At 69.8% G+C, this 56,623-nt stretch carries 52 protein-coding genes, 1 tRNA gene and 2 pseudogenes (1 of these 55 cut by a window edge); 35 read left to right on the top strand and 20 right to left on the bottom strand.

Annotation, left to right across the window (positions count from 1 at the left end):
• The 8 genes from glgB to D3273_RS18825 form a co-directional block, all read left to right on the top strand.
• Nucleotides 1–549, top strand: the end of a protein-coding gene (glgB, locus tag D3273_RS18860) for a 1,4-alpha-glucan branching protein GlgB (RefSeq protein WP_129228444.1). Its footprint begins 1,656 nt before the window's first position; only the last 549 of its 2,205 coding nucleotides appear in the window; its start codon lies beyond the left edge, outside the window; the stop codon is at nt 547–549.
• 105 nt (nt 550–654) lie between these two features.
• Entirely contained in the window at nt 655–1,953 is a 1,299-nt protein-coding gene (gene hisD, locus D3273_RS18855) for a histidinol dehydrogenase (protein ID WP_129228443.1), read from the top strand.
• A 5-nt stretch (nt 1,954–1,958) separates the two neighbouring features.
• Complete coding sequence (locus D3273_RS18850) at nt 1,959–2,450, top strand: UPF0262 family protein (RefSeq protein ID WP_245501271.1); 492 nt, start codon at nt 1,959–1,961, stop codon at nt 2,448–2,450.
• Nucleotides 2,447–2,944, top strand: coding sequence for an arsenate-mycothiol transferase ArsC (locus D3273_RS18845; RefSeq protein WP_129228441.1), 498 nt, complete (start codon nt 2,447–2,449; stop codon nt 2,942–2,944). Before D3273_RS18850 ends, D3273_RS18845 begins: the two co-directional genes overlap by 4 nt.
• A 367-nt stretch (nt 2,945–3,311) precedes the next feature.
• A tRNA-Arg gene (locus tag D3273_RS18840) sits at nt 3,312–3,388 on the top strand.
• Nucleotides 3,389–4,273: 885 nt separating this feature from the next.
• Entirely contained in the window at nt 4,274–4,483 is a 210-nt protein-coding gene (locus tag D3273_RS18835; protein ID WP_129228457.1) for a cold-shock protein, read from the top strand.
• A 904-nt stretch (nt 4,484–5,387) separates the two neighbouring features.
• Nucleotides 5,388–6,389: an ornithine cyclodeaminase family protein gene (locus D3273_RS18830; protein ID WP_129228440.1), complete on the top strand. Its 1,002-nt coding sequence runs from the start codon at nt 5,388–5,390 to the stop codon at nt 6,387–6,389.
• Between the two features lie 238 nt (nt 6,390–6,627).
• The gene (locus D3273_RS18825; RefSeq protein ID WP_129228439.1) at nt 6,628–7,068 is read left to right on the top strand and encodes a hypothetical protein; all 441 of its coding nucleotides are present in this window, start codon (nt 6,628–6,630) and stop codon (nt 7,066–7,068) included.
• A 152-nt stretch (nt 7,069–7,220) separates the two neighbouring features.
• On the opposite strand, the gene hutC is transcribed toward D3273_RS18825, so the two are convergent.
• Complete coding sequence (gene hutC / locus D3273_RS18820) at nt 7,221–7,982, bottom strand: histidine utilization transcriptional repressor HutC (protein ID WP_245501270.1); 762 nt, start codon at nt 7,980–7,982, stop codon at nt 7,221–7,223.
• Complete coding sequence (locus D3273_RS18815; RefSeq protein WP_129228438.1) at nt 7,979–9,328, bottom strand: formimidoylglutamate deiminase; 1,350 nt, start codon at nt 9,326–9,328, stop codon at nt 7,979–7,981. The genes hutC and D3273_RS18815 overlap by 4 nt, the downstream gene beginning before the upstream one ends.
• Before the next feature lie 117 nt (nt 9,329–9,445).
• Here D3273_RS18815 and hutI point away from each other — a divergent pair, with 117 nt between their 5' ends.
• From hutI to D3273_RS18790, 5 genes are read left to right on the top strand one after another with little or no spacing between them, the layout of a single operon-like run.
• Complete coding sequence (gene hutI / locus D3273_RS18810) at nt 9,446–10,663, top strand: imidazolonepropionase (protein WP_129228437.1); 1,218 nt, start codon at nt 9,446–9,448, stop codon at nt 10,661–10,663.
• Nucleotides 10,660–12,201, top strand: coding sequence for a histidine ammonia-lyase (hutH, locus tag D3273_RS18805; RefSeq protein ID WP_129228436.1), 1,542 nt, complete (start codon nt 10,660–10,662; stop codon nt 12,199–12,201). The genes hutI and hutH overlap by 4 nt, the downstream gene beginning before the upstream one ends.
• Nucleotides 12,198–13,022, top strand: coding sequence for an N-formylglutamate deformylase (gene hutG, locus D3273_RS18800; RefSeq protein WP_129228435.1), 825 nt, complete (start codon nt 12,198–12,200; stop codon nt 13,020–13,022). The genes hutH and hutG overlap by 4 nt, the downstream gene beginning before the upstream one ends.
• Nucleotides 13,023–13,031: 9 nt before the next feature.
• Nucleotides 13,032–14,696, top strand: coding sequence for a urocanate hydratase (gene hutU, locus D3273_RS18795; RefSeq protein ID WP_129228434.1), 1,665 nt, complete (start codon nt 13,032–13,034; stop codon nt 14,694–14,696).
• Nucleotides 14,693–15,253, top strand: coding sequence for a HutD/Ves family protein (locus tag D3273_RS18790; protein WP_129228433.1), 561 nt, complete (start codon nt 14,693–14,695; stop codon nt 15,251–15,253). The genes hutU and D3273_RS18790 overlap by 4 nt, the downstream gene beginning before the upstream one ends.
• A gap of 36 nt (nt 15,254–15,289) precedes the next feature.
• On the opposite strand, the gene D3273_RS18785 is transcribed toward D3273_RS18790, so the two are convergent.
• Nucleotides 15,290–16,624, bottom strand: coding sequence for an LLM class flavin-dependent oxidoreductase (locus D3273_RS18785; RefSeq protein ID WP_129228432.1), 1,335 nt, complete (start codon nt 16,622–16,624; stop codon nt 15,290–15,292).
• Between the two features lie 116 nt (nt 16,625–16,740).
• On the opposite strand from D3273_RS18785, the gene D3273_RS18780 reads away from it, so the two are divergent.
• Genes D3273_RS18780 through D3273_RS18765 form a run of 4 tightly spaced genes read left to right on the top strand, consistent with a single transcriptional unit; the run spans nt 16,741 to nt 19,700 of the window.
• A complete protein-coding gene (locus tag D3273_RS18780; protein WP_129228431.1) occupies nt 16,741–17,568 on the top strand; it encodes a transporter substrate-binding domain-containing protein in 828 nt (275 codons plus the stop codon).
• Between the two features lie 22 nt (nt 17,569–17,590).
• Nucleotides 17,591–18,232 carry an amino acid ABC transporter permease gene (locus D3273_RS18775; RefSeq protein ID WP_129228430.1) on the top strand — a complete coding sequence of 214 codons (642 nt, stop codon included), beginning with the start codon at nt 17,591–17,593 and terminating at the stop codon, nt 18,230–18,232.
• Nucleotides 18,229–18,897, top strand: coding sequence for an amino acid ABC transporter permease (locus D3273_RS18770; protein ID WP_129228429.1), 669 nt, complete (start codon nt 18,229–18,231; stop codon nt 18,895–18,897). The genes D3273_RS18775 and D3273_RS18770 overlap by 4 nt, the downstream gene beginning before the upstream one ends.
• Entirely contained in the window at nt 18,894–19,700 is an 807-nt protein-coding gene (locus tag D3273_RS18765; protein ID WP_129228428.1) for an amino acid ABC transporter ATP-binding protein, read from the top strand. The genes D3273_RS18770 and D3273_RS18765 overlap by 4 nt, the downstream gene beginning before the upstream one ends.
• Nucleotides 19,701–19,921: 221 nt before the next feature.
• Here D3273_RS18765 and D3273_RS18760 read toward each other — a convergent pair whose 3' ends face one another.
• Nucleotides 19,922–20,995: a substrate-binding domain-containing protein gene (locus D3273_RS18760; RefSeq protein ID WP_129228427.1), complete on the bottom strand. Its 1,074-nt coding sequence runs from the start codon at nt 20,993–20,995 to the stop codon at nt 19,922–19,924.
• A gap of 200 nt (nt 20,996–21,195) precedes the next feature.
• On the opposite strand from D3273_RS18760, the gene D3273_RS18755 reads away from it, so the two are divergent.
• From D3273_RS18755 to D3273_RS18740, 4 genes are read left to right on the top strand one after another with little or no spacing between them, the layout of a single operon-like run.
• On the top strand, nt 21,196–22,290 hold the full coding sequence (locus D3273_RS18755; protein WP_245501267.1) for an aryl-sulfate sulfotransferase: 1,095 nt from the start codon (nt 21,196–21,198) through the stop codon (nt 22,288–22,290).
• Complete coding sequence (locus D3273_RS18750; protein WP_129228425.1) at nt 22,281–23,117, top strand: ABC transporter permease; 837 nt, start codon at nt 22,281–22,283, stop codon at nt 23,115–23,117. The genes D3273_RS18755 and D3273_RS18750 overlap by 10 nt, the downstream gene beginning before the upstream one ends.
• On the top strand, nt 23,114–23,899 hold the full coding sequence (locus D3273_RS18745; RefSeq protein WP_129228424.1) for an ABC transporter ATP-binding protein: 786 nt from the start codon (nt 23,114–23,116) through the stop codon (nt 23,897–23,899). The genes D3273_RS18750 and D3273_RS18745 overlap by 4 nt, the downstream gene beginning before the upstream one ends.
• 18 nt (nt 23,900–23,917) lie before the next feature.
• Nucleotides 23,918–24,913 (top strand): ABC transporter substrate-binding protein, encoded by a 996-nt coding sequence (locus tag D3273_RS18740; protein ID WP_129228423.1) that lies wholly within the window; start codon nt 23,918–23,920, stop codon nt 24,911–24,913.
• Between the two features lie 354 nt (nt 24,914–25,267).
• Here D3273_RS18740 and D3273_RS18735 read toward each other — a convergent pair whose 3' ends face one another.
• The 3 genes from D3273_RS18735 to D3273_RS18725 all read right to left on the bottom strand — a co-directional run bounded on the left by D3273_RS18735 (nt 25,268) and on the right by D3273_RS18725 (nt 29,119).
• The gene (locus D3273_RS18735; protein WP_129228422.1) at nt 25,268–25,456 is read right to left on the bottom strand and encodes a hypothetical protein; all 189 of its coding nucleotides are present in this window, start codon (nt 25,454–25,456) and stop codon (nt 25,268–25,270) included.
• Between the two features lie 206 nt (nt 25,457–25,662).
• The gene (rhaI, locus tag D3273_RS18730) at nt 25,663–26,955 is read right to left on the bottom strand and encodes an L-rhamnose catabolism isomerase (protein WP_129228421.1); all 1,293 of its coding nucleotides are present in this window, start codon (nt 26,953–26,955) and stop codon (nt 25,663–25,665) included.
• Nucleotides 26,956–27,019: 64 nt separating this feature from the next.
• Nucleotides 27,020–29,119, bottom strand: a complete 2,100-nt coding sequence (locus tag D3273_RS18725; RefSeq protein WP_129228420.1) for a bifunctional rhamnulose-1-phosphate aldolase/short-chain dehydrogenase — start codon at nt 29,117–29,119, stop codon at nt 27,020–27,022.
• A 210-nt stretch (nt 29,120–29,329) separates the two neighbouring features.
• Between D3273_RS18725 and D3273_RS18720 the strand changes: the two genes are divergently transcribed.
• From D3273_RS18720 to D3273_RS29990, 8 genes and pseudogenes are all read left to right on the top strand, one after another.
• Complete coding sequence (locus tag D3273_RS18720; RefSeq protein WP_129228419.1) at nt 29,330–30,151, top strand: DeoR/GlpR family DNA-binding transcription regulator; 822 nt, start codon at nt 29,330–29,332, stop codon at nt 30,149–30,151.
• Between the two features lie 61 nt (nt 30,152–30,212).
• The gene (gene rhaS, locus D3273_RS18715) at nt 30,213–31,226 is read left to right on the top strand and encodes a rhamnose ABC transporter substrate-binding protein (RefSeq protein WP_129228418.1); all 1,014 of its coding nucleotides are present in this window, start codon (nt 30,213–30,215) and stop codon (nt 31,224–31,226) included.
• 48 nt (nt 31,227–31,274) lie between these two features.
• Nucleotides 31,275–32,840, top strand: coding sequence for a sugar ABC transporter ATP-binding protein (locus D3273_RS18710; protein WP_129228417.1), 1,566 nt, complete (start codon nt 31,275–31,277; stop codon nt 32,838–32,840).
• Nucleotides 32,841–32,905: 65 nt separating this feature from the next.
• Nucleotides 32,906–33,880, top strand: coding sequence for an ABC transporter permease (locus D3273_RS18705; RefSeq protein ID WP_129228455.1), 975 nt, complete (start codon nt 32,906–32,908; stop codon nt 33,878–33,880).
• A gap of 4 nt (nt 33,881–33,884) precedes the next feature.
• The gene (locus D3273_RS18700; protein WP_129228416.1) at nt 33,885–34,910 is read left to right on the top strand and encodes an ABC transporter permease; all 1,026 of its coding nucleotides are present in this window, start codon (nt 33,885–33,887) and stop codon (nt 34,908–34,910) included.
• Nucleotides 34,907–35,257 carry an L-rhamnose mutarotase gene (locus tag D3273_RS18695; protein ID WP_129228415.1) on the top strand — a complete coding sequence of 117 codons (351 nt, stop codon included), beginning with the start codon at nt 34,907–34,909 and terminating at the stop codon, nt 35,255–35,257. Before D3273_RS18700 ends, D3273_RS18695 begins: the two co-directional genes overlap by 4 nt.
• Nucleotides 35,254–36,639, top strand: coding sequence for an FGGY-family carbohydrate kinase (locus D3273_RS18690; RefSeq protein ID WP_165359566.1), 1,386 nt, complete (start codon nt 35,254–35,256; stop codon nt 36,637–36,639). The genes D3273_RS18695 and D3273_RS18690 overlap by 4 nt, the downstream gene beginning before the upstream one ends.
• A gap of 3 nt (nt 36,640–36,642) precedes the next feature.
• Nucleotides 36,643–37,084: pseudogene (locus D3273_RS29990) on the top strand (transposase); the annotation flags it as partial.
• Nucleotides 37,085–37,342: 258 nt separating this feature from the next.
• On the opposite strand, the gene D3273_RS29285 reads toward D3273_RS29990, so the two are convergent.
• The 12 genes from D3273_RS29285 to D3273_RS18630 form a co-directional block, all read right to left on the bottom strand.
• Nucleotides 37,343–37,600 (bottom strand): hypothetical protein, encoded by a 258-nt coding sequence (locus tag D3273_RS29285; protein ID WP_245501265.1) that lies wholly within the window; start codon nt 37,598–37,600, stop codon nt 37,343–37,345.
• Nucleotides 37,601–38,206: 606 nt separating this feature from the next.
• Entirely contained in the window at nt 38,207–39,238 is a 1,032-nt protein-coding gene (locus D3273_RS18680; protein ID WP_129228412.1) for an NAD(P)-dependent alcohol dehydrogenase, read from the bottom strand.
• Between the two features lie 56 nt (nt 39,239–39,294).
• On the bottom strand, nt 39,295–39,957 hold the full coding sequence (gene dhaL / locus D3273_RS18675; protein ID WP_129228411.1) for a dihydroxyacetone kinase subunit DhaL: 663 nt from the start codon (nt 39,955–39,957) through the stop codon (nt 39,295–39,297).
• Nucleotides 39,957–40,964: a dihydroxyacetone kinase subunit DhaK gene (locus tag D3273_RS18670; RefSeq protein ID WP_129228410.1), complete on the bottom strand. Its 1,008-nt coding sequence runs from the start codon at nt 40,962–40,964 to the stop codon at nt 39,957–39,959. Before D3273_RS18670 ends, dhaL begins: the two co-directional genes overlap by 1 nt.
• Before the next feature lie 14 nt (nt 40,965–40,978).
• Nucleotides 40,979–41,743 (bottom strand): GolD/DthD family dehydrogenase, encoded by a 765-nt coding sequence (locus D3273_RS18665; protein ID WP_207210829.1) that lies wholly within the window; start codon nt 41,741–41,743, stop codon nt 40,979–40,981.
• Nucleotides 41,744–41,772: 29 nt separating this feature from the next.
• Nucleotides 41,773–42,582, bottom strand: coding sequence for a DeoR/GlpR family DNA-binding transcription regulator (locus tag D3273_RS18660; protein WP_129228409.1), 810 nt, complete (start codon nt 42,580–42,582; stop codon nt 41,773–41,775).
• A gap of 28 nt (nt 42,583–42,610) precedes the next feature.
• Nucleotides 42,611–43,639 carry a substrate-binding domain-containing protein gene (locus tag D3273_RS18655; RefSeq protein ID WP_129228408.1) on the bottom strand — a complete coding sequence of 343 codons (1,029 nt, stop codon included), beginning with the start codon at nt 43,637–43,639 and terminating at the stop codon, nt 42,611–42,613.
• Nucleotides 43,640–43,680: 41 nt separating this feature from the next.
• Nucleotides 43,681–44,676: an ABC transporter permease gene (locus tag D3273_RS18650; RefSeq protein ID WP_129228407.1), complete on the bottom strand. Its 996-nt coding sequence runs from the start codon at nt 44,674–44,676 to the stop codon at nt 43,681–43,683.
• A complete protein-coding gene (locus D3273_RS18645) occupies nt 44,666–46,231 on the bottom strand; it encodes a sugar ABC transporter ATP-binding protein (RefSeq protein ID WP_207210828.1) in 1,566 nt (521 codons plus the stop codon). The genes D3273_RS18650 and D3273_RS18645 overlap by 11 nt, the downstream gene beginning before the upstream one ends.
• Nucleotides 46,232–46,705: 474 nt before the next feature.
• Nucleotides 46,706–47,494 carry an SDR family oxidoreductase gene (locus tag D3273_RS18640; RefSeq protein ID WP_129228406.1) on the bottom strand — a complete coding sequence of 263 codons (789 nt, stop codon included), beginning with the start codon at nt 47,492–47,494 and terminating at the stop codon, nt 46,706–46,708.
• A 36-nt stretch (nt 47,495–47,530) separates the two neighbouring features.
• A complete protein-coding gene (locus D3273_RS18635; protein ID WP_207210827.1) occupies nt 47,531–48,826 on the bottom strand; it encodes an MFS transporter in 1,296 nt (431 codons plus the stop codon).
• Nucleotides 48,827–49,350: 524 nt separating this feature from the next.
• Entirely contained in the window at nt 49,351–50,058 is a 708-nt protein-coding gene (locus tag D3273_RS18630; protein WP_129228404.1) for a GntR family transcriptional regulator, read from the bottom strand.
• A 240-nt stretch (nt 50,059–50,298) separates the two neighbouring features.
• Here D3273_RS18630 and kce point away from each other — a divergent pair, with 240 nt between their 5' ends.
• The 5 genes from kce (at nt 50,299) to D3273_RS18605 (ending at nt 55,243) form a co-directional block, all read left to right on the top strand.
• Nucleotides 50,299–51,249: a 3,5-dioxohexanoate:acetyl-CoA acetone transferase gene (kce, locus tag D3273_RS18625; protein WP_129228403.1), complete on the top strand. Its 951-nt coding sequence runs from the start codon at nt 50,299–50,301 to the stop codon at nt 51,247–51,249.
• Between the two features lie 471 nt (nt 51,250–51,720).
• Nucleotides 51,721–51,903: a CsbD family protein gene (locus tag D3273_RS18620; protein ID WP_129228402.1), complete on the top strand. Its 183-nt coding sequence runs from the start codon at nt 51,721–51,723 to the stop codon at nt 51,901–51,903.
• Between the two features lie 602 nt (nt 51,904–52,505).
• On the top strand, nt 52,506–54,002 hold the full coding sequence (locus D3273_RS18615) for a PAS domain S-box protein (protein ID WP_129228401.1): 1,497 nt from the start codon (nt 52,506–52,508) through the stop codon (nt 54,000–54,002).
• A gap of 253 nt (nt 54,003–54,255) precedes the next feature.
• The gene (locus D3273_RS18610) at nt 54,256–54,600 is read left to right on the top strand and encodes a CsbD family protein (protein ID WP_129228400.1); all 345 of its coding nucleotides are present in this window, start codon (nt 54,256–54,258) and stop codon (nt 54,598–54,600) included.
• Between the two features lie 271 nt (nt 54,601–54,871).
• On the top strand, nt 54,872–55,243 hold the full coding sequence (locus tag D3273_RS18605; RefSeq protein ID WP_129228399.1) for a phage holin family protein: 372 nt from the start codon (nt 54,872–54,874) through the stop codon (nt 55,241–55,243).
• 403 nt (nt 55,244–55,646) lie between these two features.
• Here D3273_RS18605 and D3273_RS29985 read toward each other — a convergent pair.
• Nucleotides 55,647–56,063 (bottom strand): annotated as a pseudogene (locus D3273_RS29985) (diguanylate cyclase domain-containing protein); the annotation flags it as partial.
• Nucleotides 56,064–56,279: 216 nt separating this feature from the next.
• Between D3273_RS29985 and D3273_RS28830 the strand changes: the two are divergent.
• The coding region (locus D3273_RS28830; RefSeq protein ID WP_207210826.1) for a hypothetical protein at nt 56,280–56,623 on the top strand (344 nt) is incomplete at its 3' end.

Raw genomic sequence — 56,623 nt, 5'->3', positions numbered from 1 at the left:
CAGAAGTTCGCCAACCTGCGCGCCTACTACGCCTTCATGTGGACCCACCCGGGCAAGAAGCTGCTCTTCATGGGCGACGAGATCGCCCAGTGGGCCGAATGGAACCACGACACGTCGCTGCACTGGGACCTGCTCGACAACCCCTTGAACAAGGGCGTGCAGCTGCTCATCGGCGACCTGAACCGGCTCTACTGCTCCGAGCCGGCCCTGCACGCCACCGACAGCCTGCCGGAAGGCTTCGCCTGGGCGGTGGGCGACGACGCGGACCGTTCGGTCTACGGGTTCCTCCGCCAGACCGGCGACGGGAGCGAGCGCCTGCTGGTGCTGTGCAACATGACGCCGGTGCCGCGCGAGGACTACCGGGTCGGCGTGCCCGTGGCGGGCCACTGGCGCGAAGTGCTCAACACCGACGCGGCGGTCTTCGGGGGCGGCAACCTCGGCAACGGCGGCGGGACCTCGACCGAGGAGGTCGGGTCCCACGGCCAGCCGGCCTCGCTGGTGCTGACGCTGCCGCCGCTCGCCACCGTGGTGCTGAAGGCGCCGGCCTGACGGCACGCGGGATGCGGCGGGCGCGACACCCTTCGCCCGCCGTCGGGCCCGCCGGACGGCGCCGCCGCGCTTGAGCGCGGGGCGGCGACGTTCTAAGCAGGAGACATGCAGACCTATACGCGGCTCGACGCCCGTTCGAGCGACTTCGAACACGCCTTCCGCGCCCTCCTGTCCGCCAAGCGGGAGGTGTCGCAGGACGTCGACGACGCGGTCGGGGCCATCATCGCCGACGTGCGGGGGCGAGGCGACGCCGCCCTGTTCGACCTCACCCAGCGCTTCGACCGGGTCGACCTGCGCGCGTCCGGGCTGCGCGTCACGCGCGACGAGATCGCAGCCGCCCGCGGCGCGGTACCGGACCGCACCTTCGAGGCCCTGAAGCTCGCGCGCGACCGCATCCTCGCCTTCCACGAGCGCCAGAAGCCCGCGGACCAGTTCTGGACCGACGCGCTCGGCGTCGAGCTCGGCTGGCGCTGGACGGCGATCCGCGCCGTCGGCCTCTACGTGCCGGGCGGCACCGCCGCCTACCCGTCGTCCGTGCTGATGAACGCCATCCCGGCCACGGTGGCGGGCTGCGAGCGCGTCGTCATCGTCGTGCCGACGCCCGACGGCGTGCTGAACCCGCTGGTGCTGGTCGCGGCCGAACTCGCCGGCGTCGACGAGATCTACCGCGTCGGCGGTGCCCAGGCGGTGGCGGCCCTGGCCTACGGCACCGACAGCATCGCGCCGGTGTCCAAGATCGTCGGCCCCGGCAACGCCTATGTGGCGGCCGCCAAGCGGCGCGTGTTCGGCCAGGTCGGCATCGACATGATCGCCGGCCCGTCCGAGGTCGTCGTGGTGGCGGATTCGTCGGCCGACCCCGAGCACGTCGCCGCCGACCTCCTCGCCCAGGCCGAACACGACGCCGTGGCGCAGTCGATCCTCGTCACCGACAGCGGGGACCTCGCCGACGCCGTGGCGGCGGCGGTCGAGCGCCAGTTGGCCGCCCTGCCCCGCCGCGCCATCGCGGGACCCTCCTGGCGCGACTACGGCGCCATCGTGCTCGTGCCCGACCTCGACGCCGCCGTGCCTCTCGTCGACCGCCTCGCGCCCGAACACCTCGAGATCATCGCGCGGGACGGCGACGCCCTGGCGCGCCGCATCCGCGACGCCGGCGCGATCTTCCTCGGCCCCCACACGCCCGAGGCCATCGGCGACTACGTGGGCGGCTCGAACCACGTGCTGCCGACGGCGCGCTCGGCCCGCTTCGCGTCGGGGCTCGGCGTGCTCGACTTCATGAAGCGGACCTCGGTGCTGAAATGCGACGCGGCCGCGCTGGCGGCGCTGGGCCCGGCCGCGGTGGCGCTCGGCGAAGCCGAAGGGCTCGACGCCCACGCCCGCTCGGTCGCGATGCGCTTGAAGGGCTGACGCCGGTGGCCGGGGAGCGCCGACGCCTCGTCGCCGTCACCCTCGACGAGGGGTCGATCGGCCGCGGCAACCCCGACCAGGAACACGAACGCCGCATCGCCATCTACGACCTCGTGGAGGAGAACAGCTTCGGGCTTTCCGGCCGCGACGGGCCCGGGCCCGACGGGGGACCGTACCGCCTGGCCATCGGGCTGCAGGAAGGCAAGCTCGTCTTCTCCGTCGCCGACGAGGCGGGGGCGCCGCTGATGTCGCACCTGCTGTCGCTGCAGCCCTTCCGCTCCGTGCTGAAGGACTACCTCATGCTCTGCGACACCTACTATCGGGCGATCCGCACCGCTTCGCCGAGCCTGATCGAGGCGATCGACATGGGGCGGCGGGGGCTGCACGACGAGGGCGCGGCGCTGCTGGGCGAGCGGCTGCGCGGCAAGGTGGAGGCCGACCCGGGGACGCTGCGCCGCCTGTTCACCCTGATGACCGCCCTCCACTACAAGGGATGACGCCCCCGCCGGCCCCAGGCTCTCCGCCAGCCGACCCCCCCGGCGCCGCCCCCCGCGCGAAGCCCCAGTCGATCCTGTTCGCCTGTTCGGAAAACGCCGTGCGCTCCGTGATGGCGGAAACCATGGCCAAGCGCCTCGTCGGGCGCTCGGTCTACATCCAGTCCGCGGGGGTGCGGCCGGGCGCGCACGACCCCTTCGTCGACGCCGTGATGGACGAGCTCGGCCTCGACAGCGCGCGCCACCGGCCGCGCCGCTTCGAAGACCTGGAGGACGACAACTTCGACCTGATCGTCACGCTGTCGCCCGAAGCCCACCACCGCGCTCTCGAATACACCCGCGCCATGGCGGTCGACGTCAGCTATTGGCCGACCGCGGACCCCACGGTGGTGGAAGGCTCGCGCGACCAACGGCTCGGCGCCTACCGGGCGACCCGCGAAGGCCTGCAGCGCCGCTTGAAGGACCTGCTCTCGTGGCGCCCTCTGGGCTCGGTGTAGGGCGGGACGGCGGGCGTCACGCCGCGGCGCCCTGCTTCCGCGAGGTCGCATCCGTCGGACAGGCGGCCCGGGACCCGGGACGGGCCGAGGAAGCACGACGATCGGCCGGTGGACATCGCCGGCCCGCTGCAGGACCGGTGGCACTGGGCGCGGCCTCCCCCGTCCACCTGGGCGCGACCTCGACGTTCCGGCGGCCGCGTGACCGCGCCGGTGCCGGTGCCGGTGTCATGCTGAAAACCCGCTCAGCTTTCGACCCGAAGCCTCCGGCCTCGTCAGCCAAGCCGCCCGGACCTCGGCGACCCCGGATCGCCGCGCCCGCAGAAAAGGCGGGCGCAGCGACGCGATCCGTGCCATGCTGGCACCGCCAGCGCCCCTAGCTCAGCTGGATAGAGTATCGGGCTTCGAACCCGAGGGTCGCAGGTTCGAATCCTGCGGGGCGCGCCAGTCTCTCATCAGAAGACAACGTCTTTGCCACCTTTGGCTTCGGCCAAAAATGAAGACCTGGGCTGATCTTCAGCGACGGAAGTGCTGATGCCTCTCCGTCGCGTTACGCGGCATGCGTTCGCGCCTGCCGTCGGTCAAGGATCTCTGACCGTTGATATGTCCCTCGTTTCGGCGGCGAATGGCCCGGCCCTCTTCTGGTCCCGACCGACCCCGACATCGCCGGACCAGAGCCGAGAAGGGCATCTCGGCTTGGATGGATGCAGGCCTTCACCATGAGGGCTCGGTCGGCTGGATGCGTCGTGCCGGTCAGGCACGTTTCACGCGAGCGGGTCGCCCCGACGGCTCGGGATGGCCGAGGCGCCTTGCCCGTGCCCAGCGTGAGCGCCGCCGGCATCTTTCCAAGCTCCGTGCTGAAGTCGGGGTCAGGAACCAAGCGGGCCTTGGTCCATTGCTTCCCGACACGGAGGACAACAGATGCCGACACCGCCCCCCATCCCGCGCGCAGGCCGTTCGCCGTATGGCCCCCAAGGTGAGCCGAAGCTGTTTCAGGATGTGTCCCATCGGGTGCAGAACGCCGCGCGCGGGAGCAGAAAGGACGTCGAGCCGACGGCGACGACCGTCGATGGCCAGCCCAGGAGTCCGTGGCCCCTGCTCTTCGGCGTCGCACTGGCCGGCTACGTGCTCGGCGCTCTCGTTCACCGTCGGGCGTGACCCGACCATCGTGGAGGAGCCAAGAGGGCCATCGCCGTTCCTGGCCTCGACGAAGACGCGCTGCGCTTCGGAGCCTATGGGATCGTTCGGATGGGCGGTGCTGATCTCGCCGCCCGGTGTGGAACGCCTGTGCTCCCCGCCCGTTGTCGATCAACGAAACGCGAGATGACGACGATGGCGACCGGTACCGTGAAGTGGTTCAACCCGACAAAGGGCTTCGGTTTCATCCAGCCCGACGATGGCGGACAGGACGTGTTCGTGCACATCAGCGCTGTCGAGCGGGCCGGGTTGCGCGATCTGCCCGAGGGACAGAAGCTTTCCTACGAGCTCGTCTCCGACAAACGGTCGGGGAAGATGTCAGCCGACAAGCTCCAGGCAATGTGATCCAGGCATCGTCCATCCAACCCCGGCGACCACGGATGTACTGGCGCCGGCGATGAGACCGCGATGGCTGTCGGTGGGGGGTCGGGAGAACATCCCGGCCCCTTTGCTCGTCCGGCGTCGCGCCACCGCCTCGAAGCGGCCACGAGCGCTGGTTCGCGACGGTACGACGACCGGTGCAGCACACCGGCTATCCGCTTTCCATGCAGGTGCCGCACCGCGCCAACCTGGCGATCCCGGCTCCTCATGAGGAGAGAAAGCGATGCCCAGCGACGACGCCGTGCGCCACATGGGCGATCCCACACAACTCACCCCGCCCCGATGAGCTGCAGCCTTCCAAGCGCCCGGACGCTCGGCCGTCGGTCGAGCTTACCGCCTCGACGTGTGGGGCGATGCCATGGGATGTCGGCATCCTCGGCCAGTTCGAGACCGAGAGCGCTCGCGACAGGGTGAAATTGGCCCGGCTCCGTGACAGGGCCCTGAACCCGGGTCGACGGTTCTGAGGTACCATGACGGTGCCGAGCGAGGCTGAGTTACGGCTGGACGGGAGCGGGGGCGGTTCGGACAGGGTCGACGGCAGCGTGGCGCACCATGGCAATGGTTCGGGCGGCGTGGCCTACGCGCGGGGGGGACAGGTCGTCTCCGAACGCGACGTCGAGCGTGTCATGCAGACCGTTTTACATCGTCCTATGGCGACGCATGCCCTCGGCAGCGCGCCGCGCCTTGGACGCCACCGACGACACGGAAGAGCGTGAGCCGACATTCTGCAGGACCCGCCCTCGCGCGGCGGCATGTGGGGACCTTACGATGTCGATCGCATCGTGGCGGAGACGGGCAGGCGACCCCGCCCGATGCGCGATGCATTCCACGACGACATGGGCTGGATCGCCGGCCGGGAGAACGCGTGATGGACGAAATTTACATCGATTTCCTGAACCGTCCGGATGTCCAGGCCCTCGCCATGACGGACGACGAGATCCTGGCCGCCGTGGAGTCGAGCCTCGCGACCCAGGGCCGGGGCGAGGCCGTGATCGAACCCCGCGTGCACCTGGAGCCAGGCGTGTCGCGCGGCCATTTCAACGTGCTGCGCGGCGCCCTGCGCGAGCCGGTGGACGCGGCGGGCGTGAAGGTGGTGGGCGATTTCATCGACAACTACACCTTGGGCCTTCCGTCCGAACTCGCGCTCCTCATGCTCTTCGACCCCCGCACCGGCGTACCCCGGGCCATCCTCGACGCGAGCGGCATCACCGACATGCGCACCGGGGCCGTCACGGCCATCGGGGCCAAGCACCTCGCGCGGCACGGCTCGAAGGTGCTCGGCCACGTGGGCGCGCGGGGCACGGCCTACTGGAACGTCCGCCTGATGGACCGGATCTTCGACTTCGACGAGATCCGTGTCCATTCCCGCCGGCCGGAGAGCCGCGACGGCTTCGCGGCGCGCCTCGCCCGCGACCTCGGCAAGCCCGTCGTGGCGAAGGAGGACTGGCGCGCCTGCGTCGAGGGGGCCGATATCGTCGTCGAGGCATCTCGTCTCGTCGCGCCCGAGCCGCTGCTCAGGACGGAATGGATCAAGCCCGGGGCGCTGGTTGTGCCCTACGGCACCATGAGCGCCGTGGAACTGTCATTGACCGACATCATGGCCAAGGTGGTGGTCGACGATTGGGGCCAGTGCAAGGGCGGCAAGTTCGGCAGCCTGCGCGCCCACGTCGAGGCCGGGAAGCTGACCGCCGAAACGCTGCACGCCGAACTCGGGCAGATCGTCGCCGGGCTGAAGCCCGGCCGGGCGAGCGACGACGAGACCATCCTGTTCTGGCACCGCGGCCTGTCGCTGTCCGACATCGCGCTCGGCCACGCCATGCTGGAAAAGGCGCGGCGGCTGGGGATCGGCCAGCGGCTGCGTTACGCCTGAGGCGTCGTCCCTCACCGCCAACGCCCACATGTATGCGGCGACGCCCGGTGCCGCCGCGACCTGGGCGGAGCTGTTCGGCTTCGCCGCGGCGCGCAGCGGCGTGGCGCTCGCTGTGCGGCCTCACCCGGCGCCGGCCCCGATGGCCGCGCCGTGGAGGCGCGGCGCGGCCTCGGTCTTCATGAAATCGGGCAGCGGCACTGTGCGGATGCGGTAGCCCCCCGCCTCGTTCAGCCACGCCATGAACCGGGTCGTCGGCGGGCAGAGGGTCGGAGGGCGCGATCTGCAGCATCGCGTCGAAGATCTCGGCGCCGACCTCCTCGCGCTCGCTCAGGCCCAGGAGCCAATCGACCGACACCTGCGCGGCCCGGGCGATGGCCACCAGCGTTTCGGCGCGGGGCAGGCGCGTGTTTCCGCCCCCGTCGGTTGCGACAGGGTTGAGCGACCGAGGTCGGCCAAGCGCGCGAAGGCGGCGGGGCTCGCGGCGGTGCGCGCCATCACGGCGTCGAGCCGCCGCCGGAACAGCGACACGGTGTCGTCGCGAAGCGACGTGGCCGAGCACCGCGCCGCCGAGGGCGTGGGCGAACGCACCGCGATCGTGGAGAACGCCCCCATGCTGGGCTTCCTGTTCCTCCACAGCAACCTCCACGCGCCCCACCACGAGTGCCCGCTCGTGCCCTGATACGCGCTGCCGCGATTGTACCGGGCCGTGCGGGACCGGCTGGTCGCGACCAAACGCGGGCTCATCTGCGACGGCGACGGCGACGTGGCGCGACGGTTCTTGTTCGTGCCGCACGATATCGCGCTCCACCCCGCCAGCCGGGACGGCGCGGCTCAGGACGTCGAGACCACCCGCCGCGTCGCGAGGCGGCACCGCTCCCCCGCGTAGGTGAGGCGGTTCACGGTCGCGATCCGCGCTCCACTCCAGGTGCGCCGATCCAGCCTGAGGCAGGGCGCCCCCTGGGGCAGGTCGAGCGCCGCCGCGATGGCCGGGGAAGCCGCGACGGCCGAGATGACGTGCTCGAATTCCGTCAGCGGCACGGCCTCGATCAGGTAATCGAAGGGCGTTCGGGCAGAAAAGTCCTGCCGGCCGTAGTCCGGCGCGAGTTCGGGATCAACGTAGCGCTCCTCGTGCTGCACCGGGGTGCCGTCCTCGCTGTGCACCAGGACGGAATGGAAGGGCCGCCGGCACCCCGGTTCCCCGAAGGCGGACATCACCTCGCCCGGCGCCTCGACGCGGTCGAGCAGGAGCACCCGGGACCCGTGGACGGCACCGCGGCGCCGGATTTCCTGCGCGATGTCCTCGATCTCGATCAGTCCCGATCGGGCCATGGGCGCCGCCACGAAAGTGCCGACACCCTGCACGCGGTGCAGAACGCCGGCGTGGGTCAGCTCGCGCAGGGCGCGATGCACCGTCATGCGCGATGCTCCCGTCAGCGCCACGAGGTCGTGCTCGGAAGGGAGCCGCCGGTCGCGCGGCCAGGTGCCGTCGCCGATGTTGCGCAGGATCAACGCCTTCACGCGCGCGTAGAGCGGGATAGCCGCACCGGGAAGCACGTCCCTCGCTCCCGCCAGCGCGCCCTGGTGGGTGTTCACGCGCTGAGCCGCGCCATCGCGGCGGCGAAGCGGGCCCGCAGCGGTCCGCGCGATACATGCCGGCCGCCGTCCACGCGCTTCGCCCCGCGCGTCCACACGCAGTCGACGAGCCCAACGCTGGGGCCGAACACCCACGTGTCGAGCAGGGTTTCGGGCCCGTGCCCGATGACCGCCGGATGGTCGGCATCGAGCGACACGAGGTCGGCCGGCGCGCCGACCTCCACGCCGAAAACGGCCTCGCCCAGCGCGGCGCTGCCGCCCGCGAGCGCGCCGGCATGGAGCGCGGCCCCGGTCGAGCCGCCGGGCGCGGCCAGCACGTTGCGGGCGCGGAGCGCCAAGCGTTGAGAATATTCGAGCTGACGAACCTCTCCCGCGGCATCGATCGACACGTTGGAGTCCGTGCCGACGCCGAAGCGCCCTCCGGCCGCCAGGAAGCGGGGTGCGTCGAAGATGCCGTCGCCGAGGTTCGCCTCCGTGATGGGGCACAGGCCCGCCACGGCGCCGCTCCTCGCGACGGCGTCGGTCTCGGCCACCGTCATGTGGGTGGCGTGGACGAGGCACCAGCGCGCGTCGACGGCGGCGTGGCCGAGCAACCACTCGACCGGCCGCGCGCTGCGCCGGGCGACGCTCTCCTCGACCTCGCGCACCTGCTCGGCGACGTGGATGTGCACAGGTCGGCCACCCGCCATTCCGGCGACGGCGCGGAGCTCGTCGGGCGAGACCGCCCTCAGGCTGTGGGGGGCGACGCCGAAGGTCGCGCCGTCGAGCTCCTCGACGATGCGGGCGCTGCCCGCGACGAGGTCGGCATAAAGGTCGAGGGAGGATGCGAACCGTCGCTGCTCGGGCCTGGCCGGCGCACCGTCGAATCCCGAACGGGCGTAGAAGACAGGCAGCAGCGTCAGCCCGATCCCCGTCGCGGCCGCGGCCGCGGCGATGCGGGCCGCCATCTCGGCGCGGTCGGCGTAGGGCCGCCCGTCGACGCCGTGGTGCAGGTAATGGAACTCCCCGACGCGGGTGAACCCCGTCTCCAGCATTTCAACGTAGGCCTGTGCCGCGATGGCCTCGACGTCATCGGGCGTCATGGCCAGGGCGAAGCGGTACATCGTGTCCCGCCAGCTCCAGAAGCTGTCGGCGCCGGGTCCGCGGATCTCGCTGAAGCCAGACATGCCGCGCTGGAACGCATGGGAATGGAGGTTCGGCAGGCCCGGCAGGCCGATGCGGTGGGACTCCGCGCCCGATGCCCGACCGGGCAGGAGCGCGGCGATGCGTCCGCCTTCGATCGTCAAGCTGACGTCGCGCCGCCAGCCAGACGGCGTCAGGAGAAGCTCGAAGTGGAGGAGGCCCATGACACGCTGCCGGAAACGTAGCGGACCGCGCCCGCGACTGCTTGACGGTAGCTTGTCTATACAGCTTCATACAAGCGTGAACCCGTCGCCGGACCGCGGCGCGGAGGAGATCGCGCCATGGCCTCCACAACCCTTTACCGCCGCGCCCGGCTGGCGACACTGGCCGAGAACGATGGCGGACTCGGCCTCGTGGCGGATGGCGCCGTGTTGGTCCGCGACGGCCGGATCGCCTTCGCGGGACCGGCCCGCGATCTTCCGGCCGAGGCTGCGGCGGCCGCCGAGCCGGTGGACTGCGCGGGACGGCTGGTCACGCCGGGTCTGATCGATTGCCACACCCATCTGGTCCACGGCGGTGAGCGTTCGAACGAGTTCGAGATGCGCCTCGAGGGCGTCGCCTACGAGGACATCGCCCGCGCGGGCGGCGGCATCCTGTCCTCCGTGAAAGCGACGCGGGCTGCCACCGACGAAGAACTTCTGCGCAGTGCCCTGACCCGGCTCGACCGACTCATCGCCGAGGGCGTCACCACCGTCGAGGTGAAGTCAGGCTACGGGCTCGACCTTGCCACCGAGGCCCGCATGCTTCGCGCCGCACGGCATCTCGGGAAGGTCCGGAACGTCGGCATCCGCACGAGCTTTCTCGGCGCGCACGCGCTGCCGCCGGAAGCGCGCGGCGACAAGGACGCGTACAGCCGCCTCGTGGCCGACGCGATGCTGCCGGCCCTGGCGTCGGAAGGGCTCGTCGACGCCGTCGATGGCTTCTGCGAAGGCATCGCCTTCTCGCCGGGCCAGATCGCCCGCGTGTTCGACGCCGCCAGGGGGCTCGGCCTGCCGGTGAAGCTCCACGCCGACCAACTCTCGGACCTCGGCGGTGCGGCGCTGGCGGCGGGCTACGGGGCGCTGTCGGCCGACCACCTCGAACATTGCTCGGACGCGGGCGCTGCCGCCCTGGCGCGCGCCGGCACGGTCGCGGTGATGCTGCCCGGCGCCTGCTATTTCCTGCGCGAAACGCATCGCCCGCCCGTCGAAGCCTTTCGCCGTCACGGCACCCGCATGGCGGTGGCGACCGACTATAACCCCGGCACTTCGCCCATGACCTCGCTCCTGATGGCCGCCAACATGGCGGCGACCCTGTTCCGCCTGACGGTCGCCGAATGCCTCGCCGGCATCACCCGCGAGGCCGCCCGGGCGCTCGGCCTCCTGCACGAGACCGGCACTCTGGAAGCTGGCAAATGGGCCGACCTCGCGGTCTGGGACGTCGAGCGGCCGGCCGAGCTCGTGTGCCGGATGGGATCGGCCCCGCTGCACCGCCGGATCCGGCACGGGATCCCCGCATGAGCGCGCCCCTGCTCCTGGCACCCGGCGCCGTGCCGCTGTCGGCGTGGCGCGACATCTATTTCGGCCGAGCCGCCACCCTCGACCCTGCCTGCCGCCCCGCCGTCGAGCGCGCCGCCGGGGTCGTGGACGCCATCGTGGCACGGGGCGAGCCCGTCTACGGGGTCAACACCGGCTTCGGCAAGTTGAGCTCCGTGAGGATCGCGGCGGGTGACCTCGCCGCGCTCCAGCGCAACATCGTCCTGTCGCATGCGGCGGGCGTCGGGGCGCCGCTGCCGGTTCCGGTCGTGCGGCTCGTTCTGGCGCTGAAGGTGGCGAGCCTCGGCCAGGGCGCATCGGGCCTGCGCTGGGACACGCTGGCCCTGCTCGACGCCTGCCTCGGGCGCGGCCTCGTGCCGGTGATCCCGGGCAAGGGCTCGGTCGGCGCTTCAGGGGACTTGGCACCCTTGGCCCACATGACGGCGGCCCTGATGGGCGTCGGCGCCTTCACGGTGCAGGGCCGCACCGTGGAGGCCGGCGCCGCGCTGGCCGAAGCCGGGCTCGCCCCCGTCGTGCTCGGCCCCAAGGAGGGGCTGGCGCTGCTGAACGGCACGCAGGTGTCGACCGCCCTGGCGCTGGCCGGGCTGTTCGAGGCCGAGCGGGTGTTCCGGGCGGCACTGGTCACCGGCGCGCTGTCGACCGACGCCGCCCGGGGCTCGGACGGCCCCTTCGACCCCCGCATCCACGCCCTGCGTCGGCATCGCGGCCAAGACGAGGTGGCGGCAACGCTGCGCGGCCTGATGGCGGGCTCGCCGATCCGGGACTCGCACCGGATCGACGATCCCCGTGTCCAGGACCCGTATTGCCTGCGCTGCCAGCCTCAGGTGATGGGGGCCTGCCTGGACATCCTCCGCCAGGCCGCCGCGACGCTCGACGTCGAGGCCAACGGCGTGTCTGACAACCCGTTGGTGTTCGTCGACGCGGGAGAGGTGATCTCGGGCGGCAACTTCCACGCCGAGCCGGTCGCCTTCGCGGCCGACATCATCGCGCTGGCGATCTGCGAGATCGGCTCGATCGCGGAGCGCCGGGTCGCCATGCTGGTCGACCCGGCGTTGTCGGGCCTGCCGGCGTTCCTGACGCCGCGGCCGGGGCTGAACTCTGGTTTCATGATCCCGCAGGTGACGGCCGCCGCGCTGGTGGCGGAGAACAAGGGGCGGGCCCATCCGGCCAGCGTCGATTCCATCCCGACCTCGGCCAACCAGGAGGATCACGTGTCCATGGCGACGCACGGCGCACGGCGCCTGCTCGACATGGCCAGCAACGCCGCCGACGTGGTGGGCATCGAGCTGCTGGCCGCGGCCCAGGGCTGCGAGTTCCACGCGCCGCTGGCCTCGAGCGCCCCGCTCGAACGCGCCCGCGCCCTCCTGCGCGCCCGTGTCCCCGCCCTCGCCGAGGACCGCCATTTCGCCCCCGACATGGTGGAGGCGACCGCGCTGGTGACGTCGGGCGCGCTCGCGGTGGCCGTCGGCCTCGCCCTCCCCACCGTGGATCAGCCTGCATGACCTGCCCCGACTGGCTCACGGTCCGCCGCGGCGACGCGCCCCTGATCGTCAGCCTTCCCCACACCGGGACGGACCTTCCGCCCCGGCTCCTGCCCCGGCTCGTCTCGCCTTGGCGGGCGCGGAAGGATGCCGACTGGTGGGTGGACCGCCTCTACGCATTCGCCGCCGACCTCGGCGCCACGACCGTTCGCACCGCGGTGTCCCGGACCGCGATCGACGTGAACCGCGATCCCGCAGGCGTGTCGCTCTACCCCGGCCAAGCCACGACGGAGCTGTGCCCGACCACCACCTTCGACGGCGAGCCGCTGTACCGCGACGGCCAAGCCCCGGACGCCGCCGATATCGCGGAGCGCCGCGCCGTCTGGTTCGACCCCTATCACGCGGCGCTCGACGCCGAAACAGCGCGGCTGAAGGCGCGGCATGGCCGCGTCGTCGTCTACGACTGCCATTCGATCCGCTCCGTCGTGCCCCGCCTGTTCGAGGGCCGGTTGCCGGTCTTCAACATCGGCACGAACGGCGGCGCGAGTTGCGACCCCGCGCTGTCGACCGGCGTCGCGGAAGCCTGCCGCGCCACCGGGCGGAGCTTCGTGGTCGACGGCCGTTTCCGCGGCGGCTTCATCACGCGGCGCCTCGGCCGGCCGGCCGATGGCGTCCACGCGATCCAGATGGAACTCGCCTGCAGGGGCTACATGGGCGAGCCCGAGGGGCCGGTGTCCGGCGCCGATTGGCCGGTGCCATACGATCCGGAGGTCGCGGCCCCGACCCGTGACGCGCTCGTTCGCATCCTGTCCCACTGCCTCGCCTTCGCCCGCGCCGGTTAGGAACGTGCCATGTCCCGCCTCGACAACTCCCGCAGCATCCGCAGCCCCCGCGGATCGGAAATCTCGGCCCGCTCCTGGCTGACCGAGGCGCCCATGCGCATGCTGATGAACAACCTCGACGCCGAAGTGGCCGAAAGCCCGAGCGAGCTCGTGGTCTATGGCGGCATCGGCCGGGCGGCGCGCGACTGGGACAGCTTCGACCGCATGGTCCACGCGCTGAAGCGGCTCGACGGCGACGAGACGCTCTTGGTGCAGTCGGGCAAGCCTGTCGGCGTGTTCCGCACCCACGCCGATGCGCCGCGCGTGCTGATCGCCAACTCCAACCTCGTGCCGCGCTGGGCCACCTGGGAGCATTTCAACGAGCTCGACCGCCGCGGGCTGATGATGTACGGCCAGATGACGGCCGGCTCCTGGATCTACATCGGCAGCCAGGGCATCGTTCAGGGCACCTACGAGACCTTCGTCGAGATGGGCCGGCGCCACTACGGCGGCTCGCTCGCCGGCCGCTGGATCCTCACCGCGGGCCTCGGCGGCATGGGCGGTGCCCAGACGCTCGCCGCCACCATGGCGGGCGCGTCTTGCCTCGCGGTGGAATGCCGGCCGAGCAGCATCGAGGCCCGGCTGCGCACCGGATACGTGGACGTCCAGGCGGACAGCCTCGACGAGGCGCTGGCCATGCTGGATCGCGCCAAGGCGGACCGGAAACCGGTATCGATCGCGCTGCTCGGCAACGCCGCCGACGTGTTCCCGGACATTCACCGGCGCGGGGTCCGCCCCGACTGCGTCACCGACCAGACTTCAGCGCACGACCCCGTCAATGGCTACCTGCCGCAGGGCTGGACGCTGGCCGAGTGGGAGGACCGGCGCGCCCGCGATCCCGCGGGCGTCACGGCCGCCGCCAAGAGCTCCATGGCAACCCACGTCCGCGCCATGCTGGATTTCCATCGCGAAGGCGTGCCGACCGTCGATTACGGCAACAACATCCGCCAGATGGCGCTGGAGGAGGGCGTCGCCGACGCCTTCGCGTTCCCGGGCTTCGTGCCGGCTTACATCCGCCCGCTGTTCTGTCGCGGCGTCGGGCCGTTCCGCTGGTGTGCGCTGTCGGGCGACCCCGAGGACATCTTCCGCACGGACGCCAAGGTGAAGGAGCTGATGCCCGACGACGCTCACCTCCACCATTGGCTCGACATGGCCCAGACGCGAATCCGATTCCAGGGCTTGCCGGCGCGCATCTGCTGGGTGGGCCTGGGCGACCGCCACCGGCTCGGCCTCGCCTTCAACGAGATGGTGGCGCGGGGCGAGCTGAAGGCCCCGGTGGTGATCGGGCGGGACCACCTCGACTCCGGCTCGGTCGCGTCGCCCAACCGCGAAACCGAGGGCATGCGCGACGGCTCGGACGCTGTGTCGGACTGGCCGTTGCTCAACGCGCTGCTCAACTGCGCGTCCGGCGCCACCTGGGTGTCGCTGCACCACGGCGGCGGCGTCGGCATGGGGTTCTCGCAGCACGCCGGCATGGTCGTCGTCGCGGACGGCACGCCCGAGGCCGCGGCCCGCATCGGCCGCGTGCTGTGGAACGATCCCGCCACCGGCGTGATGCGTCACGCAGATGCCGGGTATCCCGACGCGCTCGCCTGCGCGCGTGCCCAGGGCCTCGACCTGCCGGGCATCCTGTGAGGATCGTCCGGGCCGCGGAAGGCCGCCGCACGCCTTGGAAGAACGGCGGTGGCGAGACGATGGAGATCGCCGTCCACCCACCCGGTGCCGGCCTTGACGCCTTCGAGTGGCGCGTCAGCATGGCGCTGGTGGCGGCGGACGGGCCTTTCTCGAATTTTCCGAAGGTCGACCGGACGCTGGCGGTGCTGACCGGCGATGGCCTCGAACTGGCGGTCGGCGGAGACGCGCCGGTGCGCCTCACGGCGGCCTCCCCACCCTTCGGCTTCGCGGCCGATGCGCCCTGCACGGGGCGCCTCCTCGGCGGCCGGGTGACGGACCTCAACGTGATGACGCGACGGGGACGGTTCATCCACTCCATGCGGCGGATGAACGTCGCCAGGCCGGCGACGCTCGACGCCGAAAGCGGCACGGCTGTGGTGGTCTGCCGGAAAGGCAGCCTTCTGGCCGGCGGCGTCGTGCTCGGACCGGGCGACGCGATCCTGTTCGAGGGCACGATGGAGATCGCCGCGCACGACGGGGCTGCGGAGGCCATCGGAGTGGTGATCCAGCCTTCGTAAGGGCCGGCCGGTCCCGATGCGCCCGTCCGCGGATCCTCACCCGGCCCGCCCTCGCGGTCGCGGCACCCCGAGGTTCTCGCGCAGCGTCATCCCCTCGTACTCGTCCCGGAACAGGCCGCGGCGGCGCAGTTCCGGCACGACGAGCTCGGTGAAGTCCTGCAGCGACGCCGGCAGCGTCGGCAGCATCAGGATGAAGCCGTCGGCGGCCCGCGTTTCGAACCACTCCTCCATGACGTCGGCCACGTCCGCCGCCGTGCCGGTGATGCCGTTGCCGGTGTGCTTCTCGGCGTAGAGGCGGATCAGCTCGCCCACGGTACGGCCGCTTCGCACGAAGGCCGTCAGCTCCTCGAACAGCGCGCGCGAGCCCTTGGGGGCTGCCGGCAGGCGATCCTCCGGCAGGGGCGCGTCGAGCGGGACGCCGCGCAGGTCAGCTTCCAGGAACTCGGACAGCATCAGCCGCCCGACGTCCGGGTGCAGCCGCTCCAGCATGAAATCCACCTTGGCGCGCGCCTCGGCCCGCGTCCGGCCGACGTTGACCACGACGCCGGGCATCACCTTCAACCCGTCGGGGTCGCGACCGAAGGCGGCCATGCGGGCTTTCAGCGTGGCATAGAAGACGCGGCTCCTGCCGATGTCGGAGGCGAGGCCGAACACGATCTCGGCGGTCTCGGCCGCGAGCGCGATGCCCGCCTCCGATCCTCCCGCCTGGGCGATCACGGGCCGTCCCTGCGGGGTGCTGGCGATGTTGAGCGGTCCGCGTACCTGGAAGTGCTCGCCCACGTGGTCGAGGGCGCGGAGCTTTCGGGGATCGTGGTAGATCCCTCGCTCCCGGTCGAGCAGCAGCGCGTCGTCGTCGAAGCTGTCCCACAGGCCGAAGCACACGTCCACGAACTCGCGCGCCCGCGCGTAGCGCACCGCATGGGGATCGAGGCCGCGGCGGTTGAAGTTGTAGCCGGTCTCGTCGTGGTCCGAGGTGACGACGTTCCAGCAGGCGCGGCCGCCGCTCAAGTGGTCGATCGAGGCGAAGATGCGGGCGAGGTTGTAGGGCTCGTAATAACTCGTCGAGGCGGTGGCCACGAGGCCGAGCCGCTCCGTCGCCACGGCCAGCGCCGAGATCAGCGTCAGCGGCTCGAACCGGTTCATCTTGTTGGGCTGACGGGCCAGCGCTTCCGGGTCGCCGACCGCGGCGGCGGGCGAATCCGCCATGAACATGAAGTCGAACTTGGCCGCCTCGGACAGGCGTGCGACGTTCAGCATGTGGGCAAAGCTGTTCGCTGCGCCGACATCGCTGCCCGGGTGCATCCAGCTCGCCGGGTGAAAGCCGTAGGTGTAGACAAAGGTACCGAGCTTCATGCGGTCGGGGCGGGGCATGGGATTCTCCGGTGGAACCGATCCCGCATGCAAGACTCGCGCGACCGCGCCTCTCCCGTCGGCATGCGTCCTGCATAGCTTAAGCCTGAATGCAGCCAACGAAGGGCGAGACCGCAATGACGAAGCGACTGTTCCTCAAGGCCGCGTTCGGCCTGACCCTCCTGGGCATCGCCTCGGGGACCGCCCGCGCTGACGACGCGCTCGCCAGGGTGCGGGCCACAGGAACGCTCAAGGTCGGCACCGAGACCGCCTTCGCGCCCTTCGACTTCATCGACGCCGGTCAGCACGTCGGGCTCAACGTCGACCTGTTCGAGGCCCTGGGGAAGGACATGGGGTTGAAGATCCAGTGGGTCGCCCTGCCCTGGGAGGGCGTGCTTCCCGGCCTCCAGGCAGGCAAGTTCGACGTGGTGGCCGGCCCCGTCACCATCACGAAGGCCCGCATGGAGCGCTACCGCTTTCTGCCGCCGATAGCCGACGCCACCGATGCGTTGCTGAAGCGGCCGAACGAAGCCGACCTGGCCAAGCCCGCCGACATCTCCGGCAAGACGGTCGGGGCCGGCAAGGCGTCGTCCCAACTCGCCCAACTGCAGGATTATGCCAAGACCCTCGGCCAGCCCGTGACGATCCGCGAGTACGTCGGGAACACCGATGCCTACGCGGACCTGGCGGCGGGCCGCATCGCCGCAGTGGCCAACTCCTATACCAATATCGCTTATGTGGCGAAGCAGCGCCCCGACACCTTCGCGGTGGTTGAGCCCCCCTTCGGCCCGAAGTCCTATTTCGGATACCTCATCCCCAAGGCGCCCGAGTCGGCGACGCTGGCCGACGCCCTGTCGGCCGGGATCGTCAAGATGAAGGCCGACGGACGCCTCGCGGCCCTGCAGAAGAAATGGTTCGGTGCCGCCTCCGACACGCCCGACGCCGTGACGGCCCCGGAGCTTTGACGTCCTTCGGCCCGGCCCGCGCGTGAACCCCGCGCTGTTCCGGCTGCTCGTCGAGGCCACCGGATACACGGTTGCGTTGAGTGCCGTGTCGATCGTGGCCGGGCTCGCCGTCGGGCTCGCCGTCGCGACCGCGATGCTGTCGCGCCGGCGGGCCCTTTCGATGCCGGCGCGCGCCTTCGTGAGCTTCTTCCGCGGCGTCCCCCTGCTGGTCCAGCTGCTGCTGATCTACAACCTCCTCCCGTCCGTCGGCATCGACCTGCCCGGCATCGTGGCGGCCGCCATCGGCCTGACGCTGTGCACCGCGGCCTACCAAGCCGAAACCCTGCGGGGCGGCTTCGCGGGCGTACCGCGCGGGCTCGTCGAGGCCGCCGACATGGTGGGTCTCACGCCCGTGCAGCTCTTCTGGCGCATCCGCGTCCCGATCGCCGTCAAGCTGACCCTGCCGTCGCTGGTCAGCGAGGCCATCATGATCCTGAAGGCTTCGTCGCTCGTGTCCGTCGTGGGGGTCGTCGAACTGACCCGGATGGCGCAGGACCTCGCGGCCTCGACCTACCGCCCGCTGCCCATCTACGCCACGGCCGGAGCCCTCTACATCGCGGTCGACTGGGGGATCGCCGGTCTCGGCCACGCGCTGGAGCGACGCTCGCGCTGGGGGCGCGCGTGATGCTCGACCCGTCTTTCATCGTCGCTCAATTGCCCGCCGTCCTGGGGGCGGCGGCCGTCACGGCGTGGATCTGGGCGGCGAGCGCGATCCTCGGCGTCGCGGGGGGGGTCGGCATCGCCCTCGCGCGTCGGTTCGGACCCCGGCCGGTCGACCTCGCGTTGAAGTTCTCGATCGAGATGGTCCGCGGATCACCCTTCCTGGTGCAACTCTTCCTCCTCTACTATGGGGGTCCCTATGTCGGCCTGTCGCTCGACCCCGTGCCGGCGGGCCTCCTCGCCCTGACTGTCTATGGCGCGGCCTATTACAGCGAGATCATCCGCGGCGGCTTCGCGGCGGTACCGCCCGGACATGTCGAGGCGGCGGCCTGCCTCGGCTTCACCCACGCCCAAACGTTGCTGCGGGTCGAGATCCCCGAAGTGGCTGCGGTGGTCCTGCCCGCGCTTGTCAACATGACGATCCTGCTGCTGAAGGAGACCGCGGTATTGTCTGTCATCACGGTCCCGGAGCTCACCATGGCGATCAGCGCCATCGGCTCGGAAAGCTACCGCTTCGTCGAGGCCCTGTTCCTGCTGGCGCTGTTCTACTGGGGCCTCGTCGAAGGCTGCGGGGTCCTCGGCCGCTTCGCGGAAGCGCGGCTGGCGCGGTTCGGGGTTGCGGCACCATGACGACGGCGGCTGCGACCGTCGGGGCCGCGCTGTCGGTGCGTGGCCTCGTCAAGCGGTTCGGCGATCACGAGGTGCTGTCCGGCATCGACCTCGACGTGCCGGCCGGCGCCGTGACCTGCCTCGTGGGACCCTCGGGGTCGGGCAAAAGCACGCTGCTGCGCTGCATGGCCTTCCTGGAGGAAGCCAGCGCCGGGACCGTGCTGGTGGGCGGCGAGCCGCTGGGCTTCGTCGACACGCCCGAGGGCCGGCGCCGTCTCCCGGCTGCCCGAATCCGCGCCGTGCGGTCCGGCATCGGCATGGTGTTCCAGCAGTTCAACCTGTGGCCCCACATGACGGCGCTCGGCAATGTCGCGGCGGCGTTGCGCGTCGTGCGGCGCCTCGAGCGGGCCGAAGCCGAGGCTCGGGCCATGGCGCAGCTCCGGACGGTGGGGCTGGAAGGGCGGGCGGGACATTATCCGTCGCAGCTGTCCGGCGGCCAGCAGCAACGCGTCGCCATCGCGCGCGCCCTGGCGCTGGAGCCGCGCCTGATGCTGTTCGACGAGCCGACCTCGTCGCTCGACCCCGAACTGACCGGCGAGGTCCTGAACGTGATGCGGCGGCTCGCGGCCGACGGCATGACCATGGTGGTGGTCAGCCACGAGATCGGCTTCGCGGCCTCGGTGGGGCAGCAGGTGGCCTTTCTCGACGGGGGCCGGATCCTCCTCCGCGGCACTCCGCAGGAGGTGTTCCGCAAGCCGCGCCATCCGCGGCTCGACCAGTTCCTCGACACCTATCTCGACCGCGGCGCCGCCATGCTGGTGTGATGCCACGACGCCTCGTCACGGTCGCCAGACATGCCGATCGGCCAGCCGGCCGAAGAGGCCGGTTCCCGTGCCACGAGCCCGCGCGGCGTCGGAGCGAGGCCGGCACCCGCATCGCGAAGCCGTCATGTGGACGTCGCAGGGCGCATCTCCGACGGATCACGCCGTGCGGGCGGCCGCACGCCTTCGCACCGGCCACCCGTCAGCCTGTTCGATCGCCGCCATCATGCCCTTTGCGACGACCCGCGCACCATGAGCCGCGCATCGGGCGCCGCCGCCGAGCCGCGCGAGCCCCCTTCGATGCGGTCCAGCAGCAGCGCGACCGCGGCGGCCGCGACGGCGTCGAGCTGGAGGTCGACGGCCGTGAGCCCGGGCGACGCGGTCCGGGCCAGGATGCCGTCGTAGCGCGTGACGACCCGCACCCGCCCGGGGACGGGGACGCCCAATTCGGCCAGGGCCGACAAGGCCCCGATCGCGAAGGCGTCGACCGGCGCGCAGATCGCATCGGTGTCCGGGTGGAGCCGCATGAGTTCCAGGGTGGCGGCCCGCCCCGCTGCGATACCGGCCGCCTCGTCGAGGCGCATCACCACGGGCGGCGCGCCGCGCGACGCCGAAAACGCGCGATGGACCGCCTCGCCCTCGACGTGCGAGGTGCGCCGCGCCGCGCCGACCATGAGGGCGATCCGGGTGGAGCCCTGCGCCGCGAGATGGTCCAGCAGCAGCCGCATCGTGTCGCCTGAGCGCAGGTCGACGGAGGCGACCCCCGCCGTGGCGCCGTCCGGGGGCCGCCCGATCGTCACGACGGGTATGCGGCGGCGCAGGAGCCGCGCCAGTTCGGGGTCCTCGGCGGCGGGCTCGACCAGGAGGGCGCCGTCGACCTGCAGGCGATCGATCAGCGGCGTCGCGGCATCGACCGGCCCGCGCTCGACCGAGGGCACCAGCACGAGCGCCAGCCCGCGCTCCAGCGCCGCCGCGGCAGCCGCGGCGGCGATCTCCATCAGGAAGCCGAGGCGCGACGCGCCGCCCGACACGCCGGCCGGCATGGAGGACAGGATCGCGATGGCGTCGGCCCGCCCGGTCCTCAAGCCGCGCGCCCGCGCGTCTGGAACGTAGCCGAGCCGCTCCGCCGCCTCCGCGATCCGTCGCCGCGTGCCCGCTTCCACGGGGCGTCGACCGCTCATCGCATGCGACACGGTCGTGGCCGACACGCCTGCGGCTTTCGCCACATCCACGATGGATACCCGGCAGGCCCGTGAAACCTGACGCTGTTCTGATCTATCTGCTTGCCGACTAGTCATCGAGGCTGCCCGCTGTACTCGCGTGAAGCTCATAATTTGCGCCCCGCGCGCGCTTGACCGGATGCACTCTGTCCGTGTCTGATCCCGATAGCAAATCGATTTGCAAGCGGGGCTGGACCGATGGGTCCGAAGGCGTCGCCGCTCACCTCGAGGTTGGAACGATGGCGTCTCATCATCACGCGGGCGGCCAAATCGATCAGGTGACCGACCGCCGCCGCGGCACCGGCCTCGTGGCGCTCGACCGCGCACGAAGCTTCGGCGGCTACACCCTCGTGGCACCGCAGACGGGCGGCGGCAGGGTCTACCTCGTCGACATCGACGGTACGGTCGCGCATGAGTGGGCCCTTCCGGTGCGCCCCGGCCGTCATGCCGTGCTGCTGCCCAACGGCAACCTCGGTTACAACGGCAGCCATCCGGATTCTCCCGAGATCTACCCCGCCTGGCCGCTGTGGCACGGGGGGCTGTTCCTCGAGGTGACGCCGAAGGGCGAGGTCGTCTGGCAGCACGAGGACCTCGGCCACCACCACGACGCCCAATGGCTCGACGACGGCAGCCTGCTCTACACCGTGGCCGAGCCCATGCCGGCCGAGGCTGCCCGCCGCGTCGCGGGCGGCTCGTCGCGCAACGACCTGCCGGACGGCACGGTCTACGGCGACGTCGTCAAGCAGGTTGACCGCGCCGGGCGGACGATCTGGGAATGGCGATCCTGGGAGCACCTCGACCCCGCCGATTATCCCATCCACCCGATCTTCGACCGCTATCACTGGCCGTTGATCAACGGCGTCGGCACGACGCGCGGCGGCCTCGTGCTGATGAGCCTGCGCACGACCTCGGGCGTGCTCGGGGTCGAGCGCGCCACCGGTGCCGTGGCGTGGGCGATCCGGCACGACACGGTGGCGCAGCAACACACGCCCGTGGAATTGCCGTCCGGCGCCATCTTGGTCTTCGACAACGGCAACCTGCGCCCGGGCGTCACCTCGCCCCATTCCCGCGTCATCGAGGTCGAGCCCGGCACCGGCGAAGTGGTCTGGCAGTATGTCGACCCGATGCGGCCCGCCTTCTTCGCCCCCTACATGGGCAGTGCCCAGCGCCTGCCGAACGGCAACACGCTGGTCTGCGAGTCGCCCTTCGGCCGCCTGTTCGAGGTGACGCCGGGGGGCGACACGGTGTGGGACTACGTGATGCCCTGGTTCGCCGAATATCCGGAGGGCGGCGCGCGACGCTATGCCGGGGGCCTGCAGAACAGCACCTTCCGGGCTTATCGCTACGCGAAGGAGCAGATCCCATGGCTGTGAGCGGGGACGCCCGGCCAGCGCCCCGCCCGCGAACGCGCGGCGCCGTCTACCCCGCCCTGTTCCGCCACGCCCGGGCGCCCGCCCTCGCGCTCGGCCGTGTGCTGCTGTCGCTCGGCATCGTCGGGGCGGTCTGGGCGGCGGTGTCGGCCTCCGGCGTTTTCCCCGACATCATCTTCCCCTCGCCTGGCAGCGTGTGGGACGCGGCGCGCGAACTCTACGACGATAGATTGCTGCTGCCCGACCTCGGCATCTCCATGGGCCGGGCCGCCACGGGCTTCGCGCTCGGGGCCGGCCTCGGCGTCGGGGTCGGGCTGCTCACGGGCCGCACACGGGTTTTCCGGGCATTGTTCAACCCGTTCCTCACCCTTCTGCGACCCATCCCGGCCATCGCGCTCGTCCCGGTCGCCATCGTGTGGTTCGGCATCGGCGAGGGATCCAAATATTTCGTCATCGCCTATACGGTGTTCCTCACCGTGTGGTTCAACACCCACAACGGGATGCAATATGTGCCCGAGGTTTATATCCGAGCGTCGCGCTCGCTCGGCGCCTCGCGGACGCGTGAATTCTGTGCCGTGGTGGTGCCGGCCGCAGCACCCCACATCGTGGCCGGCATCCGGCTCGGCGTGGCGCTGGCCTTCCTGAGCCTCGTCGCGGCCGAACTGACCGGCGCTTCGTCCGGCCTCGGCTACCGGTTGCAGGAAGCACGGCAGTACATCCGCACCGATCGCATGTTCGCCATCCTGATCGAACTCGGCCTCGTGGGGGCGCTGATCGACCTCGTGGTCGGGGCGGTCGCGCGCCGCATCGTGCACTGGGAGGGCGTATGACGGCGGCCCGCGGCCACGTCGCCATCGAGGGCGTCGAGATCCGCTTCGGCGCGGGGCGGCGCACGACGGTGGCGCTCGCCTCCACCGACATGGTGCTGCGCCCAGGCACCTTCACGGCGCTGGTGGGGCCTTCGGGCTGCGGGAAGTCGACGCTGCTCAACGCGGTCGGCGGCTTCACGGCGCCCACCGCGGGGCGGATCGTCATCGACGGTGTCGAGGTGGCGGGGCCGGACCCCGAGGTCGGCGTCGTGTTCCAGGCCTACGGCCTGTTCCCCTGGTTCACGGCGCTCGGCAACGTGAAGTTCGCGCTGAAGCGGCTGGACCTCGGCCGCGCCGAATTGGACAAGCGTGCCCTGCACTGCTTGGCCGAGGTGGGGCTCGGCGGCCACGCCCACCATTTTCCGGCGCAGCTGTCGGGGGGCATGAGGCAGCGCGTCGCCATCGCGCGGACGCTGGCGGGCGAGCCCAAGGTCCTGCTGATGGACGAGCCCTTCGGGGCGCTCGATGCGCAGACCCGCTTCAGCATGCACGAACTGCTGCTGCGCGTGTGGGGAGTCCATGGCGCCACCGTGCTGTTCGTGACCCACGACGTCGATGAAGCGCTGTTGCTGGCCGACACGGTCCACGTCATGTCGGCCGGACCGGGCCGGGTGATCCGCTCCTACACGGTCGACGTGCCGCGCCCGCGTTCGGCGGCGCGGTTCGATGCTGCACTCGTCGACATCCGGGCCGAGATCCTGGATCTGCTGCGCCCCCCGCCGATCCCCGCCGACGCCGCCTGAACCTTTCGGAGCCCGCCCATGTCGCCTTCGCACCGTCTCCTACGCACGGCCCTGCTGGCCGGCGCGCTCGTCCTCGCGGCGGCCACCGCCCAGGCCGCCACGGCGCTGACCTTCGCCTGGACGCCGAACCCACAGACGCCCCAGGTCGACGTCGCGATCGACCGAAAGCTGTTCGAGAAGGCCGGCCTCGATGTGAAGCTGGTCACCTTCCCGAGCGGGCGCGAGGCCTTCGAGGCGCTGCTCGGCGGTCAGGTGGACCTCGCCTTCGCGACCGAGTTTCCGGCCGCCACCGGCGCCATGCGAGGCCAGAGCTTCGGTGTCGTGGCCGATCTTTCGCGCTACCGCGGCAGCCGGCTCGTCGCGTCCTCGGCGGCGATGCCGCTCGCGTCCGCGGACGACCTCGCGGGCCGGCGCATCGGCGTCACGCTGGGCACCAACATGGACTACTTCACCAGCCTGTTGCTGGCCGACGCCAAGGTGAAGGCCGATGTGGTCAATGCCGGCCCTTCCGATCTGCTGCCGGCTCTGGTGCGGGGCGATATCGCCGCGGCGGCACCTTTCCCGACCTTCTACGCCGCCATCAAGGGCACGCTCGGCCCGAAGTACGAGGAGCTGCGATCGGATCGATACGTGGTCCACAATCTCGTCATGGCCTCCGGCGCGACGCTGTCCGGCAAGGGCGAGGCGCTCCGCGCCTTCCTGGGTGCACTGGTCGATGCCGACGCCGCCATCGCGGCCGATGCCCCCGCCGTCCAGGCCATGGTGGCGGGTCACATGCAGTCCGCCATGGGACAGGGCGCTGGGGCGCGGGACACCGTCGCCGACACGTTCCGCGACCTCGACGCCCACGTGGAGCTGAAGCGCAGTTTGCTCGACTTGATGGTCGACGAGGGTGGATGGCTTGTCGGGCGCAAGCTGGTGAAGGCCAAGCCGCTGACCGCCGCCACGATGCGCCCGACCCTCGCCGATGCGCCGCTGCGCGCCGTGTCGCCGGGCTCGGTGGACCTGCCCTGACGGCTCGTCACGCTTCGCATGGAGCGGGTCCGGGCGCCCCCGGATCGTCCGGCGGACAGGGCGTGATCGTTCCACGATGACCCGGCTCCACCAACGCCGCGGCGACGACCTGCTGGTGTTGATGTCCGACCAAGCCCGCACCGTCGTGTAAGCCCTCATCCACGGCCGTGGCGTGCAGACACGGGTCGAACGGCGTCGAGGCCGCCCCGATCGCACGCGGTGCCGCCACGCGGGCCCGGCATCCCGGGCTCACCGCGGCGGGATGCCGGTGCTGCTCGACGACGGGCTTCACCTCCGGCGACGCGATCCGCTCGTCCAGGCTGACCGTTCCGGCCGCAAGCCCAGGCGACGGCGTCAGACCGCGATCCCGGGCAGGCGGTCGTCGAGGACCGTGTCGGGGTCCCCGTCGACGACGCGGCGGTGGCCCTCGTGGCCGGGCTTCGCTCTCCCGGGCCGGGACGGCTCGCGGCGCTCCTCGCGGTCGGTCGAGGGAGGCTCGGGCGGCGTGCGCGACGTCTCGGCCGGGCGCCGCAGTTTCGGCACCGGCTCGACCGGCGCGTCCCCGACCAGGCACTCGAGATCACCGTCGCCCGGTCACCGTCGCCCGATCACCGTGGCCCATGCCATCGGGGAACCAGCCTGCATCAGGCCGCGCGAGCCTTCATCGCACCGCGCCCCCCCCCTTCCGACGCCGCCCACCTCACGCGACCCCGTGGGTCCTGACCGCACAGGGAACATCCGCGGGCCGGTCAGGTGATGCCGCCCCCGCCCCCCTGCGCTGCGGGCCGTTCGGCCGCGACCCGCGCGCGGTAAGCACTCGCCCTGTAGGCCGCGACCGGGTCGATGGCGCCCCCGGCGTCGGCGCGGGCGCGGGCCAAGATCGGGCCGACGTCGGCGCGGAAGCCCGCCTTCAGCGTTTCGGAGGCCATCAGGGCGTCGTTCGCGCCCTGGAAAGCTTCGAGCGCGGCGCGGTCCACCAGCAGCGCCTGGGCGTAGGCGCGGCGGATCTCGTCGGCGGAGCGGATCAGGCTCTCGATCGGGTCGGAAACGTTGTGCGATTGGTCGATCATGTAGGCCGGCGCGAAGCCGGGCCCGTCCAGGTCGACGAGCTCGTTGAACACCAGGAACAGCCGGAACGGGTCGATCGAGCCCGCGTCGAGGTCGTCGTCCCCGTAGCGGGAATCGTTGAAGTGGAAGCCGCCGAGCTTGCCCGCATGGGCCAGGCGCGACACGATCATCTCGATGTTGACATTGGGCGCGTGGTGGCCGAGGTCGACCAGGCAGGCCGCCTTCGGCCCGAGGCTCTGCGCGGCGAGCAGGCTCGTGCCCCAGTCCTGCACCACGGTGGAATAGAAGGCCGGCTCGTACATCTTGTGCTCGGAGAAGAGCCTCCAGCCCTCCGGCAGGGCGGCGTAGATCTCTTCCATCGAGGCGAGGTAGCGCTCGAAGGCCCGGCCCATGTGGCTCTGGCCCGGGAAGTTCGAGCCGTCGCCGATCCACACCGTCAGGGCCTTGGAGCCCAGCGCCTCGCCGATGCGGATGCAATGGACGTTGTGGGCCACCGCCTGCGCCCGCACGGCGGGGTCGTTGTGGCTGAGCGAGCCGAACTTGTAGGACAGCGGATGGCGCGCGTCGCCCGGGTGGTCCTGGAACGTGTTGGAGTTCATCGCGTCGAAGGCGAGGCCGAGCGCCTCGGCGTGGCCGCGCAGCTCCGCCGCGGGCGCCTCGTCCCAGGGGATGTGCAGCGACACGGCGGGCGTGGCGCGGCCGAGCTGCTGGATCACGGCGCAGTCGTCGAGCTTCTGGAACACGCCCCGCGGCTCGCCGGGACCGGGGAAGCGGGCGAAGCGGGTGCCGCCCGTGCCGACGCCCCAGGACGGGACCGCCACCGTGAAGGCCGCCACCCTGGCCGTGACGGCGTCGATGTCGACCCCGCCCCGCGCGAGGCGGGAGCCCAGCGCGTCGTAGTCCTCGGCGAGCGCCCGCGCGCGGGGTGCGTTGTGGCGCGCGACGAGGTCGGGGTCGATCGGCAGGCCGGACATGGTGCGTCTCCTCGGTCGTCTTCTCTGTCCCGCCCCCCGCGCCGGCGCCGGGGGCGGGCCGTGCTCACCGCGTGAAGGACTGGGCGTTCCCGGCGTCGACGTTGAGGATGTTGCCGGTCGACTTCGCGGACAGGTCGGAGGCCAGGAAGTAGGTCGCCTCCGCGATGTCCTCGGGCAACACCGAGCGCTTCAGCATGGAACGCTTCCTGTAATGGTCCTCGAGTTCGTCGCCGCTCATCTTGTAGGCGGCGGCGCGCTGCTCGCGCCATTCGCCGGTCCAGATCTTCGAGCCGCGCAGCACGGCGTCCGGGTTCACGACGTTGACGCGGATGCCGGCGTCCGCGCCTTCGAGCGCGAGGCAGCGCGCGAGGTGGATCTCGGCGGCCTTGGCGGTGCAGTAGGCCGACGCGTTGGGCGAGGCCGCGAGCCCGTTCTTCGAGGCCACGAACACCAGGGCGCCGCCGAGCTTCTGCACCCGCATCAGCCGGAACGCTTCGCGCGACACCAGGAAGTAGCCCTTGGCCAGGATGTCCATGTTGCGGTCCCACATGGCGACGCTGGTGGTCTCGACCGGCTCCGACGACGCGATGCCGGCATTGGACACCAGGATGTCGAGGCCGCCGAACTCCGTCACGGCCTCGGCGAAGCCGGCGATGACGGCGTCCTCCCGCGTCACGTCGAGCGTCACGGCGCGGACCTGGTCGCGGCCGTAGGCCTTGGCGAACTCGGCCTCGGTGCGGGTCAGCGCCTCGGCGTCGATGTCGGCCAGCACGACGCAGGCGCCTTCCGCCATCAACCGGCCCGCCACGGCGCGGCCGATGCCGCCGGCTCCGCCCGTGACCAGGGCGACGCGGCCGGCGAGCCCCTTCGGCTTCGGCATGCGTTGGAGCTTGGCCTCCTCGAGGAGCCAGTATTCGATGTCGAAGGCTTCCTGCTCGGGCAGCCCCACATAGGTGTCGACCGCCGAGGCGCCGCGCATCACGTTGATGGCGTTGACGTAGAACTCGCCGGCGATGCGGGCGGTGGCCTTGTCGCGCGCGAACGTGATCATGCCGACCCCCGGCACGAGATAGACCACGGCGTTGCCGTCCCGCACCGCCGGGCTGTCGGGATGCTTCGAGCGCTCGTAATAGGCCTCGTAGTCCGTCCGGTACGCCGCCACCGCGGCGTCGAGCCCGCCCAGCACCGCGTCGACCGAGCCGGTGGCGGGGTCGAACTCGAGCACCAGCGGGCGGATCTTGGTGCGCAGGAAGTGGTCGGGGCAGCTCGTGCCCAGCGCCGCCAAGCTCCGGAACTCCCGCGAGTTCACGAACTGCAGCACGGCCGCGCCGTCGTCGAAATGGCCGACCTTGCGCTCGTCCGCTCCGATGCGGGCGCGGATCTCCGGCATCAGCCGCGCCGCGAAGGCGCGGCGCGCCTCGGGAGCGAGGCTTTCGACCGCGGCGCCGCCGAAGGGCGCCCGGCCGGCCGTCTGCGCGTCGAACCAGGCGATCGCCTTGTTGATGATGCGCAGCGTGGTCTCGTAGCAGGACTTCGCGTCCTCGCCCCAGGTGAACAGCCCGTGGCTTTCCAGCACCACGCCCTTGGCGTCGGGGTTCTCGCGGGCGAAGCGCGACAGCATCAGCCCGAGCTCGAAGCCCGGACGGCGCCACGGCAGCCAGCCGATCTCGTCGCCGTAGATCGCCTTCGTGATCTCGCGGCTGTTGCGCGTCGCCGCGACGGCGATCACGGCATCGGGATGCATGTGGTCGACGTGGCGGAAGGGCAGGTAGGCGTGCAGCGGCGTGTCGATCGAGGCCGCGCGGGCATTCAGCGCGAAGGTGCAGTGGGGCAGGTAGCCCACCATCTCGTCCTCGTGATCGGGGCCGCGGTAGATGTCGTGGAGCTGGCGCAGCTTGTCCATGTAGAGCGTGGCGAAGCCGTCGAGCCGGATGGTCCCCACGTCGCCGCCGGAGCCCTTCACCCACAGCACCTCGACGTCCCGGCCCGTCAGCGGATCCCGGGCCGTCACCTTCGCCGACGTGTTGCCGCCGCCGTAGTTCGTGATGCGCTTGTCGGCGCCGAGCAGGTTCGAGCGGTAGAGCAGGAGGCCGGGCTCGTCGAGGCTGGCGGCCTTCGCGTCGTCCCAGCGATCCTCGAGGAGCCGTTGGCCAGCGTCCGACATGATATGCCTCCCGGGATGGTCCGGTCGCGCCGCGACCGCTTGGAGGTGCCGCCGCGCGGCATCCTCTTTCGCTCACTTCATGGCAGAGCCGGTCAAGTCGTGTCAATTACGCGCCCGCAGCAATCCATCTTGCGATGCAATATGATTGAACTTGCGCGAACCTGTTGACGAGGCCTGGCCGACCCGGTAGATCGTGAGGCGGAGGAACCGATGCACGAGCGCGAACGCCACCGCATCATCTTGGATCTGCTCGACGGCCGCGGCGTCGTCACCGTGGGCGACTTCGCGTCCGCCACCGGTGGATCGGAAGCGACGGTGCGGCGCGATCTCGCGGCCTTGGCCGCGCAGGGCCGGCTCCGGAAGCTCCGGGGCGGCGCCGAAGCGCTCCAGCCTCCCCCCGCCACACCGCCGAACCTCGTGGCGCTGAACACGCCGGGGGGCGGCGCGGGCCCGAACCTGCTGGAGAAGCGCGCCATCGGGCGGGCCGCGGTCGACCTTTGCGCCGACGGCGACGCCATCATCGTCAACGGCGGCACCACGACGTTCCAGATGGTGCACGCGCTCGCGAACCTGCGGCTGCAGGTGCTCACCAACTCCTTTTCGGTGGCCGAGCACCTGCTCCGCCACTCCCATTGCACGGTGATGCTCCCTTCGGGCACGGTGTACCGCGAACAGAACATCATCCTCAGCCCGTTCGAGGACGACGGCACCGTGCACTTCAGGGCGCGCCGCATGTTCATGGGGGCCATGGGCCTGTCGACGCTCGGCATCATGGAGCAGGACGGACTCATCATCGCGTCCGAGCAGCGCCTGATGCGCCAGGCCGACGAGCTCGTCCTGCTCGTCGATGCCACCAAGTTCCGGGCCCAATCCTCCATGATCCTGGCGCCGCTCGCCCGCGTCACCCGCATCATCACGGACAGCCGGATCACCGCCGACGACCGCCGCATGGTGGAGGCCGCCGGCGTCGACCTGATCGTCGCCGACCCGCATCGGCCGTCCGATCAACATCGATCAACGTCGACCGCGTAACCGCGCAGCATCGCGCGGAGTGGACGACGGCTGAAGCCGCACACTGAATGGGAGGAACCACATGACGCGTCTGAGGACCTTAGCGCTGTCCGCCGCCCTCGCGGGCACCACCGCCCTCGCCGGCGCCTTCGCGGGCGCTTCCGCCGCCCGGGCCGCGGAGGTGAAGATCGCCCTCGTGGCGAAGTCGCTCGGCAACGGCTTCTTCGAAGCCGCCGACAAGGGCGCCGAGGAAGCCGCGAAGCAGATCGGCGACGTCAAGATCGTCTACACCGGCCCCACCACCACGACGGCGGAAGGGCAGATCGAGGTCGTCAACAGCCTGATCTCGCAGAAGGTGGACGCCATCGCGATCTCGGCGAACGACAAGGACGCGCTGGTGCCCGTGCTGAAGCGCGCCATGGCGCGCGGCATCAAGGTCGTGTCCTGGGACTCGGCCGTGAGCTCCGAAGGGCGCATGGCGCACCTCAACCCGTCGTCCAACGCGCTGATCGGCAACATGCTCGACAAGCTCGCCGCCGACGCGCTCCCGGACGGCAAGGGCAAGATCGCCATCCTGTCGGCCACCGCCACCTCGACGAACCAGAACACTTGGATCGCCGAGATGAAGAAGGGCTTGCCGAAGTACCCCGGCCTCGACCTCGTCGCGACGGTCTACGGCGACGACCTTTCGGACAAGAGCTACCGCGAAACGCAGGGGCTGCTGCAGACCCACCCGGACGTGAAGGTGATCGTGGCGCCGACCTCGGTCGGCATCGTCGCCGCCGCCCAGGCCGTGAAGGACGCCGGCAAGGTCGGCCAGGTCTTCGTCACCGGGCTCGGCCTGCCTTCCGAGATGGCGGGCGCGGTCCATTCGGGCGCCACGAAGAGCTTCGCGATCTGGAATCCCATCGACCTCGGCTACTCGGCCACCTACCTGGCCTACGACCTCGTCAAGGGCGAGAAGGCCGCCCCCGGCGCCGAGCTGTCCCTGGGCCGCATGGGCAAGGTGAAGCTCGACGACGGCGACGAGGGCGCGATGGCCGATCCCTTCGTCTACGACAGCTCCAACGTCGACAAGTTCGCCAAGGTGTTCTGAACCGACACGCCCCTCCCCCCGCTTCGCGGAGGGAGGAACCACACCACCATGGGAGCGCGTGCCTTGTCCTCCGTCCTCCGGTTCACCCCGCCGCGCGACGACGCTGCCGCGCTTCCAGCGCCGCTGCTCGAGCTCCGCGGCGTGTCCAAGGTTTTCCCCGGCGTGAGGGCGCTCGACGGCGTCGACCTGACCTTGCGGCCCGGCCGCGTCACCGCGCTGGTGGGCGAGAACGGCGCCGGCAAGTCGACGCTGGTGAAGATCCTCACGGGCATCCACCGACCCGACGGCGGCGAGATCCGCGTCAAGGGCGCGCCGGTCGCCTTCGCGTCGCCGCAGGACGCGGAAGCCGCCCGCATCACCGCCATCCACCAGGAAACGGTGTTGTTCGACGAGCTCACCGTGGCGGAGAACATCTACCTCGGCCATGCCCCCAAGACCCGCCTCGGCTTCGTCGACTGGCCCGCCCTGCGGGCCCGCTCCGCCGCGCTGTTGTACGGCCTCGACGCGCCGATCCGGCCGTCGACCCGGCTGAAGGACCTGTCGATCGCGCAGCGGCACCTCGTGGCCATCGCACGCGCGCTGTCGGTGGATAGCGAGGTCGTCATCATGGACGAGCCCACCGCGGCCCTGTCGCACAAGGAGGTCGACGACCTGTACCGGGTCATCGATCGCTTGAAGGGCCAGGACAAGGCCATCCTGTTCATCTCCCACAAGTTCGAGGAGCTTTACCGCATCGCGGACGATTACGCGGTGTTCCGCGACGGCCGCACCGTGGGCTCGGGCCGCATGGCCGCCATCGACCACGCCGGCCTCGTCAAACTCATGGTGGGCCGCAGCGTCGACCAGGTCTTCCCCAAGGCCCCCGCCGTCATCGGCGCGCCGGTGCTGGAGGTGGAGGGTTACTCCCATCCGACCGAGTTCGCCGCGCTGTCCTTCTCGCTGCGCCGGGGCGAGATCCTCGGCCTCTACGGCCTCGTCGGCGCGGGCCGGTCCGAGCTGTGCCAGTCGCTGTTCGGCGTCACGCCGCCCTCGGACGGCAGCGTCAGGGTCGAGGGCCGGGAGGTCCGCATCCGGTCGACGGCCGACGCCATCCGGGCCGGCATCGTCTACGTGCCGGAGGAACGCGGCCGCCATGGCGCGGTGCTGTCCATGCCCATCTTCGAGAACGCCAGCATGGGATGCCTCGGCGCCGTGTCGCGCCGCGGCTTCATCCGCTCGGCCGAGGAGTTCAAGCTCGCCCGCCACTACGCCGAGCGCTTCGACCTGCGCGCCGCCTCGCTGTCGCAACCCGTCGGCACGCTGTCGGGCGGCAACCAGCAGAAGGTCGTCATCGGGAAGTGGCTGGCCACGAAGCCCAAGGTCATCATCCTGGACGAGCCCACGAAAGGCATCGACATCGGCTCCAAATCCGCCGTGCACGCCTTCATGAGCGAGCTCGCCGGCCAGGGCCTCGCCGTCCTGATGGTGTCGTCCGAGCTGCCCGAGATCCTCGGCATGGCGGACCGGGTGATGGTGATGCGCGAAGGGCGCATGGCGGGCCTGTTCGAGCGCGCGGGCCTCACACCCGAGCTCCTGGTCGAGGCCGCCACGGGCAACGCCGGGAGCCTGCATTGAGCGCCGCTTCCCCGCCCCGCGCGCCCGACGGCGTCGACCTCCGGGCCTTCCTCGCCCGGCGCGAGATGCTGCTCGTCGTCGCCCTCGCGGCCCTCCTGGCCGTGGTGGCGACCCGCTTCCCGTCCTTCGTGACGCCCAGGAGCCTCGGCGGCGTGTTCAACGACACGTCCATCCTGATCGTCATGGCGCTCGGCCAGGCGGCGGTGATCCTGACGCGCTCGGTCGACCTGTCGGTGGCCGCCAACGTGGCGCTGACCGGCATGACGGTGGCGCTGATCGACGCGCACCACCCGGGCGTGCCGCTCGCCCTTCTGGTGGCGACGGCACTCGGCCTCGGCCTGCTGCTCGGCGCCGTCAACGGGGCTCTGGTGTGGCTGCTCGGCATCCCTCCCATCGTGGTGACGCTCGGAACGTTGACGATCTACCGCGGCCTCGCGTTCGTGCTGTCGGGTGGCGCCTGGATCAACAGCTTCCAGTTCACCCCGGCCTTCCTGTCGGTGCCGCGGGCGGAGGTGATCGGAGTGCCGGTCCTGAGCTGGACGGCGGTCGCGGCCGTCGCCTTGGCGGTCGTGGTGTTCGGCCGCACCGGCGTCGGGCGGAGCTGGTACGCGGTCGGCGGCAACCCCACCGCCGCCGTCTACGCCGGCATCGACGCCGGCCGGGCGCGCTTCCTCGCCTTCTGCTTCTCCGGCCTGCTGTCGGGCCTGTGCGGCTACCTGTGGGTCGCCCGCTACGCGGTCGCCTACGTCGATGTCGCATCGGGTTTCGAGCTCGACGTCATCGCGGCCTGCGTGATCGGCGGCGTGTCGATCGCGGGTGGCATCGGATCGGTCGGCGGCGCGGTCCTGGGAGCCCTGTTCCTGGGCACCATCAAGAACGCCCTGCCGGTCGTGAACGTGTCGCCCTTCGCCCAGATGGCGATCTCGGGCGCCATCATCATCGCCGCCGTGGCGCTGAACACCCGTGCCGAGCGCCGCCGCGGGCGGATCATCCTCCGGCCGGGGGCGTCTCGACCCGCGCCCGCCGCGGTCGCGGAGTGAAGCCATGACGCTCCAGGCCGCACCCGGGTCCGCCGTCCCGGCGCCCCGCATCCTTCCGGACCGCCTCGTGTCCCCGCTCCGCCGCTTCGCCACGAGCTGGGAAGCCCTGCTGCTCGCCGTGGCGGCGGCGGTCTTCGTCGCCAACGCCCTCGCGTCGCCCTACTTCCTCGACGTTTGGAACCTCAGCGACGCCACGTTCAACTTCACCGAGAAGTCGATCGTCGCGCTCGCCATGGCCTTCGTCATCATGGCGGGCGAGATCGACCTGTCGGTCGGCGGCATCGTGGCCCTGTGCTCCACCGCGATGGGCGAGGCGGCGGCGGCCGGGCTGGGCACGCCGGGGCTCGTCGCCGTGGGGCTGGGCGTCGGAGCGGCCTGCGGCCTGTTCAACGGGCTGCTCGTCGCGCGCCTCGGGCTGCCTTCCATCATGGCCACGATCGGCACGATGAGCCTCTACCGGGGCTTGAGCTACCTCGCGCTCGGCGACGGCGTGCTGAAGGGCTACCCGGCCGATTTCGCCTGGTTCGGCCAGGGCTACGCTTGGGGACCGCTGTCCGTCGAGTTCGCCTGCTTCCTCGCGCTGTCCGCCGTCGCCGGCGTCGCGCTGCACCGCACGGTGTTCGGCCGCGCCGTGCGCGCCATCGGCAGCAACGCCTTCGCGGCGCTGTTCTCGGGCCTGCGGGTCGGACGCATCCGCGTCGTGCTGTTCGTGCTCACCGGCCTCGCGTCCGGGCTCGCCGCCGTGATGCTGACGGGGCGGCTCGGCTCGACCCGCCCCTCGATCGCGCTCGGCTGGGAGCTCGACGTTGTCACGATCGTGGTGCTCGGCGGCGTCAGCATCCAGGGCGGCTCCGGCACGATGCCGGGCGTCGTCATCGCCGCCTTCGTGATGGGGCTCGTCACCTACGGGCTCGGGCTTCTGAACGTGCCGGGCATCGTCATGTCGATCGTGGTCGGCGCCATGCTGATCGGCACCATCGCGCTGCCGATCCTGGTCGGCCGGGCGTTGCGCCGGCGGAGGACGGCATGAGCGTCGATCCCGCCCCCCGCGACCCGAACACGCACGAGAAGCACGCCTTCGCGATGCGGCTGAAGCCCGGCTGCGCGGACGAGTACCGCCGCCGCCACGACGCGATCTGGCCCGAGCTCGCGGGGCTGCTGCGCGGGGCCGGCGTGTCGGACTATTCCATCCACCTCGAGCCCGGCACGGGCCTGCTCTTCGCCGTGCTTTGGCGGCGGCGCGACCACGCGATGGACGCCCTGCCGGATCATCCCCTGATGCGCCGCTGGTGGGTCCACATGGCCGACCTCATGGACACGGAGCCGTCGGGCGCGCCGACGGTGCTGCCCCTCGCCCCGATGTTCGACCTGCCGTGAGCGCCGCGCCTTTCCGAAGGGTCGCGGTGCTCGACGTCGGCAAGACCAACGTCAAGCTCGTCGTGGTCGACGCCGCCGAGGGCGGCGAGGTCTGGTCCCGCTCGGTGCCGAACCGCGTCCGCACCGACGACCGCTACCCGCACGCCGACATCGGCACCATCGACGCTTTCCTGGTCGACGCCCTGGCGGACGCCGCCGCCGCGGTCGGGGTCGACGCGATCTCGATCGCCACGCACGGCGCCACGGGCGCGCTGGTCGGCGCCGATGGGCTCGCCCTGCCGGTGCTCGACTACGAACACGACGGCCCCAACGCCGTCGCCGACGACTACGAGCGGTCCCGTCCCGCGTTCGACGAAACCTTCTCGCCGCGGCTGCCGGGCGGGCTGAACCTCGGCGCCCAGCTGTTCTGGCAGGCGAGGGCCTTCCCCGACGCGGTCGCCCGCGCCTCCGCCTTCCTGACCTACCCGCAATATTGGGCGTGGCGCCTGACCGGCGTCGCCGCCACCGAGGCGACCTCGCTCGGCTGCCACACCGACCTGTGGGCGCCGGGTCTGGGCACCTTTTCGTCGCTCGTCGGCCGCATGGGATGGGGCGGCCTGATGGCGCCGGTGCGCTCCGCTTTCGACGTCCTCGGGCCGCTGCGGCCCGCGGTCGCGTCCCGCGTCGGCCTCCGCTCCGCCGTGCCGGTCTGCTGCGGCGTCCACGACTCCAACGCGTCCCTGCTGCCGCACATCCAGCACCGGACCGGCCCCCAGGCGATCGTGTCGACGGGGACCTGGGTCGTCGCCTTTGCGGTCGGCGGCGCGCTTCACCGGCTCGACGCGTCGCGGGACATGCTGGCCAACGTCGACGCCCACGGCCGGCCCGTGCCCTCCGCCCGTTTCATGGGCGGGCGCGAGTTCGACAGGCTGACCGAGGGGCGGGCAGAGGTGCCCGACGCGGCCTGCGTGGCGTCGGTGCTGGAGCGGCGTGTGATGGCCTGGCCGGGCTTCGCGCCCGGCAGCGGCCCCTTCCCGGTCGCGGCGGGCCGCTGGTCGACCGATCCGGCGAGCTTGTCCGCGCCGGAGCGGACGGCGGCGGCCAGCCTCTACGCAGCGCTGATGACGGCGACCTGCCTCGACCTGCTCGGCGCGGCGGGGAGCACCACCGTCGAGGGCCCCTTCGCCCGCAACGCGCTGTTCCTCGACGCCCTGGCACGGCTCACCGATCGCCCGGTGCTGGTCTCGCCCGGCGCGACCGGCACGAGCTCCGGCGCCGCCGGCCTCTTCGCCGGCCCGGGGAAGCACGAACCCTACCCGGCGACGCTGGTCGATCGAAGGTCTTTTTCGGACGCGAGCTTCAGCGATTACGCGGCTCGATGGCGGGAGCGCGCCGGGAGCTGACCGCTCCGAAAGCGCGCCCGCTCGGATCATCCCCTGCGTGCGACCCGAGCTCTGGCGAACGAGGCTTTGTCGTCGCTCGACGGGCGCTTCGGCGGGATCTGCGTTGGAGATCGACCGAGCCTCGATCCCGCCCGAGCAGCTGTTGCGGGCCATGCTGCTGCAGGCCTTCTACTCGGTGCGCTCCGGGCGCCGGTTCATCGAGCAGCTCGACGTCGACCTCCCGTCCCGCTGGTTCGTGCGGCTCGGCGTCGACGCCCCCGTGTGGATGCCTCGACCTTTTCCAAGAACCGCGACCGCTCGCTCGGGGGGCTGCGTGGCGGCAGCCTTCCTGATCGCCTTGCTGGCCATCCCACGGAGGAAGCGGCTGCTGTCGCAGGACCATTTCAGCGTCGACGGCACGCCCATCCAGGCTTGGACGTCGATGAGGAGCTTCCCGCCCAAGGACGACGACACGAGGGCGTCACGTGGAGCCATTGGAAGCGATGGTGGCCGAGGGCTGTCGGACGCTGTCCCTTGGGGGCCCACACCGAGCCCAGCACCGGCTTCAGGCCGAGGTGGTGCTCGTCTGTGCAGAACACCTCGACCGGCGTGCCGGGATGGGCGGCCGCCTCCTCGGCGACGACGTCCGCCAGCTTTTTTGAGATACCGCGGCCTCTTCGGCCGTAGCGGATTTCGGGTTCCTGGGCCGAGGCCGCTGCAGCGGTCAGGCGAGCGCCTTCAGCGTTTCCCAGTCGCGCTGGGACAAGACGCGCTCCAGGCCGAGATGGGCCGCCATCACGTCGGCCACCTTGCGGCTCGACCACAAGCCACCGTCGGGCGGCGGCTCCGCCAGAGCGCGCGGCCGCGAGCCGCATCGCGCCCAGATATAGGCCAGCGTGCCCTTCTGGCCCACGCGTGCCTCGTCCTGAAACCAGATCTCCAAAGGTTGACCGATTGCCGTCGCGGGCAGCAGGCTGGTCACGGCGGCGGCGAAGCCATTTTAAAAAGTCCTGCGCTGCGGGATCACTCTTGGGATGTTGCGGGCGCACCGACACGTGGCGGAAGCGACGGGTACGCGCGATGCAGCCGACAGATTCCTCGCCAAGGACGACATCGTGCTTCTCCGCGGTGACCCGTTGCAGGTCCACGCAGCGCCACCGAACGACGCCGTCGGTCTCGAGATCGGGGCCTGTCGCGACGATCGCGCCCGACTCCTGCAACGGATCCTCGCCCAGCCGGGCCGGACGGCCGCTCCGGGGCTTGTCGATCAGACCGTCCGGGCCGTCTGCATTGAAGCGGTGCGCAGCGACTGTCGGTCCATGCCGCGCGATCGCGAGCCCAAACGCCATCGCCGGCCACCCTCGAAACAGGACGCAAGCGGACCCGAACACCAGCGCTGTGTCCAGGCGATTCAGGAGTTCACGTGTTTATATTTTTAAAACAAACTGCAAGACTCTGTGCGCCATTCGATGCTGTGGGCCGATTCACAGATACGTCGGAGCCGACTCCACGAATCGAAGTGTGCTCCGCCATATGCATTTGCGCCGAATATTGCGGCTCGCGAAAAGCGATCGAGCGGTGAATCGATCTACATCTTGATCTGTATTTTTACGTCTGTGGATCGCGCCTCGGAAGCACGTTCGAACGCGGCGACGCTCTGCTCGAATGGGAAAGTTTCGGATACCAGGGGCTTGAGGTCGACCTTGCCGGACGCGATCATGGCCAAGGCGCGGTCGAACACGTTCGCGTAGCGGAAGACGGTCTCTATGCGGATCTCTTTCGAGGCTATGGACGAAATATCGAGCTTCACAGGTTCGATCGGCATCCCGATCAGCACGAGGCAACCGCCTGGGCGGAGGAGATCCTGAAGCCCGTCATAGGCCTTGGGCGATCCGCTCGCTTCGAGCACCACGTCGACGCCCCATCCATCGGTGCCCTGCCTCACACGCTCTCGTAGATCGTCCCTGCGGATGTTGACGGTGTCGATCCCAGGATACCGGCCAGCTATGGCGAGCTTCTCGTCGACGAGGTCTGAGACGATGACACGCGAGCAACCTCCGGCCAAAGCCGCCAGCGCCGACATGATGCCGATCGGCCCCGCACCGACCACCACGGCGGTGTCGCCGGGCTGGATCTTGGCTTTCACGGCAGCCTGAAGTCCGACCGCGAAGGGTTCCACCATCGCGGCCTCGGCGAAGGACACGTTGTCGGGAAGTTTGTAGGTGAACGCTGCCGGGTGGACGACTTCGGGGGTCAGCACACCATGGATCGGCGGCGTCGCCCAGAAGGCAACTTTGGGATCGACATTGTAGAGGCCGAGTTTCGATGCCCGCGATGAGAGGTCCGGGATACCCGGTTCCATGCAGACGCGATCACCGATTTTGAGTGAGGTCACCGCCGCGCCGACCTCGACGACCGTGCCGGCGGCCTCATGCCCGAGCACCATCGGCGCCTCGACTACGAACGAGCCGATGCGCCCGTGCGTGTAGTAATGAACATCGCTGCCGCAGACCCCGACGGTATCGATGGCGATCCTGACGTCCCCCTGTCCGACGACAAGGGGAAGGTCTATGTCGCGCAGGCTCAGCTCCCGCGTCCGTTCCAGCACCAAGGCTTTCATCCCGCTGTTCTCCGGTTTTCCTCGCCCGATCGGACGTTCCTCATCGCTACGGCGGTTCAGGCCGCTCCAACTCTGTCGGCCAGCTGCCGCTCCAAGCCTTCGGCCAGCGCATGCAGCAACAGGCGGCAGGATGCAGCACCGGCGTCGAGGTGGCCGCGGGATCGTTCGCCGAGCCGGCTCGCGCGGCCGATTCTGGCCACCAAGTCGCGGGTCGCCTCGAAGCCCTGCTCTGCCGCCGCATCCATCGCTGCCAAACACCCCGAAAAGCTGTCATGTCGCGCGGCTGCCGCCTCGAAGGCGTCGCGTGCCGGCACCAGCACGTCGACGAGGCTTTTGTCGCCCAGCTGCCCCTCGCCGAGGTCCACGACGGCAGCTACGCCCGCCCGCAGCATGGTGGCAAAGCCCTCGCGGTCGAGCGTCGTACGCCCTCGCAGAACCGTCGACATGTCGAGAAAGAAGCTACCGTAGAGCGGCCCCATGGATCCGCCGATCTCGTCGAGAAGCGTTTCGGCGAGCATGCCGAAGCCATCGCCCAAACCTTGCGGAGCGAGCGCGAGCTTCTGCGCGGTGCGCCGAAAGCCCTTGCTCATGTTGACGCCATGGTCGCCGTCACCGGTCGCTCCGTCGAGCGAGTTGAGGCGGTCGGCGTTGTCGACAATGGTTCGCACCATGTCGTCCAGGATCGGGCCGGCGGCCAGGAGATCGATCGTGTCCGCCATCACGCATCTCCCATCACGGTGAGGCCGATCGACCGCGCCGGGAGGGCGAGCAACCGGTCGAGTTCCCCGTCGAGCCGGGTCAGGGTCACCGACGCCCCCATCATCTCGAGCGAGGTGAAGTAGTTGCCGACGAAGCGGTGGCGGACCCGGATCCCGGCACCGGCCAGGATCTCGGCCACGTGGCGGTAAAGGATGTACAGCTCCATCACCGGCGTGGCGCCGAGGCCAGACACCAGCACGGCGACGTCGTCGCCCCGCCCGAAGGGCAGGTCCGCCAGCACCGTATCCATCATCGTGGATGCCATCGCGCGCGCCGGCTCGATCGGCCGCACCGCGATGCCGGGTTCTCCGTGGTGGCCGATCCCGACCTCCATGGTCCCGTCGGCGATCGAGAAATTGGGTTTGCCGGCCGCCGGGATCGTGCAGGCCGACAGGCCGATGCCGACGCTGCGCGTGGCGTCGATCGTCTTCTGCGCCATTGCGATCACCGCGTCGAGGTCGGCGCCCTCGGCGGCCAGTGCCGCCGCGGTCTTCCACATCAGGATCTCGCCCGCCACGCCGCGGCGCCTGCCGCGGTCGTGCGATGGCGCCGAGGCGGCGTCGTCGTTGGCCACGACGGTCTTCACCGTCAGCCCGTCGCGCGCAGCGAGCTTCACCGCCATCTTCACGTTCATGTTGTCGCCGGCGTAGTTCCCGTAGAGGCAGGCGACGCCGCGGCCGCCGTCCGCGGCCTTGAAGGCGGCTTCGAAGGCCCGCGCGGTCGGGGACGCGAAGACTTCGCCGATGGCCACCGCGTCGAGGAGGCCCGGGCCGACGTAGCCGACGAAAGCCGGCTCATGCCCCGAGCCCCCGCCCGTGACGATGCCGACGCGGCCGGCGTTGCCCGGCCCCGCCGCCCGCATCACGCGTGGATGATCCGTGCCGACGAGCAGGTCGGGGTGGGCCGCCCTGATCCCGACGAGGGCGTCCTCGACGACGTCGTCGGGATCATCGATGATCCTGTTCATGGCCGGTCTCCCCTTCATTGTATCGTGTAGCCGCCATCGATGGCGAGGTCGGCGCCGTTGACCATCGCGGCCGCGGGGCTCGCCAAGTAGAGCGCCGCCATCGCCACCTCGTCGGGCTGGGCGAAGCGCCGCGATGGGATCAACTGGCGCATGGCGTCGCCGACCTCGCCGGCCCAGGCCTTGCGGCCGAGGTCGGTCTCCACCACCGTCGGGCTGATCGCGTTGACGGTGACGCCGTGGGGGCCCCATTCGAGCGCCAAAACCTTCGTCATGCCGACCAGGGCCGCCTTGCTGGTGCAGTAGGCGACGTGGGACTGCAGCGCGACGCTGGCCGCCTGCGACGCCATGTTGATGATGCGCCCCCGGCCCCGCGCTACCATGTGGGCGCCGGCCGCCTGGGCAAACAGGAAGGGTGCCGTGAGGTTTACCGCCATCGTGAGGTCCCAGTCGGCGCGGGTCGCCTCGCTGGCGGGCGCGAGCCGAGCGATCCCCGCGTTGTTGACCAGGATGTCGAGGGCACCGAACCGCGCCGCGACTTCATCGACGGCGCGGCGCGGTGCGTCGTCCTGTGCGACGTCCACGGCGAGGCCGATGTGCTGGGCCCCGAGCCGAGCCGCGACCTCGGCCGTGCCGGAGTCCCGGTCGACCAGAGCCACCCTGGCCCCCCGGGCCGCGAAAGCGCTGGCGATGGCGAAGCCGATGCCGCTCGCCCCGCCGGTGACGAGTGCGGTCAGACCGTTGAGCGAGAAGGCTCGGTCGTAGGGAGACAGTTCGAGCACGAGGACATCCTGTATTTCGAGGTGAAGGGTCAGCACTCCACCACGGTGAGCTTCGCGCCCGCATCGTGCAGCCGCTCGCGCTCCTCCGTGGGAAGGCCTGAATCGGTGATAACGGCGTCGAAGGCATCGAGGCTCGTCATGCGGTGCAGCGCCGTCACGCCGAATTTGGAGCTGTCGACCATCAACACCGCGGTCTGGGCGCCAGCCATCAGAGCGCGCTTCGTATGAAGGACGACTTCGTCCTGGTGATAGGCGCCGTCCCCGAAGACCGCCGAGGTCGACATGAACAGCATGTTGGCCCGAAGCGAAGCGACGGCGACTTCGGAGACACGCCCGAAGCAGGCGTTCAGCCGAGCGTCATAAGCGCCCCCGAGACAGATGAGTTGGACGCCATGCGCGTCCTTCATCTTGTCGATCATGGCCATGCCGTTCGTGATCACGGTGATGGGCGTCTTGCTCGCGAGGTGCGGGACGAGGCACAACGTGGTTGTCGATTCATCGAGGATGATCGACTGACCGGGTTGAACGAGCGCCGCCGCCGCGCGGGCGATGGCGAGCTTCTGTCGTTCCGCGAGGTGAGCTCGATAGGTGAAGCTGCTTTCCACCGAGCTCGACTCGTGAAGCGTGACGCCGCCGTGCAGCTTGCGCACAGTGCCCCGCTCGGCGAGGGCGTCGAGATCGCGGTGAACCGTCATCCGGCTGACCCCGAAGCGCGACGCCAGTTCCTCGACCTGTGCCGAGCCAGATCGGACGATCTGCTCCAGCATCAGCTTACGCCGGTTCTCGATCGCGCCCGCGCTGCGGACCGGGTCGACACTCTTCGATCTGGCATCGCTCATCCGCCCTCACTCGGCGGCTCGGCCGCCCTCACTCGTTGGCATATTGGCCCGATGCCATGTTCCGTTTGATCAGCTCCGGCAAGCCTTCGATGAACTTGTCCGAATGGTCGAAAAGCTGGTCGTAGAATTTGTCGACGTCGACCTTCGTGATCCCGGGCATCTGCAGCATGGCCTCCTTCGGAACAGGCTTGCCCTGCACGTGATCGACGGCCACCTGCACGGCCATGCCGAGTTCGAGCGCCCCGTTCTGGAGGTTGGTCTCGATCATGTCGCCGGACCGGATGGCTCGCAGCCCGTCCTTGATGGCGTCGACGCCCGCGACCGGCATCTTGCCGGCGAGGCCCTTCTCCTTCAGGGCTTGGATGGCGCCGATCGCCATGTCGTCGTTTTCCGAGATGAGGCCGTCGATCTGGCCGCCGTAGCGCGACAGCCAATCCTGCATCAGCTTGTAGGCCTGGGTGCGCTCCCAATTCGCGGGCTGCATCGCGATGAGCTTGATGTTGGGGTTCTTGGCGAGAATGTTCTGGATTCCCTTGGTGCGGTCGATGGCGCCGGACTGGCCGACGGGGCCCTGCATCACGACGACGTTGCCCTTGCCCTTCAGCGCGTCGACCACCGCCTGGGCTTCCTGCTCGCCGGCTCCGATGTCGTTGGGCCCCACGTAGGACACCAGCTTCGCGGCCTCCGGCCCCGAGATCGTGAGGTTCGTGGCGATCACCGGGATGCCGGCCTTGGTGGCCTGCTCGATCTGCGGACCGAGGGTGGCGGAATTGACCGCCGCAATGATGATGACGTCGACCTTCTGGTTGATGAATTGCTGGATCTGCGAGATCTGCGCGTTCACGTCGTTGTGGGCGCTCTGCCAGAGCAGGGTGCCGTTATTGGCCTTGGTGATGGCTTCGGCGCCCTGCTTGCCCCAGGCGATGAACGACGACATGTCGTAGACCGTGAAGCCGATCACCGGCTTGGCCTTGTCGGCGAAGGCCGGGGTCGCGAGGAGCATGGCCGCCGTGGCGGCAAGGACGGCCTTGAGGCCGGTACGCTTGGACGTCTTCATGGTTGTTCCCTCTGTGAGCCTCGTGTCTCGGCAGGACTGGCTCAGTCGTCCTTCCGGTTCAGCGTCGAGTCGATGAAGACTGCGCCGATAATGATCGCGCCTTTGATGATGAGCTGGTAGAAGGGCGAAACGTTGAGGATGTTCAGGCCGTTGTCCAGAACACCTATGATCATGAAGCCGAACACGGTGCCGAAGATCGAGCCGCGGCCGCCCATCAGGCTGATGCCGCCGATCACCGCGGCCGCGATGGCGTTGAGCTCGTAGCCCGTGCCGGTGGTGGCGATGCCGGCCGTGGCGCGGGATGCCAGCACCACGCCGGCGAGGCCCGCCAGGAGCCCGCCGAACGTGTAGACGGTCAGGCGGATGCCGCGCAGGTCCACGCCCGCGACACGCGCCGCCTGAGGGTTGCCGCCGGTCGCGTAGATATGCAGGCCGAGCCGGGTGCGGGACAGCAGCAGCCAAGAGGCCAGCACGACCGTGACCATCAGGAGGACGGGCACGGGAAAGCCGTAGAGCTGGTCGCTCACCGCCAGGAAAGCGTCCGACAGGCCGGAGATCGGCTGGCCGTCGCTCAGCACATAGGCCATGCCGAGCGCGATGGTCATCGTTCCGAGCGTCGCCACGAAGGCCGGCACGCGGGCCACGGCCACGAGCAGCCCGTTGAGCAGGCCGATGGCGCCACCTGCGGCGATGCCGGACGCCACGGCGGCCACCGTCCAGGGCACTCCGTCGCGCTGGGCCACCATCGCGGCGACGACGCCTGACAGGCCCACCACGCTGCCGACGGACAGGTCGATGCCGCCCGTGAGGATGACGTAGGTGGCGCCGGTGGCCAGCAACGCGTTGGTGGAAACCTGGAGCAGCACGACGTTGAAGTTAGACAGCGTGAAGAAGCTGGCGTTCGACACGCCGAGCACGCCCACGAAGACGAACAGCACCAGGACGAGCGCGTAGCGCAGCAGCAGCGCCTTCACGTCGACGCGGGACGCCGCGGGACCGAGTTCCGCCGGTGACAGTGTGGCGCGATCAGGCCGCATCTCTTGTCTTTCCCATGGCGAGGCGCAGGATGCTTTCCTGGTCGACAGCGTCGCGGGGCAGTTCGCCCGCGATAGCGCCACCGCGCATGACCAGGATGCGATGACTGAGGTTGATGAGTTCGGGCATGTCCGATGAGGCGAGCAGCACTGCGACGCCGGTTTCCGCCAAGTCGTGAATCAGCCGATAAATCTCGCTGCGCGCGCCGACATCGATGCCGCGTGTCGGCTCGTCGAGGATCAGGAGACGCGGGGTGCCGGTGACGAGCCAGCGAGCCAGCGCGATCTTCTGCTGATTTCCGCCGCTCAGATGCGCCACGACCTGTCCCAGCCGGGCATATTTGGTGCGGGTTCGCTTCAAGACGTCGAGACTGCGGGCGCGACGGGCCGCATTGTCGATGAAGCCCCCCGCGCCCGTGAAAGCGCCGAGGTGGGGGAGCGTGACGTTGTCGAGGATGGATTGAGACGTCAGGACCCCGGCGAGTTTGCGGTCTTCCGGTACGAAGGCGATGCCCCGCCGGATCGATTCCGCCGGAGACGCACGCGCCAAGGGCTTTCCGTCGAGACGAACTTGACCTTCTGCCTTTCGCAGGCCGAACAGGGCTTCCAGCAACTCGCTGCGTCCCGCCCCGACGAGACCGCCGAGGCCCAGGATCTCGCCCGCATGCACGGTGAAGGCGGTCCGCGCAGCGTAGCCCGCTACCCGGAAGTCTCGCACTTCCAGCACGGGCTCGCGACGCGCCGAGACGGTGCGGCCCGGAAAAAGGTCTTCGATATCGCGACCGACCATGTCGGCGATGATCTGCCGCTCAGTGAGTGATCTCGTGGGCGCCTGGCGGATGAAGACGCCGTCGCGCATGATGGACACCGTGTCGGAGATCTGTTCGATCTCTTCCATCCGATGGCTCGTATAAAGGATGCAGGCGCCTCGAGCTCGCAGCATGCGTATGGCGCGGAACAGTTCCTCGGTTTCACGAGAGCTCAACGACGAGCTCGGTTCGTCCATCAACACGAAATCGCTGTCGCGCGACGTAGCCTTGATGATCTCGATCATCTGTGTCGCGGCGACACCGAGGCGGCGCATCGGCATCTCGGGGTCGATATCGAGATTGAAGTCTTCGAGCGACTTTCGCGCCTGCTCTACCATCTCCCGCCGACGCAGAAAGCCGAACGACCGCGTGCGCTCACGTCCCACGAGCAGGTTCTGCCACACCTTCATGTCTGGGATCGGCAGCAGCTCTTGCGGGATGATCGAAATACCCAGCCCGAGAGCATGGCGAGGATCGTAGACGAGAACAGGCCTGCCTTTGACAGCGAGTATGCCGCTGTCCGGGGCGAGCTGACCGGAGATGATCTTGAATAAGGTGGACTTGCCCGCCCCATTCTCTCCGGCCAGGACGTTGACGGTACCGGGCATGAAGCGGGCTGTTATCTCCCGCAACACGGGAATGCCGTCGAAACCCTTGCACAGCTTATTGAAGGCGAGAGCCGGTTTTGGCTCACCCCCGCCGGTCGGATGCATATCACCCGGCGCCGACACGTGATGTCGCACACTCATTGCGCGCTCCCTCCACCCTGACGTCCTTTTTTTTTGGGACGTTCAGGCCTGAACGCACTGCTTTGTAACGCTCATTGGAGGCAATGTAACATCGAAGCGATACGCGTCAAGCGCGTGATGCGCCCTATGCCCGCCATGCCGCCGAGACAGGTTCGAAACAGTCGTTCCGCTTTCCGCCCATTCCGGTCGTTGGACCATAGCTGCCCTGAAGCGAAGGCTCCCCGGATCGCACCCGCGTCGCGCGGCCGCCGTCGAAACCCGACGGTCGAACCGGTCTGGACAGGATCAGGGCCGTGCTCAGCGAGGCTTCGCCTCGTCACGGCGCGTGAGGAGGCGCTGACGATCGTCACCATTGCTACAGCGCGACGTAGCTCGCGATCACCCAGAGCTGCATCGTCGCGGCCCGAGCGCGCCGACGATGAACGGCGTGGAGGCTGCGATCAGAACGCTGCTCACCTCACGCGTCACCGTGATTCAAAGATACTCGACGTTTCCATCGACGCTGATCGCCTGACCCGTGATGTTGGCTGCGGCCGGCGAGCAGAGGAAGAGCGCGAGGGCTGCGACATCGTCCACCGTCACCATCCTGCGGAGTGAAACCTTGGACAGGTAGGTGTCCTTCATCGCTTCGACGCTCGTTCCGCTCACCTGGGCCCGAGCCTCGATCACCCGGTCGATGCGGGGGCCGGCGACGATCCCCGGCAGGATCGCGTTGACGCGGATGTCGTCCGAACCGAGTTCGATCGCGAGCGACTTCGTCAGGCCCACGATAGCCCATTTGGTCGAGGCATAGGGCGTGCGGAACGCGTAGCCGAGGCGCCCGGCGACCGACGACAGGGCGACGATGCTCGCCGAATCCGATCGCTTGAGGTGCGGTACGGCGCTTCTGAGGAAGTAGAACTGGCTGTTCAGGTTGGTCGCGACCGTGCCGTCCCATTGCCGCGGATCGACATCCTCGATCCGGCCCGTCGGCCCGGCGATGCCGGCATTGTTGACCAGGACGTCGAGACCGCCCAGAGCGTCGACGCTCTCGGCGACGATGCGGTCCGCGTCGCCCACCCGGGCGACGTCGGCCACGGAAGCGCGGATCCCGTTCCCGCGCGCGTTGGTTTCGGCCACGGCCTCCGCGTCGACGTCGCAGACGAAGACCCGGCTGCCCGCCTCGGCGAAGGCGCTCGCGATCGCCGCGCCGATGCCAGCCGCCCCGCCGGTGATCAGGACCTTGAGCCCTGCCCTCGGCTTCAGCAATTCGCAGATGGCCATGTCAGCCGCCCTCCCCTCTCGTCGTCGGTCGCCGACCTACGGCCTCGACCGGGTCTCGCCGCCCGTGAAAGCCGCCGATGGCAGCGCCTCGACCCGGCCTGGAGCGGACACCCGCGCCAGGACCGGGATGAGGACGAGGCCGACGATCGCGGTCAGCAGGATGATGGCGTAGCCCGAGGCGCTGGTGCCGGTGCGCGCTTCGGCCAATCCGAACAGGTAGGGCCCGGCGAAGCCGCCCAGCAGCCCGACCGTGTTGATGAGGGCCAGGCCGGCCGCGGCCTCGATGCCGCGCAGGCGCTTCATGGCGACCGCCCAGTAGATCGGGAGGATACCGCCGGCGAAGAAGGCCGTCGCGGCCAACAGGGCCAGCCGCAGTCCAGGCGCCGATACGGCCATGAACAGGCCCGAGGTGACGACCAGCCCCGCGGTGGCGGCGCCGAGGAAGCGGAAATCGCTTCGGGCGCGGCGGTGCAGCCGCGGCAGGACCAGGACTCCGAGCAGGAAGCCGAACCCCACGGTGCTGGACAGGAGCCCGACCAGCACCGGGTTCGAGACCTGCATCTGCTGCACCATGGACGGGGCGAAGAAGTAGAGGCCGACGAAGCCGACCTGATTGAAGAAGTAGACGAGCCCCATGAGGACCGTGCTCGGCTCCCTGACCGCCCGGATCCAGCCGGAGGTGCCGGAATGGTGTGGTCGTGCGCCGGTGCCGAGCGCATGGCGCTCGACGGCCTCCGCTTCGTCGCGGCTCAGCCACTTGGCATCCCTCGGCCGGTCGGGGAACACGAACAACAGGATCGCGCCGAAGACCACGGTCGCGGCGCCCTCGAGGAGGAACAGCCATTGCCAGCCCCGCAGGCCGGACAGCCCGTCTAGCCGGAGGATGAGCCCGCCGAGGGGGTTGCCAAGGAGCAGGCCGAGCGCCGGAGCCGTGTAGATCCAGCCGATGGCGATGGACCGGTCCTTCTGGGCGAACCAGAGGGTGGTGACGTACATCAGCGCCGGGAACAGGCCCGCTTCCGTGATCCCGAGCACGAGACGGAGGGCGTAGAACGACCACTCGCCCTGGACGAACATCATGGCGGCCGAGACGACGCCCCAGGAGATGGCGATCCGGGCGATCCAGCGGCGCGGACCCACGCGGTAGGCGATGAGGTTGCTCGGCACCTCCAGCAGGGCGTAGCCGAGGAAGAAGATCCCGGCGCCCAGACCGTAGATCGCGGCGGTGATGCCCAATTGGGAATCCAGGGCGGACTTGGCCAGGGCGACGTTCGTCCGGTCGACGAACGACAGGAAGTAGATGCCGAACATGAGCGGCAGCAGGCGACGCATGACCGTCCGCGTCCCTGCGCGATGTTCAGGAGGGAGTTCGTCAGTGTTCGACGGTGCGCTGTCGGGCGTCATGTTCGAGTCCTGTCACCGGCTTCCGGGGCCGACCACGCTGCAGGCCGGGGCGACTGTCCCGTCGTCGCGACCGCCTCGCCGGCTCGAACGGGGCGCTGCCGGGAGGGAGAAAGGCCGCCGAGCTTCGCTCCGCCACCGAACCCGGAGACCGCCGGATCGCGCGCCCCTGGACGCCCGTCGCACGACGATCTTGCGAGGGCTCCGTGGGGTCCGCGCGGCTTGGCGATCGCCGTCCTCCCTCGTCGTGATTCATGCGCAGAAACGTCAGGTCGAGCCGACGATCGCTGCCGAGAGTGCAGGCACCTGCGAGCCGTGTCAACAACTGTGATCACAGATCACGATTACGTGGGAAGCAGCTCGATGTGCCGCGGGCGCGACGCCGCGGGCGCGCGGGCCGGCGGGGCTTCAGCGTCGGATCGTTCGGATGGGATGCAACCGCACGGCGGCGGAGGTCACGCCGCGGGGCTACCTTCCCCCGGGTCCGACTGCTCGGACCGGTAGCGTCTTCGGAACCACGCCGCCGCCGCACGGATGTCGAGCGCCAACGCGAAGCGTGCGCCGTCCGGGTCCTGCTTCCCGATCGCGTCGATGATCCTGTCGTGAAGGCGCGTGCCCGCTTCGAACATCGTGCGGGATTCCGGCGTCCGCAGCGCCATGGCGATGAAAGGGCCCGAGCGGAGCCAGAACTGCGTGATCATCTCGGTGAGTTGGGACGACTCGGCTCCTCTGTAGAGGGCGAAGTGGAACTGCCGGTTCGCGTCGAGCACGCCGTCCGTGTCGCCGGCCGCGACCGCGCCGCGCATGGTGCCGTTCGCATCCCTCAGCTCGTCCACGAGACCTGCGGGTGCGCGGATCGCGGCTCGATAGGCCGCGAATCCCTCGACGGCGCAGCGGATCCGGGTCTGCTCGGCGTGGATGTCGAGGTCGAAGGGCGCGACCCGGAACGTCCTGTTCGGGAGCTGCACGAGGGCCTTCTCGGCGACGAGGCGCTGGATGGCGCCCCGGATCGGCATCGGGCTGGTCCCGACCGCCTGGGCGAGCGACCGGATCGTCACGGCCTCGCCGGGCATGAACCGGCCCTGGTGCAACGCGGCCTGGACTTCGAGGTACACGCGCTCCTGGACGGTGCTGACATCGACCGGAAGGACCCTGTCACCCATCTCCCTGGAAAACCCTTTCGCAGAAGCGCCGAGGCGCTCGCTCCAATCCGCAGACCTGCTTCGCACGACCGCCGCGGGGCGACAACGCCGAAGCCCTGCCAGATTTGTGATCTGTGATCACGATGCTTGACAGGCCTCGGCGATGGCGCGATGAAGCCGGGCGGGAGAGCTCACCGGCCTCCGGCCAGGGCCGGCCGCAGCCGAAGTGCCTCGCTCTCGACCGCAATGGAGGGACCGACCATGACGGCGAGCGTCACCGGCAGCATTTCGCGCAAGGTCATCATCACCTGCGCGGTCACGGGCGCCATCCACACGCCCTCCATGTCGCCTCACCTGCCCGTCACGGCCGACGAGATCGTCGCCGACGCCCTCGGGGCGGCCGAAGCGGGCGCCGCCATCCTCCACCTGCACGCGCGCGACCCGCAGACGGGCCGGCCTGACCAGCGGCCGGAGGCCTTCGCGTCATTCCTGCCCCGCATCAAGCAGGCGACCGCCGCGGCGATCAACATCACCACCGGTGGCAGCCCCTTCATGAAGGTCGAGGAGCGGGTGCTCCCCGCGGCGATGTTCAAGCCCGAAGTGGCGTCCCTCAACGTGGGATCCATCAATTTCGGACTCTACCAGCTCCTCGATAAATACAAGGAGTTCAAGCACGATTGGGAGCGGGACTATCTGGAAGCCACGCGGGACTTGGTGTTCCGCAACTCCTTCAAGGACATCGAGTACATCCTGAAGACGTGTTCCGACAACGGCACCCGGTTCGAGTTCGAATGCTACGACATCGGCCACCTCTACAACCTCGCCCATGTCGCGGATCGCGGCCTGGTGGAGCCTCCGTTCTTCGTCCAATCCGTCTTCGGAATCCTGGGAGGCATCGGCACCCACCCCGAGGACGTGATGCACATGAAGCGCACCGCGGACCGGCTGTTCGGGACGGACTATCGCTGGTCGACGCTCGGCGCGGGCGCGAGCCAGCTGCGCATCGCCGCGCAATCGGCCGCGCTCGGCGGCAATGTCAGGGTCGGTCTCGAAGATTCGCTCTGGGCGGGCAAGGGCAGGCTCGCCACGTCGAGCGCCGATCAGGTCCGCATGGTGCGCAAGATCATCGAGGGCCTTGGCCTCGAGGTCGCTTCCCCGGACGAGGCCCGTTCCATCCTGTCGCTCAAGGGCGCGGGTCAGGTCGCTTTCTGAGCCGGATCACCACTGTCGACGATGGTCGCGCGCCGATCTTCGATCTGGTCCCGTGAACGAGAACGACGACGTGGGCTCGAGGTCGCGTCCGGGGCTGGATCCCCTATCGACAGTTCGGAGTCCGGCGCGGCGACGGGCCGCCCGTCGCTTCGCCCTGCGTCGATGTCCTGTTCGGGCCCCTTTCAGGGTCTGCCGTGCCGATGCCCCTCCCTATTGATGCGCCCGGGACCGAGCTGCTTCCTTTCTCGCGTTGATCGTTCTGTCTTCCCAGCTGTTTTTCACCTTTCTCGAAGGCTGCCCCGCCCGTCATGCGGATGGTCGCCCATCTCTGGGCACCGCGGCACGGGGCGACCTTCGATGAGGACCGCATAGAGAAGGCGTACTATATCCTGACGTTTTTGCACTATTGCCTTCGCTCCGGGGAGCCCCATCATGGACGTGTCGAACCATCTCGACACGAGGATGATCGTCATGGACAAGAACCGCATCGAGGGCGCGCTGGATCAGGCCAAGGGCGCCGTGAAGGAGACCATCGGCAAGGTCGTCGGCAACGACAAGCTTCAGGCCGAAGGTGCTGCCGACAAGATGGCCGGCAAGGCCAAGGAAGGCGTCGGCGAGGCCAAGGACGCGGTGCGCGACGCCGTCAAGAAATGACGAGGGGCTGATCCGGCCGCCCGGTATCAGGGTGCGAGGGTGGGTTCCGGCCCGCCCCCTTTCCCCGCCGGTCCCGCGATCCGCTCAGGATGAGAGGCGGCCCGCGGTGGAAGCCGAGGCGAAGCCGATGCCAGCGGGCCCAGCGCCCTGTCGCCACCGGCGGCGGCCCGGGACGCTCGGTCGTGGAGCACTCGGCCACCAGCTCCCGGCCGCGCTCGACCGCCGTGGTGGCCTGGCCATAGGCGTCCGACGCGGGCGCACGCAGGTCTCGGCAGGCGGCGCGGGCGTCACTCCGAGCTTAGAGCGCTCGGCCGGAAAACTGGTTCACGATGCCGTTTCCCTGTTGCGCGAGGTCGCCCGTGATGCCGCCGGCCGTCATCCGGGCGCGCCCTGCGGGGCAGCGAAGGCCGCCGGCGAGGTGATCCTTGTTCGGATTCGAAGTCTCCATGGCGCGGTCCGGACCGCGCCATGGAGGGCTCGAACGTGGCCGTGCGGTTCCAGACAAGCCTCGGCATGATCGAGGACCGCGATAGCATTCGACAGCCGATCCTGGCGCGGTTCCGGGCCCGCCGGGGCGCCGCCAGGCAGCAGTGGAGGATGGGGTGAACCAGAGCGTGCAGCAGTTCCAGCTGCAGCAGATCGTGTCGGGGCTGAGCGAGGGGGTGATCCTGATCGCGCCGGATCAGAGCATCGTCTGGGCTAACGACGCCGCCCTCGCCATGCACGGTGTGACCACCATCCGCGAGCTCGGCGCCGACGTCGATGCCTACCGCACCAACTATGCCTTGACCTACCGGAACAACCAGACCGTCGTGGACGGCCAAGCCCCGATCGACAGGGTCGTGGCGGGCGAGGCAGTCCACGACGTCGTGGTCGAGGTCACGCGCACGGGACGTGACCGGGCCGATTGGGTGCACAGCATCCGCAGCCTCGTGCTGACCGACGACGACGACAAGCCCGAGTGCCTCGTGCTCACGATCACCGACGTGACCGAGCGCTACGAGGCCGAGCAGCGCTTCCAGAGTTCGTTCCACGCCAATCCCGCGCCCGCCGTCATCTGCCGCCTGTCCGACCTGCGCTTCATAAAGGTGAACCGGGGTTTCCTGGAGATGACGGGCTACGCTCACGATGAGGTGGTGGGGCGCTCGGTCTACGAGATCGACGTCCTGAAGGATGCCGAGCGGCGAGACCTCGCCGTCGAGCGGCTTCACGAGGGCGGGACCATCCCGCAGATGGAGGCCTGCCTCAGGGTGCCGGCCGACGAGTCGAAGTGGGTGATCGTCGCCGGCCAGCCGATCGAGATGCCGGGCAAGGTGTCCTGCATGCTGTTCACCTTTGCCGACCTCGAGGCGCGGCGGAAGGCCGAGGAAGACCTGAAGCAGAGCCAGGAGCAGTTCGAGAAATCGTTCCAGCTCGCACCCATCCCGACCATCCGCGGCCGGCGCGAGGGACTGACCATCACCGACGCCAACGAGGCTTTCACAGCCGTGTTCGGCTACACGGCCGCCGAGTTGCACGATCACCGGGCCGACGAGCTCGGCTTGTGGGTGGACGGGGTCGCGCGCGAAAGGTTCGAGCGCCGGCTCAAGCGCGACGGGACGGTGCGGGGCTTCGAGGGCCGGCTGCGCGCCAGCGACGGCCATGAGATCGACGCGCTGATCTCGGCCGACACGGTGGCGATCTCGGGCGAATCGTGGGTGCTCTGCACAATCCAGGACATCACCGACCGCAAGCGCTCGGAAGCCGAGCTGAAGAAGGCCATCGAGGGCGCCATGGCAGACGCCTCATGGTTCAGCCGCAAGATCCTCGACAAGCTGGCCGCGCTGCGGGCGACGCCGGCCATTCTGCCGCCTCCGGGCGGGCTCGACGAGCTGACGGCGCGCGAGCGCGAAATCCTGGTCCGCGTCGCGCAGGGTTCCACCGACGACAACATGGCCGAAGAGTTCGGCATCTCGCGCAACACGGTGCGCAACCACTTGACGGCGCTCTACCGCAAGCTGGGCGTCAACCGGCGCAGTGCCGCAGTGGTCTTCGCGCGCGAGCACGGGCTGATCGAAGGATCCCGCACAGACAGATCCGGACGAGCGCAGACCGTGTAGCCGGGATGCGGCCGTGGCTTCTTCCGCTCATTTGAACTATGAGCCTAGCGTATTTGCACTATTGCGGTCCGTTCGCCGTCATCTCATGTTCGACCACGGCACGCCGCCCTTCCAGCTCGCCCGCATCTCGGTTCGGATCACCCGAACGCCGGAATGCATCGGCTGACGCGGTGAGGGTCGGCGACGCCGGGGCGGCATGCCTTCGGCGATGTCCCGGCTTTGGCCTGGCGTGCAGGACCCGCAGAGGAGAACGATGATGGACATGGACCGGCTCAAGGGTGGCGCGCAGGAGGTCGGCGGCAAGATCCAGGAGGTCGCCGGGCGGCTGACGGGCGACCACGGCACGCAGGCCGAGGGCGTCGTGCGCGAGGTCGCTGGCGCGGCCCAGAACCTGTACGGGCAGGCCAAGGACGGCGTGCGCGACGCGACTGGTGCGGTCAGCGACTACGCCGAGCGTGCCTATGGCCAGGGCCGCCGGGTCGTGTCACGCGGCTCGCATACCATCGCCGACGAGGTCGGGGAGCACCCGCTCACCGCCCTCTTGGTGGCCGGCACGGTCGGCTACCTGCTCGCCCTCCTGGTCAACGCGCGGCGTTGAAGACCCACGGCATGGCCCTCCTGACTTCCGCTGGCGAGGACGACGCGGCATCGCGGCGGGCGCTCTCTTGATCGGCGCCGTGGCGGCGTTCTTCGGAGGCAGCCTCGGCGCGGCCCGCGTCACGCCTTCCGCCCTGGCACTGGCAGCGCGCTAGGACGTGACGGGGAGCGAGCCCAGATCCGGGCTCGCTCCTCCCTCGGGAGGCGACGCCGGACGGGATGGGCATCACGGCGTCCGCAGCCCTCGCACCGCTTCGCCCTGGATCCGGATCATGCGCCTCCACACCGATGACCGCCGGCATGAGCCGGGCCTGCCGGGATGTTCGGAATCCGGATCGAGCCTTGGCTGGCTCGCCGCCGGGGCCGGGCTCTGCGGGGCTTCCCCCCTGGTTCTGCTGGCTGGCCTGTCCGACCTCGGCATCGTCCTGGGACTTCCACCGTGGTCAGCATACCTCCTGTCGGGGGTCGCCGGTCTCGCGGGAGCGGTGGCGGCCTGGCGCGGCGCCCTGCGCCACCTCCCGCCCGCCGGCCTGACGCCGGCGCAGGCGCTGTCGCAGTTGCGGCACGACCTGGATCTCGCGTCGGCCGCGACCGCGAACCCGCGCGAACCCGGCAGTGCGCGCAATGCGGGGGCGCTGGGGTGAGCGGCGGAGAATCCGAACGCGGTGCAGGCGTCCCTCCAGCTCTCGACCACGATCTGTCGCCGGGCGAGCCCGCCCGCAAGAGGCGGAGACGGCGCGCCCCGACGCCGGCGGAACTCGTCCTGCTCAGGTGGCTCGCCGCAAAGCCCCGGCCCGTCACGATGGGCCCGATCGGCAACTGCGTGAAGCGGGGCTGGTGCGAGCCCGTCCGTGCCGTGGTGGACGACGACGACGGGCGTCGCTTGAGCTTCATCTTTGTCGTCACGGAGGCCGGCGCCCGGCTCATCGAACGGCATGGACCGGGAGGAGCCGCCGAAGCCGGGCGTCCCGCGACCGAGGCTGTACAGGCTGCGCCATCCTCTTGGATGGCTGCCTGGAGCCTGTCAGCCACAGCGATCAGGAGGGCGTCTCCCACCGGATGGCCATGACGGTCGTTAACGGCTTTGAAGCCGTCAAGATCGAGGCTGAGGACAGCCAAGTTCGACAGGTCGCTCCGGTGCAGGGCCCGTTCCAGGATACGACTGAAGGAGCTACGGTTCGGTAGGCCCGTCAAGCTGTCGTGATGGGCGAGATGCTCGATTTTGGCATGCGCGAGTCGGGACGTGGTGATGTCGCCGGCGACGCCTCGGTACCCCTCGAAACGCCCCTCTCGATCGAACACGGGCCGACCGGAGATGGACCACCAACGCGGCTCCCCCGCTGCGGCGAGCGGGATCGTCATGTCGCGGAAGGGACGGCGAGCCAGGACATGGCCCTGAAGTTCGATCAGGGATTCCGCGTTACCGACCACGTTGGCGTCGGTCAGCAGTGCCCTGAGGGACATCCCCTCGACCGCGGATGCGCGCCCTTCGGACACCTGCACGAAGCGGGCCGAGGGCGACCGCAGGCAGAAGGCGTCATTAGTCTCCCACAACCAGTCACTGGTCTGCTCTTCAAAGTCTCTGAGGAGCAGACCGATCACATCAGCCTGCTCCCTGACCTGCTCATTATTTCTTTCGAGCCTTACCTGTTGAGAGATATTCCGTGCAAACAATTCTGAATGCTGCCGAATGACAACGAGCACCGTTCCGGTCATGCAGGCGAACTCGACGATCAGGGTAACATTGTCACGGTTGTGATCCGTCAGCGCGAAACACACTGCCGCTATGACAAACTGAGTCGTCATATAAGCGATGGCGCTTTTCAGGACAGGAGCGTGGACAAAGCAACCAAAAACAAAAACAGCTGTAATGAAAGCCATCAGGGATGGAAACGAAGTTTGTCCGCCTTTGAACATCAACCAGATCGGAACCGTCGCCATGGAGACGTAATTGCTCACCTCCCCTGGGCTGGTGTGGTGTCGCGGGCGTCGGGAAGCGGTTGGATTTTTGGGTCGACGACGGC

It is taken from the genome of Lichenibacterium minor (assembly GCF_004137685.1).
GTDB lineage: Bacteria > Pseudomonadota > Alphaproteobacteria > Rhizobiales > Beijerinckiaceae > Lichenihabitans > Lichenihabitans minor.
The sequence above is the reverse complement of the archived record's forward strand: the minus strand, read 5'-3'. Positions and strand labels throughout refer to the sequence as shown.

Excerpts from the sequence above, each read along its gene's own strand:
- D3273_RS18835 (WP_129228457.1), top strand. The coding sequence starts at position 4,274 with ATGGCGACCGGTACCGTGAAGTGGTTCAACCCGACAAAGGGCTTCGGT.
- D3273_RS18660 (WP_129228409.1), bottom strand. The coding sequence starts at position 42,582 with ATGAGCGATGCCAGATCGAAGAGTGTCGACCCGGTCCGCAGCGCGGGC.
- D3273_RS18725 (WP_129228420.1), bottom strand. The coding sequence starts at position 29,119 with ATGTCGGACGCTGGCCAACGGCTCCTCGAGGATCGCTGGGACGACGCG.
- D3273_RS18635 (WP_207210827.1), bottom strand. The coding sequence starts at position 48,826 with ATGCGTCGCCTGCTGCCGCTCATGTTCGGCATCTACTTCCTGTCGTTC.
- D3273_RS18670 (WP_129228410.1), bottom strand. The coding sequence starts at position 40,964 with ATGAACAGGATCATCGATGATCCCGACGACGTCGTCGAGGACGCCCTC.
- D3273_RS18780 (WP_129228431.1), top strand. The coding sequence starts at position 16,741 with ATGACGAAGCGACTGTTCCTCAAGGCCGCGTTCGGCCTGACCCTCCTG.
- D3273_RS18630 (WP_129228404.1), bottom strand. The coding sequence starts at position 50,058 with ATGGGTGACAGGGTCCTTCCGGTCGATGTCAGCACCGTCCAGGAGCGC.
- hutI (WP_129228437.1), top strand. The coding sequence starts at position 9,446 with ATGGCCTCCACAACCCTTTACCGCCGCGCCCGGCTGGCGACACTGGCC.
- D3273_RS18745 (WP_129228424.1), top strand. The coding sequence starts at position 23,114 with ATGACGGCGGCCCGCGGCCACGTCGCCATCGAGGGCGTCGAGATCCGC.
- D3273_RS18740 (WP_129228423.1), top strand. The coding sequence starts at position 23,918 with ATGTCGCCTTCGCACCGTCTCCTACGCACGGCCCTGCTGGCCGGCGCG.
- D3273_RS18605 (WP_129228399.1), top strand. The coding sequence starts at position 54,872 with ATGCGCCTCCACACCGATGACCGCCGGCATGAGCCGGGCCTGCCGGGA.
- D3273_RS18760 (WP_129228427.1), bottom strand. The coding sequence starts at position 20,995 with ATGACTAGTCGGCAAGCAGATAGATCAGAACAGCGTCAGGTTTCACGG.
- D3273_RS18620 (WP_129228402.1), top strand. The coding sequence starts at position 51,721 with ATGGACAAGAACCGCATCGAGGGCGCGCTGGATCAGGCCAAGGGCGCC.
- D3273_RS18640 (WP_129228406.1), bottom strand. The coding sequence starts at position 47,494 with ATGGCCATCTGCGAATTGCTGAAGCCGAGGGCAGGGCTCAAGGTCCTG.
- D3273_RS18815 (WP_129228438.1), bottom strand. The coding sequence starts at position 9,328 with ATGGGCCTCCTCCACTTCGAGCTTCTCCTGACGCCGTCTGGCTGGCGG.
- D3273_RS18695 (WP_129228415.1), top strand. The coding sequence starts at position 34,907 with ATGAGCGTCGATCCCGCCCCCCGCGACCCGAACACGCACGAGAAGCAC.
- hutU (WP_129228434.1), top strand. The coding sequence starts at position 13,032 with ATGTCCCGCCTCGACAACTCCCGCAGCATCCGCAGCCCCCGCGGATCG.
- D3273_RS18750 (WP_129228425.1), top strand. The coding sequence starts at position 22,281 with ATGGCTGTGAGCGGGGACGCCCGGCCAGCGCCCCGCCCGCGAACGCGC.
- D3273_RS18710 (WP_129228417.1), top strand. The coding sequence starts at position 31,275 with ATGGGAGCGCGTGCCTTGTCCTCCGTCCTCCGGTTCACCCCGCCGCGC.
- D3273_RS18845 (WP_129228441.1), top strand. The coding sequence starts at position 2,447 with ATGACGCCCCCGCCGGCCCCAGGCTCTCCGCCAGCCGACCCCCCCGGC.
- D3273_RS18825 (WP_129228439.1), top strand. The coding sequence starts at position 6,628 with ATGAACCGGGTCGTCGGCGGGCAGAGGGTCGGAGGGCGCGATCTGCAG.
- D3273_RS18765 (WP_129228428.1), top strand. The coding sequence starts at position 18,894 with ATGACGACGGCGGCTGCGACCGTCGGGGCCGCGCTGTCGGTGCGTGGC.
- D3273_RS18705 (WP_129228455.1), top strand. The coding sequence starts at position 32,906 with ATGCTGCTCGTCGTCGCCCTCGCGGCCCTCCTGGCCGTGGTGGCGACC.
- D3273_RS18610 (WP_129228400.1), top strand. The coding sequence starts at position 54,256 with ATGATGGACATGGACCGGCTCAAGGGTGGCGCGCAGGAGGTCGGCGGC.
- D3273_RS18645 (WP_207210828.1), bottom strand. The coding sequence starts at position 46,231 with ATGAGTGTGCGACATCACGTGTCGGCGCCGGGTGATATGCATCCGACC.
- D3273_RS18830 (WP_129228440.1), top strand. The coding sequence starts at position 5,388 with ATGGACGAAATTTACATCGATTTCCTGAACCGTCCGGATGTCCAGGCC.
- rhaS (WP_129228418.1), top strand. The coding sequence starts at position 30,213 with ATGACGCGTCTGAGGACCTTAGCGCTGTCCGCCGCCCTCGCGGGCACC.
- dhaL (WP_129228411.1), bottom strand. The coding sequence starts at position 39,957 with ATGGCGGACACGATCGATCTCCTGGCCGCCGGCCCGATCCTGGACGAC.
- D3273_RS18650 (WP_129228407.1), bottom strand. The coding sequence starts at position 44,676 with ATGCGGCCTGATCGCGCCACACTGTCACCGGCGGAACTCGGTCCCGCG.
- hisD (WP_129228443.1), top strand. The coding sequence starts at position 655 with ATGCAGACCTATACGCGGCTCGACGCCCGTTCGAGCGACTTCGAACAC.
- hutG (WP_129228435.1), top strand. The coding sequence starts at position 12,198 with ATGACCTGCCCCGACTGGCTCACGGTCCGCCGCGGCGACGCGCCCCTG.
- rhaI (WP_129228421.1), bottom strand. The coding sequence starts at position 26,955 with ATGTCCGGCCTGCCGATCGACCCCGACCTCGTCGCGCGCCACAACGCA.
- D3273_RS18720 (WP_129228419.1), top strand. The coding sequence starts at position 29,330 with ATGCACGAGCGCGAACGCCACCGCATCATCTTGGATCTGCTCGACGGC.
- D3273_RS18680 (WP_129228412.1), bottom strand. The coding sequence starts at position 39,238 with ATGAAAGCCTTGGTGCTGGAACGGACGCGGGAGCTGAGCCTGCGCGAC.
- D3273_RS18700 (WP_129228416.1), top strand. The coding sequence starts at position 33,885 with ATGACGCTCCAGGCCGCACCCGGGTCCGCCGTCCCGGCGCCCCGCATC.
- hutH (WP_129228436.1), top strand. The coding sequence starts at position 10,660 with ATGAGCGCGCCCCTGCTCCTGGCACCCGGCGCCGTGCCGCTGTCGGCG.
- kce (WP_129228403.1), top strand. The coding sequence starts at position 50,299 with ATGACGGCGAGCGTCACCGGCAGCATTTCGCGCAAGGTCATCATCACC.
- D3273_RS18655 (WP_129228408.1), bottom strand. The coding sequence starts at position 43,639 with ATGAAGACGTCCAAGCGTACCGGCCTCAAGGCCGTCCTTGCCGCCACG.
- D3273_RS18785 (WP_129228432.1), bottom strand. The coding sequence starts at position 16,624 with ATGCCCCGCCCCGACCGCATGAAGCTCGGTACCTTTGTCTACACCTAC.